Annotated in this window: 32 protein-coding genes (1 of these 32 running past the window's edge); 21 read left to right on the top strand and 11 right to left on the bottom strand. The window is 56.4% G+C overall.

Features of this window, described 5'->3' with window-relative positions; genetic code table 11:
* The 4 genes from H9I52_RS22050 to H9I52_RS22065 all read right to left on the bottom strand — a co-directional run.
* The coding region (locus H9I52_RS22050; RefSeq protein WP_316248070.1) for a two-component regulator propeller domain-containing protein at positions 1 to 2,077 on the bottom strand (2,077 nt) is incomplete at its 3' end.
* Between the two features lie 158 nt (positions 2,078 to 2,235).
* Entirely contained in the window at positions 2,236 to 2,808 is a 573-nt protein-coding gene (locus H9I52_RS22055) for a hypothetical protein (RefSeq protein ID WP_187455673.1), read from the bottom strand.
* A 128-nt stretch (positions 2,809 to 2,936) separates the two neighbouring features.
* Complete coding sequence (locus tag H9I52_RS22060; RefSeq protein WP_187455674.1) at positions 2,937 to 3,599, bottom strand: metallophosphoesterase; 663 nt, start codon at positions 3,597 to 3,599, stop codon at positions 2,937 to 2,939.
* A 77-nt stretch (positions 3,600 to 3,676) separates the two neighbouring features.
* On the bottom strand, positions 3,677 to 4,855 hold the full coding sequence (locus tag H9I52_RS22065; RefSeq protein WP_139515451.1) for a LacI family DNA-binding transcriptional regulator: 1,179 nt from the start codon (positions 4,853 to 4,855) through the stop codon (positions 3,677 to 3,679).
* A gap of 338 nt (positions 4,856 to 5,193) precedes the next feature.
* Between H9I52_RS22065 and uxuA the strand changes: the two genes are divergently transcribed.
* The 17 genes from uxuA to H9I52_RS22150 all read left to right on the top strand — a co-directional run bounded on the left by uxuA (position 5,194) and on the right by H9I52_RS22150 (position 35,379).
* Entirely contained in the window at positions 5,194 to 6,435 is a 1,242-nt protein-coding gene (uxuA, locus tag H9I52_RS22070; protein WP_187455701.1) for a mannonate dehydratase, read from the top strand.
* Between the two features lie 41 nt (positions 6,436 to 6,476).
* Positions 6,477 to 8,573, top strand: coding sequence for an alpha-glucuronidase family glycosyl hydrolase (locus tag H9I52_RS22075; RefSeq protein ID WP_187455702.1), 2,097 nt, complete (start codon positions 6,477 to 6,479; stop codon positions 8,571 to 8,573).
* A gap of 36 nt (positions 8,574 to 8,609) precedes the next feature.
* A complete protein-coding gene (locus tag H9I52_RS22080; protein WP_187455675.1) occupies positions 8,610 to 9,410 on the top strand; it encodes an SDR family NAD(P)-dependent oxidoreductase in 801 nt (266 codons plus the stop codon).
* Positions 9,411 to 9,443: 33 nt separating this feature from the next.
* Positions 9,444 to 12,599 (top strand): SusC/RagA family TonB-linked outer membrane protein, encoded by a 3,156-nt coding sequence (locus tag H9I52_RS22085; RefSeq protein WP_187455676.1) that lies wholly within the window; start codon positions 9,444 to 9,446, stop codon positions 12,597 to 12,599.
* 131 nt (positions 12,600 to 12,730) lie between these two features.
* Positions 12,731 to 14,470: a RagB/SusD family nutrient uptake outer membrane protein gene (locus H9I52_RS22090; protein ID WP_187455677.1), complete on the top strand. Its 1,740-nt coding sequence runs from the start codon at positions 12,731 to 12,733 to the stop codon at positions 14,468 to 14,470.
* Between the two features lie 206 nt (positions 14,471 to 14,676).
* A complete protein-coding gene (locus H9I52_RS22095) occupies positions 14,677 to 16,224 on the top strand; it encodes a DUF5597 domain-containing protein (protein ID WP_222940609.1) in 1,548 nt (515 codons plus the stop codon).
* Between the two features lie 28 nt (positions 16,225 to 16,252).
* The gene (locus H9I52_RS22100) at positions 16,253 to 18,220 is read left to right on the top strand and encodes a sialate O-acetylesterase (RefSeq protein WP_187455678.1); all 1,968 of its coding nucleotides are present in this window, start codon (positions 16,253 to 16,255) and stop codon (positions 18,218 to 18,220) included.
* Between the two features lie 30 nt (positions 18,221 to 18,250).
* Positions 18,251 to 20,455, top strand: a complete 2,205-nt coding sequence (locus tag H9I52_RS22105) for a glycoside hydrolase family 3 N-terminal domain-containing protein (protein ID WP_187455679.1) — start codon at positions 18,251 to 18,253, stop codon at positions 20,453 to 20,455.
* A 455-nt stretch (positions 20,456 to 20,910) separates the two neighbouring features.
* Entirely contained in the window at positions 20,911 to 22,425 is a 1,515-nt protein-coding gene (locus H9I52_RS22110) for a xylulokinase (protein WP_187455680.1), read from the top strand.
* Between the two features lie 60 nt (positions 22,426 to 22,485).
* On the top strand, positions 22,486 to 23,817 hold the full coding sequence (gene xylA, locus H9I52_RS22115) for a xylose isomerase (RefSeq protein WP_187455681.1): 1,332 nt from the start codon (positions 22,486 to 22,488) through the stop codon (positions 23,815 to 23,817).
* A 165-nt stretch (positions 23,818 to 23,982) separates the two neighbouring features.
* The gene (gene tkt, locus H9I52_RS22120; protein WP_187455682.1) at positions 23,983 to 26,031 is read left to right on the top strand and encodes a transketolase; all 2,049 of its coding nucleotides are present in this window, start codon (positions 23,983 to 23,985) and stop codon (positions 26,029 to 26,031) included.
* 29 nt (positions 26,032 to 26,060) lie between these two features.
* On the top strand, positions 26,061 to 28,889 hold the full coding sequence (locus tag H9I52_RS22125; protein ID WP_187455683.1) for a bifunctional transaldolase/phosoglucose isomerase: 2,829 nt from the start codon (positions 26,061 to 26,063) through the stop codon (positions 28,887 to 28,889).
* 326 nt (positions 28,890 to 29,215) lie between these two features.
* The gene (locus H9I52_RS22130) at positions 29,216 to 30,343 is read left to right on the top strand and encodes an endo-1,4-beta-xylanase (protein WP_187455684.1); all 1,128 of its coding nucleotides are present in this window, start codon (positions 29,216 to 29,218) and stop codon (positions 30,341 to 30,343) included.
* An 81-nt stretch (positions 30,344 to 30,424) separates the two neighbouring features.
* Entirely contained in the window at positions 30,425 to 33,001 is a 2,577-nt protein-coding gene (locus tag H9I52_RS22135) for a glycosyl hydrolase 115 family protein (RefSeq protein ID WP_262386190.1), read from the top strand.
* A 214-nt stretch (positions 33,002 to 33,215) separates the two neighbouring features.
* Positions 33,216 to 33,392 carry a hypothetical protein gene (locus H9I52_RS22140; RefSeq protein ID WP_187455686.1) on the top strand — a complete coding sequence of 59 codons (177 nt, stop codon included), beginning with the start codon at positions 33,216 to 33,218 and terminating at the stop codon, positions 33,390 to 33,392.
* Between the two features lie 62 nt (positions 33,393 to 33,454).
* Positions 33,455 to 34,495 carry a LacI family DNA-binding transcriptional regulator gene (locus tag H9I52_RS22145; RefSeq protein ID WP_187455687.1) on the top strand — a complete coding sequence of 347 codons (1,041 nt, stop codon included), beginning with the start codon at positions 33,455 to 33,457 and terminating at the stop codon, positions 34,493 to 34,495.
* Positions 34,496 to 34,875: 380 nt separating this feature from the next.
* Positions 34,876 to 35,379: a hypothetical protein gene (locus H9I52_RS22150; protein ID WP_222940610.1), complete on the top strand. Its 504-nt coding sequence runs from the start codon at positions 34,876 to 34,878 to the stop codon at positions 35,377 to 35,379.
* Between the two features lie 44 nt (positions 35,380 to 35,423).
* On the opposite strand, the gene H9I52_RS22155 is transcribed toward H9I52_RS22150, so the two are convergent.
* Complete coding sequence (locus tag H9I52_RS22155; protein ID WP_187455688.1) at positions 35,424 to 35,696, bottom strand: hypothetical protein; 273 nt, start codon at positions 35,694 to 35,696, stop codon at positions 35,424 to 35,426.
* Positions 35,697 to 36,405: 709 nt separating this feature from the next.
* Here H9I52_RS22155 and H9I52_RS22160 point away from each other — a divergent pair.
* Positions 36,406 to 36,744 carry a hypothetical protein gene (locus H9I52_RS22160; RefSeq protein WP_139515465.1) on the top strand — a complete coding sequence of 113 codons (339 nt, stop codon included), beginning with the start codon at positions 36,406 to 36,408 and terminating at the stop codon, positions 36,742 to 36,744.
* 64 nt (positions 36,745 to 36,808) lie between these two features.
* Here the strand turns inward: H9I52_RS22160 and H9I52_RS22165 are convergent, their stop codons facing one another.
* The 3 genes from H9I52_RS22165 to galK form a co-directional block, all read right to left on the bottom strand.
* Positions 36,809 to 37,165: a hypothetical protein gene (locus H9I52_RS22165; RefSeq protein WP_187455689.1), complete on the bottom strand. Its 357-nt coding sequence runs from the start codon at positions 37,163 to 37,165 to the stop codon at positions 36,809 to 36,811.
* Between the two features lie 234 nt (positions 37,166 to 37,399).
* Positions 37,400 to 37,942, bottom strand: a complete 543-nt coding sequence (locus tag H9I52_RS22170; protein ID WP_139515467.1) for a hypothetical protein — start codon at positions 37,940 to 37,942, stop codon at positions 37,400 to 37,402.
* A 165-nt stretch (positions 37,943 to 38,107) separates the two neighbouring features.
* Positions 38,108 to 39,274, bottom strand: coding sequence for a galactokinase (gene galK, locus H9I52_RS22175; protein ID WP_187455690.1), 1,167 nt, complete (start codon positions 39,272 to 39,274; stop codon positions 38,108 to 38,110).
* A 735-nt stretch (positions 39,275 to 40,009) separates the two neighbouring features.
* Between galK and H9I52_RS22180 the strand changes: the two genes are divergently transcribed.
* Positions 40,010 to 41,608: a family 43 glycosylhydrolase gene (locus tag H9I52_RS22180; protein WP_316248071.1), complete on the top strand. Its 1,599-nt coding sequence runs from the start codon at positions 40,010 to 40,012 to the stop codon at positions 41,606 to 41,608.
* Positions 41,609 to 41,753: 145 nt separating this feature from the next.
* On the top strand, positions 41,754 to 42,200 hold the full coding sequence (locus tag H9I52_RS22185; RefSeq protein ID WP_187455691.1) for a hypothetical protein: 447 nt from the start codon (positions 41,754 to 41,756) through the stop codon (positions 42,198 to 42,200).
* A gap of 119 nt (positions 42,201 to 42,319) precedes the next feature.
* Here H9I52_RS22185 and H9I52_RS22190 read toward each other — a convergent pair whose 3' ends face one another.
* From H9I52_RS22190 to H9I52_RS22200, 3 genes are all read right to left on the bottom strand, one after another.
* Positions 42,320 to 50,830 (bottom strand): MBG domain-containing protein, encoded by an 8,511-nt coding sequence (locus H9I52_RS22190; protein WP_187455692.1) that lies wholly within the window; start codon positions 50,828 to 50,830, stop codon positions 42,320 to 42,322.
* A gap of 1,729 nt (positions 50,831 to 52,559) precedes the next feature.
* Positions 52,560 to 55,073, bottom strand: coding sequence for a DUF5686 and carboxypeptidase-like regulatory domain-containing protein (locus tag H9I52_RS22195; protein WP_187455693.1), 2,514 nt, complete (start codon positions 55,071 to 55,073; stop codon positions 52,560 to 52,562).
* A 152-nt stretch (positions 55,074 to 55,225) separates the two neighbouring features.
* A complete protein-coding gene (locus H9I52_RS22200; protein ID WP_187455694.1) occupies positions 55,226 to 56,428 on the bottom strand; it encodes a homogentisate 1,2-dioxygenase in 1,203 nt (400 codons plus the stop codon).
* Positions 56,429 to 56,791: 363 nt separating this feature from the next.
* Here H9I52_RS22200 and H9I52_RS22205 point away from each other — a divergent pair, with 363 nt between their 5' ends.
* On the top strand, positions 56,792 to 57,671 hold the 5' portion of the coding sequence (locus H9I52_RS22205) for a transglutaminase domain-containing protein (RefSeq protein WP_316248072.1). Its footprint extends 179 nt past the window's final position; the window shows 880 of its 1,059 coding nt (coding positions 1–880); the start codon lies at positions 56,792 to 56,794; the stop codon falls past the right edge of the window.

The raw sequence follows: 57,671 nt of genomic DNA on the forward strand, positions 1-57,671 counted from the left end.
TGTCCAGCTCCACGGCTTGGTTGAACTTGCGCAAGTTCGTGAACACCACCGGCGGCGGGGTCGGGTTGGTGCGCACCGCCGCCGACCGAAACATTACCACGCCGTTGGCGCCGCCGAAGTACAGTTGCCCACTGCGCCCGTGGTGGTAAGCGCCCACGTTGAATTCGTTTTGCGGCAGCCCGTCGCGGCTGTCGAAGGTGTGCATTTCGCCGGTGGCCGGCGTAAAGCGCACCAGTCCTTTGTTAGAAGAAAGCCACAGTTGGTGCTGTTCGTCTTCCAGAATGCCAAAAACAACGTCTTCGGGCAGCCCCTGCGCCTCCCGATACACAGTAAACAGCCCGCGGGCCACATTGTCGAGCCGGCACAGGCCGCCGCCCTCCGTCCCGACCCACAACTGGCCGGCGTGGTCTTCCGCAATCGTGCGCACAAAGTCGGCGCTGATGGAGCGGGGCACCCGTTCGTTGGCCTGGTACGCCCGAAAGCGCTCCGTAACCGGGTCAAATAAGCACAGCCCGCCGCCGCCGGTGCCCAACCACATCCGGCCCAAGTGATCCTGGAAAATCTTGTGCACGAAGTTGTTGCTCAGGCTGGACGGATTGGCGGGATCGTGTTGGTAGGCGGTAAAGAGCCCCGTTTTGAAATCGTAGCGGTTGAGGCCGCCCTCGGTGCCGATCCACAAGCGCCCTTCCGTGTCTTCGCAGATGGAGCGTATCGCATTGTCGCTGATGGTGTTGCGCTTGGTAGGGTCGTGGCGATAGTGCACAAAGCGCGTAGCGCCCGGCAGCAAGCAGTCGAGCCCTTGGCTTTGCGTGCCCACCCAAATACGGTCCTTGCGATCGACGTACACCACCCGGACGTAATCGGCGCTGAGGCTGCCGGCGTCGTTGTCATCGTGGCGAAACTGGCGGCGCTGCCCGGTTTTGGGGTTGTAGCAGATCAGGCCTTCGTCGCCGGTGCCCACCCAGGCCCGCCCCGCCGCGTCTTCGCCCACGGCCCACACGGGGGTTGCGCCCTTGGTGCTCACAGGCAACGTGGTAAAGCTGCTGGGCTGCGCCTCGAAGCTGCTGACGCCGTTTTCGGTGCACACCCACATCAAGCCGGTGCGGTCTTGGCCCAGGGCGTGCACATTGTTGTTGGGCAAGCTATGCATCTGCCCCGGTTGGTGGCGGTAGCTGGTGAAAGTACCCGTGGCGCGCTCGTAATAGCCCAGGCCGTTGGTGGTACCCACCCACAGGTTTTGTTTCTGATCGAGGAGCAGCGCCCGCACTTTGTCGTCGGGCAGGCTGCCGGGGCGGTTGCTTGCGCGAAATACCCGCACCGACGCGGTCCCGGGGCCTAAGTAGCGCAGGCCATCGGCTTCGGTGCCCACCCAAAAGCCGCCTTGCCGGTCGGCGCACAGTGCCGTAATGGCACTGGTGGGTTGCCAGCGGGCTTCGGGCTCCAGCAGGCCTGCGTGCTCGTTGAGCCGGCACAGGCGCCCTTCGCCGGTACCCACCCAGAGGGCGCCGGCGGGCGTTTGGGCGATGGTGCGCACGGCGTTGCGGCGGGCGTTGGCGGGCAGGGCGGAAGCCTGTCGGAAGAGGCGAAACTGGTTGGTGGAAGGCTCGTACAGGCTCAGCCCTTCTTCCGTGCCCACCCAAATGCGGCCCGCACGGTCGCAGAAAACCACCTGAATGAAGTTGCTTACCAAGCTGCCCACCGTCGGGCCCGCCTGAAACCGCTGAAACTGATTCGTTAGGGGATTGTAGCGGCAGAGGCCCTTGCTGCCCGTGGCCACCCACAGCTGGCCCGAGTGGTCTTCGGCCAGCGAGATCACAAAGTTGCGGCTGAGCGAAGTCGGTCGTTTGGGGTCGTTGCGAAAGACCCACACATTGCTGCCATCGTAGCGGTTGAGCCCATCGCGCGAACCCAGCCACAGAAAGCCGCGGCGGTCCTGCAACACGGTATACACGCTGTTCTCGGCCAAGCCGTCGGTGGTGGTCAGCGTGCGGAAGGTCAGGGTCGGGGTAGGCTGCGCCAAGGCCGCCGGACTACTCCAGCCCGCCAGTAGTGTACCAAGCCACAACAGCCTGAGCAAGAGGGTAAACGAATGGTTAATAGCGTCAGAAATAAGGGTGGAAAGGTCGGGTCGGAGGGCGCAAAAACGGCAAAAAGCTAGGTTGCGGCAAGCAGCTTGGGGCCGTGGCTACTTCCCGCCGCCGGAGCACTGAAAGCGCTGCTTTGCTCGAAAGCAGATCAGTCCAGCCACTGCGTGATCATGGTTATAACACTTTGATTGTCAGCAGTTTGCATAGAGTGTGTTTTCCTCACGCGCAGCGAGCTGATTTCGTCGTTGTAGCCAACCCCAAACAGAGCCAGGTTGGCCACATCGTGACGCGACTGGTAGCTTGGGGCCGTGATTAGGGGCTTGCCCAAAAAGTTGCTGTCCCTGAAAAACTCAACCTGGTAGCCGTCTTTAATATGGAAGGAGCTGAGCTTGTCGTTGAAGTCTACGAAATTACCGTAGATGTCCTGCACGTGTTCCAGTTCGTTCAGGCCCCCGGCATCCCGAATGGCTACCACAATGCCAGTCGTATCGGCCGCGACGGGACCGTGGTTATAGCGCTCGTGCTCATACAGAACCACGGCATATTGATCCAGCGCAGCGGTCGTCGCGCCGAGCGCGGCGGCCGAGTTAGCCTTTTTGGGCTCGCCCGCCGGGGCCCGTGCCGCGCCGCCCGAGGCGGCTGCTTGCTCGCCCGAGTTGGCGACGCAAGCACTCACGCCGAAGCAAGCCACGGCATAAGTCAAAACTAAAAATGATCTCATAGCTGAAAGGCACAAGTACAATTGGGCATAATTCGACCAAAGTGAAATCAAATTGGTTTTATTATAAATACCCTGATAATCAGCTACATAATAGTTTTTTTCTCTCCCAAAAGCAAGCTGATCGCCAACTAGCGGCCGCGTTCGCTGTCGACGGCGTGGGTCGGGATCGAGAGGGTTTGAAGCAGTTCGCCCGTTGAGGAAATCCGGGCGCCCGTCAGGGTGCGGCCGTACACCGCGGCCGTATCAATATTGAGCGCATTGGACTCTGGATCGAAGAGGGGCTCACCGTCGAGGGTGGGCGTGTGGCCGATTACTTGCAGCTTGCCGACGTTGCGCAACGGGCCGCGCCGCCAGAGCACGCCGTCGGCATTGGCTTCGCTCAGGGGGTTGGGCGTGTCGGCAAAGCCCGCGTGGCTGACCACCACATGGTCGTTTTGCCAGACCAGCGGGCGCTCCTGGATCCAGGCCAGATGCGGACCGAGCAGCGCGGGCTGTTTTTCGTACTGCTGCACAGTCAGGTTGCCGCCCCAGTTGAGCCACGTCGTCGGCCCGCCGATTTTGGTGTAGTGGCGAAGCATGCCCAGCTCGTGGTTGCCCTTCAGAAACACCGCTTGCTCCGGATGGTCGGCCGCCAGTTGCATGGCCAGCGCCACCGTTTCGGGCGAAAAGTTGCCCCGATCCATCAGGTCGCCGAGCTGGATCAGGAGTTCTTGCTGCGGCTGCCAGTGCTGCAACAGTTCCTGAAACGTGTGGTAACAGCCGTGTACATCCCCGATTACAAACAGATTCATAGCAGCAAGTGAAGTCAGCTCAACTGAAAAGGAATAAATACAAGTAATTGATAATTAAATAGTTGTGATAATGCGCTTTAGATGGTCAGCGTAAACTGCGAGCCTTTGCCTTTCAACGAAGACTGCCGAATCACCAGATCGCCTGAGATTACGAACGTGCGCGGCTGGAAATCCTCCTTCATGCGCACCTGCTCCAGAAACAAGCGCGCGGCCTGCTGCCCGATGCGGTAGGGGTGGAGGTTGACGGTCGTAAGCCCCGGCTCGATCATGCCGGCCAGAAACTCATCGCCAAAACCCACCACCGCAATTTCGTCGGGGATGCGGATGTGGCGCTGCTTCAGGGCCTGAATCAGGTCGAAGGCATTGGTGTAGTTGATGGCGAAAATCGCGTCGGGCGGCTCGGGCAACGACAGCCACGTATCGAGCGCCGCCACCGCCGACTCGGTGCGGAAATTAATGTGGATGCGCCACTCGTCCCGAATCGGCAGGCCGTATTTCTGGAGGGCGCTGCGGTAGCCCGCAATGCGCTGACGGCTGATTAGCAGCGATTCAGGACCAGCCAGCACGGCAATGCGGCGGCAGCCTTCCTGAATCAGGTGCTCGGTCACGGCAAAGGCCCCGTCCCAGTCGTCGAGTATCACTTTGGCGCTGTTGAGCTCGTTGCAAACCCGGTCGAAGTGCACCACCGGAATGCCTCGGCACGCCTCGGGCCGCACGTGGTCGAAGTTTTCAGTTTCGCGCGAGTGGCAGATCAGCAGCCCATCGACGCGGCTGGCCACCAACGCCTGCACGTTGCTGACCTCCATCTGATACGATTCCTTTGACTGACAGATCATTACGCGGTAGCCCGATTCGGCGGCCACCTGCTGAATGCCGCTTACCGCAGTCGCGAAAAAAGGCCGCTCAATGTCGGGGATGAGTACACCAATGGTGTACGTTTCGCTGCTCTTAAGGCTCTGGGCCAACAAGTTAGGCTGATAATCAAGCTGCCGGGCCACGTCCAGAATAACCTGCCGCGTGTTGGGGCTGATGTCGGAGTGCCCGTTCAGCGCCCGCGACACCGTCGACGAGGCCACGCCCACGGCCTTGGCCACATCACCGATGGTGGTTTGGTGACGTTTGCGTTCAGTAGTACGCTCGGTTTTTTCTTCCGTGAAATGATAATCACAGGCTTTGCAGAAGAAGCGTTGCCGACCCCGAATGAAGCCCGCCCGCATCACATCATCGGCCAAGCCACACTTTACACACTTAATCATGATAAAATAGTATTTTTTGTCCAAAAAGCGTTTCCGACCTGCAAATGCCCCCTTTAGCTTCATTACATTATTCGAAGATAATGTACTAAAAATTTTTTATGGGCTACCAAAGCAAATTTACCTATCGGGAACGATTCCGGAAACGTTTCCGATCTTTTTGTTTCGAAAACAGCCTATTTACCCACTTTGCAAATAGTTTTTGATCGATTTAGTTGTTTTATATTCGAGAGTAAGTCAGCCGAACGCCGTGCTTTTTGATTTGGAGGCGCGTGAAGCACCCCACCCTCTTAGGCTTGCAAAAAATTGTACTTTTTCGTTGCGTAGATATGTTGTACACGATGCGCTGGTTCGGCCCCCACGACCCGGTTTCACTCTTCGACATTCGCCAAGCCGGCTGCTCCGGCGTTGTTACGGCCTTGCATCAGCTTCCGGTCGGGGCGGTGTGGTCGGTAGACGAGATTAAGACTCGCCAGCAACTCATCGAAGCCGACAACGAAAAGTACGCGCCTTTGCACTGGGCCGTGGTCGAGAGCCTGCCCGTGCACGAAGACATTAAGAAAGGCCTGCCCGCGCGCGCTACTTATATAGAGAACTACAAGCAGTCGCTGCGCAACCTGGCCGCCTGCGGCATCCAGACGGTGTGCTACAATTTCATGCCCGTGCTCGACTGGTCGCGTACTAACCTTAGCTACGAGATGCCCGACGGTTCGCGGGCGTTGCGGTTTGTGTGGCAGGACTTTGCGCTGTTTGACCTGTTCATTCTGAAGCGCCCCAATGCCGCTGCCGATTATGAGGCAGACGTGATTGAGGCCGCCCGGCAGCAGTTTGCCGCCATGACCGCCGAGCAAGTGGCCCAGCTTACCAACACCGTATTACTCGGCTTGCCGGGCTCGGAAGAGGCTTTCGAACTATCTGGCTTTCAAGGCCTTCTGGATCAGTATGCAGCCATCGACAGCCAAGAACTGCGGCAGAATCTGTATCACTTTATGCGGGAAGTAGGGCCGGTGGCTCAGGAAGTAGGCGTGAATCTGTGCATTCACCCCGACGATCCGCCCTATCCGCTGCTCGGGCTGCCCCGCGTGGTGAGCACCGAAGCCGACTTAGTAGAATTAATGGAGGCCTACGATGCGCCGGCCAACGGGATTACGTTTTGCACCGGATCGTTGGGGGTACGATCCGACAATGACTTGCCGGGCATGGTCCGGCGCCTGGGCCAGCGCATCCACTTCATCCACTTGCGGGCTACCAAGCGCGAAGCCAACCCCCGCAACTTCCACGAAGCCGACCACCTCGCCGGCGACGTAGACATGTATGCCGTGGTGCGCGAAATCGTGCAGGAAGAGCAACGCCGAGCCCAAGCGGGCTCCGGCGTAAGCCAACTAACAATGCGGCCCGATCACGGCCACCAGATGCTCGACGACCTCCACAAGAAAACCTATCCGGGTTATTCGGCCATCGGCCGGTTGCGCGGCTTGGCCGAGTTGCGCGGGCTGGAATATGGCATCCGTGGTGCCTTAGCTGATATCAAGCAAGATGCTGCTAGTCAAGCGGTTGTAAATAAAGAATCATTGACCTCGTGAATTCAACTTTCCGCATAAAACCGCTTCGGTCTGTACTGGTGATGCTGCTTCTGCTGGTGGCGGCTCACGGCAGCATGGCCGACGACGGCTACCGGTTGTGGCTGAAGTACGACCTGATTCAGGACGCTGCTCAGCGCAAAGCCTACCTAAACGCCGCGAAATTCATCGCCGTGTCGAGCAATGGCCCCGTGCTGCAATCGGCGGCGCGCGAGTTGCAGCAGGGCCTCAAGGGGTTGCTGGGGCAAGCCGTACCGATGGCCAGCGCTCAGGGAAAAAGCGGCGGAATTATTCTAAGCGTTGAACCTACCGCAAACGATAGCGGTGGAGCTTTGGGTAAGGAAGGTTACCGGATCTCGACGGACAAGAACAACATCAAAATCACGGGCAAAACCGAGGCGGGTGTGTTGTATGGCGCGTTTGCTCTGCTGCGCCAGCTCCAGACTCGCCAGCCGCTCGAGAAGATTGCGCTGGCGAGCACGCCCAAGATTGAGTATCGCATGCTCAACCACTGGGACAATCCCGATGGCACCGTCGAAAGAGGGTATGCCGGTTCGTCGATCTGGAAGTGGTACGAGCTGCCCGAACGCGTTGATCCGCGCTACCGCGACTACGCCCGCGCCAACGCATCTATTGGCATTAACGGCGTGGTAATCAACAATGTAAACGCCAGCGCCCGCTACCTAACGGCCGAGTATTTGCAAAAAGTAGCTGCCGTCGCCAACGTCATGCGGCCTTATGGCATCCGGGTGTACATGTCGGTGCTGTGGGCGGCGCCCAAAACCATCGGCGGCCTGACCACTTCCGACCCGCTCGACCCCAAAGTGCGCCAGTGGTGGACCGACCGTACCAACGACATCTACAAAGCCATTCCGGATTTTGGCGGCTTCCTGGTGAAGGCCAACTCCGAAGGCGAACCCGGCCCACAAGATTACGGCCGCAACCACGCCGACGGCGCCAACATGCTGGCCGAAGCCCTCGGCTCGCACGACGGCATCGTAATGTGGCGCGCCTTCGTATACAAGGCCAATTCCAACGGCGACCGTTTCAAGGAAGCCTACGAAGAGTTCAAGCCACTGGACGGCAAGTTTGCCCCGAAGGTGCTGGTACAGGTCAAGAACGGCCCGATTGATTTTCAGTCGCGCGAGCCGTTTCACCCGCTGTTTGGGGCCATGCCCAAGACGCCGTTGGTGCTCGAAGTACAGATCACGCAGGAGTACTTGGGCTTTGCCACCCACCTCGTGTACGAAGCACCGCTTTTCAAAGAGTGCTTAGATTCAGATACTTACTCCAAGGGAAAAGGCTCAACTGTTGCCAAAGTTGTCGATGGTACCGTCGATCAGCACCGCATCAGCGGCATTGCGGGCGTGGCCAACATTGGCTCCGACCGCAACTGGACGGGCCACCCCATGGGCCAGGCCAACTGGTACGCCTTCGGGCGCCTGGCTTGGGATCACGAGCTGTCGTCGCAGGCCATCGCCGAGGAGTGGACCCGGATGACCATCACGACGGAGCCCAAATCGGTGCGCACCATCGCCGACCTGATGGTGAAGTCGCGCGACATTTATGTGCGCTACACTACGCCGCTGGGCTTGCACCACATCATGGGCGAAAGCGTGCATTACGGCCCGCAGCCGTGGCTGGCCAAAGCTGGTCGCCCCGACTGGACGGCCGTCTACTACCACAAAGCCGATGCGCAAGGCCTTGGCTTCGACCGAACCGCCACCGGCAGCAACGCCCTCAGCTTATACGCCCCGGAAGTGCAGAAGCAATGGGGCAATCCGCAAACGTGTGCACTTGACTACCTGCTCTGGTTTCATCACGTAGGCTGGAAACAGCCGCTGAGCACGGGCCGCACCCTCTGGGACGAGCTGTGCTACCGCTACTACACCGGCACCGACTCGGTGACGTGGATGCAAAAACAATGGGCGCAGGTGAAGCCCAACGTCGATCCGGAGCTCTTCGCCAACGTGGAGGGCCGCTTGCAAAAGCAATACAAAGAAGCCGTGTGGTGGCGCGATGCCTGCGTGCTGTACTTCCAGACGCTGGCCCAGCAGCCCATCCCCAAGCCTTTCAGCCCGCCCACGCGCTCGCTGGACGAGGTGAAAAGTTTGGTAGAAATCTATCAGTTGCGTAAGTAATTGATGGTCAATTATTTATATTAATAACAAGAAGTCATGAAGCACTTGCATACCCTCAAGAGCCATACCGATACTCTGGCCCAGAACGTGTTTTCGCTGGAAGGTCGGTTGGCGCTGATTACCGGCGGCGGGAGCGGCATTGGGCTGGAAATTGCCCGCTGCATGGCGCAGGCCGGCGCCCGCGTCATCATCACGGGCCGCCGCGAAGCCGTGCTGCAGGAAGCCGTAGCCGGGCTGGGCGAGTCGGTCGATTACGTGGTGAACGACATCACCGACCTGGCCTCCACCGACGACTTGGTGGAGCAAATCGAGCTGGCTCACGGCCCGCTGGACATCGTGGTGAACAACGCCGGCATCAACATGAAGAAGCCCGCCTTGGAGGTCACCGACGAAGAGTTTAACCGCATCATTCACACCAACCTCAACTCGGTGTTTTCACTGACACGGGCCTGCGCCAAGCGCATGGTCAAGCGCCAGCACGGCGTGATCTTGATGATCTCGTCGATGGCGGCCTACTACGGCATCGACCGAGTGGTGGCCTACGCCGCCTCGAAGTCGGCGGTGGAAGGCATGGTGAAGGTGCTGGCCTCGGAGTTTTCGGCCGACGGTGTGCGGGTGAATGCCATCGCCCCCGGCTTCATCGAAACTGAGATGAGCCGCACGGCCATGAACAACGACCCCGAACGCCGCGACCGGGCCATGCGCCGTACGCCCATGGGCAAGTTTGGTCAGCCCGAAGACATCGGCTACGCCGCCGTATTTCTTGCTTCCGACGCTGCCCGCTACATCACGGGCGCTTCGCTGCCGGTCGACGGCGGCAACTCAATTGGTTTTTAAGTATTAACACACCCAAATCCCCCACCAATTATCATGAAAATACCTTTATGTGCTGCCATGCTGCGCCTAGGGCGACCAATGGCTCAAGGCGCAGTCGTTCTCTCGCTGCTTGGCCTCACGCCAAGCATTGTGCTCGCCCAAACGGGGCACACCGTAACAGGCACCGTTACCTCCGATAATGGCGAAGGCCTGCCCGGCGTAACCGTAGTAATCAAAGGCACTACCGTTGGCACCGGCACCGACGCCAATGGTAAGTTCAGCCTGACCGTGCCCAACGACAATACCGTGCTGGTTGTCAGCTCGATTGGCTACGCGCGGCAGGAAGTGACCGTCGGCAACCGCGCGACGCTCAACGTGAAGCTGGCCACCGAAACCACCGCCCTCAACGAGGTGCAGGTCGTAGGTTACGGTGTCCAGAAGAAAAGCCAGGTAACGGGCGCTATTTCGTCCGTAACGGAAGAGCAGCTGCGCGACGTGCCGGTGGCCAACGTAGGCCAGGCACTGCAAGGCCGTGCGCCGGGCGTTACCATCTCCAGCACCAGCACAACACCCGGTCAGAGCCCAGTTATCCGTATCCGGGGCAACCGCTCCATCTCGGGCAGCAACGATCCGTTGCTGGTCGTTGACGGCATCCCGTTCGACGGCAGCCTCAACGACCTGAATCCCGACGATATCACCTCGCTGGAAGTGCTGAAAGACGCTTCTTCGACGGCTATCTACGGTGCTCGGGGCGCCAACGGCGTTATCCTGATTACCACGCGCCGTGGTAAGTCGGGTGCTCCGCGTGCTACTTACAGCGGCTACTATGGCTCGAAAAACCCCTATGGGTACTACGACTTGCAGAACGGGCAGGAGTACTACAACTACCGCCTTGAAGCCTACCGTGCCCAGAACCCAAACTACGACCCAAACACGGCTAGCACGTTCCTGACGAACGACGAACGGGCCAACTACGCCGCTGGCAAAACGACCGACTACCAGAAGCTGCTGTTCCAGAACGGCCACATCCAAAACCACGTCTTGGGCGTGTCGGGTGGTACGGACCAAACGCAGTATTCTACTTCGCTGGGCTTCTACGATGAAACGGGTATTATCCCCGTGCAGCGTTTCCAGCGCTATTCGCTGCGGGGCACGCTCGATCAGCAAATTGGCAAACGGGTAAAAGTTGGGGTGAACACGTTGAACACGTACAACACCTCGAATGACCCGAACATCAACATCCTGAACCAGATTCTGACCACGAGCCCGCTCGCTTCGGCCTACGACCCCAACGGTCTGCCTGTGCTCTATCCGAACAACGACACTGCTGGTTCTAACCCGCTGACCTTGTACACGACCGATGCGCACAAAGACCAGAACCGCCGGGTACGCACTTTCAACAGCCTCTACGGGCAGGTAAACATCCTGAAAGGGCTGGATTATCGCTTGAACCTAGGCCTGGATGTACGCTCCGAGAACAACGGCACCTTCTTCGCTTCGATCACGCCCCAGAACGGCGGTGGCCAGAGCACGGCTTCGCGTTCGGCTAGCTTCGCGTTCAACCTGCTGACCGAAAACATCCTGACCTACAACCGGAGCTTCGGGAAGCACGATTTGAATTTCACAGGCTTATACAGCTGGCAGGGCTTCCGCTTCGACAACTCCAGCGTTGGCGCCCGTAATCTTTTGGCTAACTATCAGGGATTCAATAACTTAGGCGCTGGTACGCCTAGCTCGGCCAGCAGCAGTCAGCAGCGGTGGGACATTATTTCCTACATGGGCCGCGTTAACTACGCCTACGACAACCGCTATTCGGCTACCTTGACCATGCGGGTTGATGGCTCATCGCGCTTGGCTCCGGGCAACAAGTACAAAGCTTTCCCCTCAGCGGCCGTGGCGTGGAACATCGCCAACGAGTCGTTCCTGCAAGATCAGACGTGGGTTAGCAACCTGAAGCTCCGCGCCAGCCTGGGCCGCGTGGGTAGCACCGCCGTCAATCCTTACCAGACGCTGGGATCGCTGGGTTCCGGCATCGGCAACGGCTACTACAACTATGGTGCGACCGGGGCAGTAGGCGTGGTGCCCAACAGCATTCCGAACGCCAACCTGGGGTGGGAATATACCACGACCGCCAACTTCGGGGTGGATTACGGCTTCTTCAACAACCGTGTTACGGGTTCGGTAGAAGTGTATCAGCAGCGTACCAGCGACCTTTTGCTGCCCGACGCGCTACCCGCAGCTAGTGGGTATACTTCTTACGTTCGCAACGTGGGCCAGACCCAGAACCGCGGCGTCGAGGTAGCGCTCTCCACGGTAAACGTGCGCACGGGCGGTGGCTTTGAATGGTCAACCGACTGGAACTTCACCGTGAACCGGGAGAAGGTACTAGACCTAGGCTTGAGCGATGCTAACGGCAACAAGCTCAGCGACATCGGTAATCAGCGCTTCGTCAACCAGCCGTTGTATGTATTCTATGACTACAAGAACCTAGGCATCTGGCAGACATCGGAGGCGGACGCCGCCAAGAAATACAACTCGAAGCCTGGCCAGATCAAGGTGGCCGACGTGAACAACGACGGCGTGATCAACTCCAGCGACCGGGTGATTGTGGGAAGTCGCCAGCCGAAGTTTGAGGCCGGCCTGACCAACCGCTTCAAGTACAAAGGCTTTGACCTGACGCTCGTCGCGCTTACCCGCGTAGGTGCTACCGTGGTAGATCCAACGTTGTTCGGCCCAAACTACTTCACAACTAACACCGGTCGTCGCAACCAGGTCAACCTCGACTACTGGACGCCTACGAATCCGTCGAACAAGTACCCACAGCCGGACCAGTCCTCGCGTTCAACGGAGTGGCCGACCTACGGGCAGACGCTTGCTTACCTGAATGGCACCTTCATCAAAGTGCGCAGCATTGATTTAGGCTATGCTCTCCCCACTGCTTGGGCGACGAAGGCAAAAATGAGCACAGCGCGCATTTATGTACAAGTGCAAAACCCGCTTATCTGGGCGAAGGAGCAATACTTCCGCGACAACAAAGCCATCGACCCAGATGCCCTATCTTATTCAACCCGCCTCGACGCAAGTCAGCCCGGCGGCATCGCATTTACGGGCGGTAACCCCAACAACACGAGCGGTGGCACGTCCGGTGGTAACGGGGTAAACTACCCTGTTACGCGCGCCTTCATTGTAGGCGTCAACCTGGGCTTCTAAAAGTGACGAAGTGGCTGAGTAGCCACATAGTACAATTTGTACATTCGGTATTTGGCTACTCAGCCGCTTTAGACATCCCTCACTTAGTCAACGATTTAACCTTGCTTTTCAGCGCGCCGCGCTACTTGTATATGAAAAAGATAGTATTAGCTGCGTTAGGAACCTCCTTTCTCTTCGCTACCGCGGGTTGCAAAAAGGATATCCTGGACGAAAACCCACAATCAGTAACAACCCCCGACTTTTTGGGGACGCCGCAGGGGATTGAAGCCGGCGTAACGGGCGTGTACTCGGGCCTGCGCCTGCTCCACGGCAACGATGCGGCCTTCTTCTCCACGGAAGCCGGAACGGACCTTTGGACAAACGGCATTTCGTCGAGTAGCGGCCTGAACGACTACAACCTGAATGACCTGACCCCAGCCAACGCAAGTTCGACGTCCTTCATCTGGAGCGCATCCTACCAGATGATCAACGACGCCAACGGCGTATTGAAGTACTCGGCTACGGTGCAGGGCATGGACCCGGCCCGCCTGAAGCAACTAATAGCAGAAACGAAGCTGCTGCGGGCGCACTACTACTTCGTGCTGGTGCGCCACTTCGGCGACGTACCGCTGATGCAGACCTTCATCGACGCGCCCACCAAGGACATCAGCCGTGTGCCTCAGGCCCAGGTGTACAATGCCATCATTGCGGACCTGACGGACGCCATGAATAACATCGCCGACAAGCCTGCCCAGCCGGGCCGCGCAACGCGCGCCACGGCCCTGCACATGCTGGCGAAGGTATACCTAGAGCGGGCTACCTCGACGGCCAAGCAAAGCGACGACTATGCTAACGCCGCCAAGTACGCCAAGGAACTCATCGACAACCAAAGCCGCTACGGCTTGGGCCTGGAAGCCGACCCAGCTACCGTGTTTGCGGAAGGCAACGAAAACGGAAAGGAAGTACTCTTCAATGCGCAGTTCAACGGCGACGCTAGCTTCTCCCGCATCGACGGCTTCACCTTTGGTGGGGAAAACGTAGCGGGCTTCAACTTCCGCAGCCGCTACGACCTGATTCCTAACATGACCCGCGACACGAACTATGGCCGTCCTTTTGCGCGCCATAGCACGACCCACTTCTTGGAGGATTCTTACATCCTGCGCGATGCCAGTGGCAATGCCCTGGAAACAGGCGCCCAGTTGCGTTCGACGGACTCTCGCTACAGCAAATGGTTCACTACGGTTTATCGGGTCAATTCGCCCGGCTCCAATGGTGGCAGCGCCAGTGCTGTAGTCGGTGACACGTCGCTTTGGTATCCGGGTCGTGAGTTACCGGCTGCCGTACTAGCGCGCATCGCGGCCCGCAAGCCGGTTGCTTACCGGGTTATTCAGCCCAGCCAGTATACCACGGAGTACTTCCCGACCCTCAACAAGTTTGACTCCCGGAACCGCACGTCGTTCCAGGGTTTCTCGACTCGGCCGAACATCATCTACCGCTTGGCCGAAACGTATCTGATTGCGGCCGAAGCCAATTTTTACCTGGGCAACACGTCGCAGGCGCGTGACTACATCAACGTAGTACGTCGGCGGGCAGCCGCAACGGGCAAGACTACCCAAATGGAAATTGCTGCCAGCCAGGTGAATATCGACTTCATCCTCGATGAGCGGGCCCGCGAGCTTTGCGGCGAGATGCTGCGTTGGTACGACCTGAAGCGCACCGGCAAGCTGCTGGAGCGGGTGAAGCTGTACAACCCACCCATCACGCGCCTCGCGACGGGTATTTACGGATCTAACGCCGCCCTCAACATCAAGGATTACCATGTGTTGCGGCCTATTCCGCAGACCGAAATCGATCGTACCGGTGGTAAGATCACCCAGAACCCTGGGTACTAAGTCAAGCATATTTCTTAAGGAACGGCCAGTTATGCTGGCCGTTCCGCTTTTGCTACTCTACGGCTGTAGCGCACTCGTTCTTCCAAAGCTTGCCGTAATTTATTTTCATAAATCATTGTATATCAATGAAATATAAATATATGTTGGTGTGGTTGTTTTGTGTGAGCCTAGTTACGGCGAAAGCACAATCGAATGCCACAAGCGGCATGCCCCGCCTTGTCAAAACTGGGCAAAGCACCCAACTGCTGGTCGACAACAAGCCTTTCTTTGTGTTGGGTGGGGAGCTTGGCAACTCCACGGCTTCCAACACGGCTTACATGCAGCCCTTCTGGCCCAAGCTGAAGGCCATGAACCTGAACACGGTCATTGCGCCGGTGTACTGGGAGTTGATGGAGCCCACGGAAGGCAAGTTTGACTTTACGCTGGTGGACGACCTGCTGCGCGACGCCCGTAAAAACCAGATGAAGCTGGTGCTGCTCTGGTTCGGGGCCTGGAAAAACAGCATGTCGTGCTACGCCCCGGCCTGGGTGAAAACCGACCTGAAGCGCTTTCCGCGGGTAGAAGACGACAAAGGCGTGCCCCAGGAAATCATGACGCCCTTCGAGCCGCGCAACCTCGAAGCCGACCGCAAGGCTTTCGTGCAGCTTATGCAGCATTTGAAAGTGGCTGATGGTCAGCAACATACCGTCGTGACGGTGCAGGTGGAAAACGAGATTGGCATGTTGCCCACGGCCCGCAGCTACGATGCCCGCGCCAACGCGGCTTTCAAGCAGCCGGTACCCGCTCAATTGCTCACGTATTTGCAGCGCGAACGCAAGAACCTGAAGCCGGAATTTGCGGCTATCTGGCAGCGCCAGGGCGCCAAAACCAAAGGCACCTGGGAAGAAGTATTCGGCAAAAGCCTGGCGACCGACGAGATGTTCATGGCCTGGTACTTCGCCACCTATACCAACGCCGTAACTGCCGCCGGCAAAGCCGCTTACCCGTTGCCGATGTACGTGAACGCCGCCCTGAACCGACCGGGCGTAGCGCCGGGCAAATATCCCAGCGCCGGTCCGCTGCCGCACCTAATGGACATCTGGCTGGCCGGCGCCCCCGATATCGACATCCTGGCCCCCGACTTCTACAACCCCAACTTCGAGCACTGGTGCGACCTGTACACGCGCGGCGGCAACCCGCTGTTCATCCCCGAGCATCGCTTCGAGGAGGGCGTGGCGGCCAAAGCTTTCTTCGCCTTCGGCAACTACAACTGCCTTTCGTTTTCGCCTTTCGCCATTGAAGGCAGCGACACGCTGAAAGGCGCACCCATCAGCAAAGCATACGAGCTGTTGCAGCAAGTGAGCTTTCTGCTGGGCAAGCACCAGCCCCAAAACCAGGTACGCGGCTTTCTGGTGGAAAAAGACTCCGCCGCCCGCACCACTACGCTCGGCGACTACCGCTTCACGGCCAAGCACGAGTACACGCTGGGCTGGTCGTTGGGCGCGAAAAAGGCCGAGTGGACGCCGGGTGGCGGCCTGATCATCGCCGTAGCACCCGACGAATTTTACGTGGTCGGGACGGGCATCGTCCTTACCTGCGAGCCAACGGCCAAAGGCAAGCGCGCGGGCTATGTCAGCGTCGATGAAGGCCACTTTGAAGGAGAAAAATGGATAGCCGGCCGCCGCATGAACGGCGACCAGGATCACCAGGGTCGTCATGTGCGGGTGTCGGGCGAAGATTATAGCATTCAGCGAGTTAAGCTCTATACCTACTAACGCGCGGCTTCTTATGAACAACAAAAGCATGAAAAATCCGACCTCGTTCGGCAACCGCTTACGCTGCGCAGGCTCGCTGTTAGTGGCCTGTGGCCTGCTCTTGCCGCCGCGGCCGGTGGCGGCGCAAATTCGCTTACCCAGGCTGATCAGCGACGGCATGATTTTGCAGCGCGATGCCAAGGTGAGCATCTGGGGTTGGGCGGCGGCCGGCGAGGCCGTTACCGTGAAGTTCAGTGGCCAAACCTACCGCGCCACTACCGGCCCGGACGGCAAATGGACCATTGCCCTGCCCGCCCTGAAAGCTGGTGGCCCCTACGAGATGAATCTCGATGCTAGTAACCATTTGACTGTCAAGGATATACTAGTAGGGGATGTGTGGGTGTGCTCGGGCCAATCGAACATGGAAACGCCCATGTCACGGGTGCGCGACCGGTACCCCGATGCCGTTGCCCAGGCGAATAACCCGATGATCCGGCAGTTCAATGTGGATCTGCGCTATGCCTTCAACGGCCCGAAAGCCGACCTAGCCGGCGGCCGGTGGGTAACCACCACGCCCCAGAATGTGCTGGCCTTCAGCGCCGTGGGCTATTTCTTCGCCAAGACGCTGTTCGAGAAATACCACGTTCCCGTTGGCATCATCAAATCGGCGGTGGGTGGCTCACCCGCCGAAGCCTGGTTGAGCGCCGATGCCCTGAAGGCGTTCCCCGCTTACCAGCAGGCCGCCGAAAAAGTAAAAGACAGCACCTACGTAGCCCGCACGATTGCGCAGGATCAGGCCGCTTCCCGCATGTGGTACACCAACTTGCGGCAACAGGATCAAGGTGAGGCGAAGGGCACAACGCCTTGGTACGCAACCACCTACAACGCCGCAGACTGGAAAACGATGAAGATTCCCGGTTACTGGGCCGACCAGGGCTTAGGGCCGGTAAATGGCGTGGTGTGGTTGCGCAAGGAAGTAGAGGTGCCGGCCAGCATGGTGGGCAAGCCCGCCCGCCTGGAGCTGGGCACCATCGTGGACAGCGATTCGGTGTACATCAACGGGCAGTTTGCCGGCACCACCGGCTACCAGTACCCGCCGCGCAAGTACGACCTGCCGGCCACCTTGCTCAAGCCCGGCCGCAACCTGATTGTGGTGCGCGTCATCAACAACTCGGGCAAGGGTGGCTTTACGCTCGACAAACAATACCGGCTCACGGCCGGCGGCCAGACCCTGGATCTGCGCGGCGACTGGCAGTATAAACTAGGGGCCGCGTCGCAGCCCGCCCCGGGCTCCACCACTTTCCAGTACCAGCCCGGCGGCTTATTTAACGGCATGATTGCGCCGTTGCTGCCGTACTCGATCAAAGGCGTGCTGTGGTACCAGGGCGAATCCAATACCAGCAAGCCCGAAGAATACCAGCAGCTGCTCACGGCTCTTATTGCCGACTGGCGCACGCACTGGAAGCAACCCAAACTGCCGTTTATCTACGCGCAGCTCCCCAATTTCATGGCCGTCAAAGAGCAGCCCAGCGAAAGCGAATGGGCCCGACTGCGCGAGTCGCAGCGCCGCACGTTGGCCGTGCCGAACACCGCTATGTCTGTCAACATCGACCTGGGCGAATGGAATGATATTCACCCACTTGCCAAAGAAGATGTAGCCAAGCGGCTGGCTTTGGCCGCCGAGAAAGTAGCCTACGGCGAGAGCAAAATTGTGTCTTCGGGTCCGTTGTACCAGGGCATGCAGGTGGCCGGCAATAAGGCTACGCTCACGTTCACGAACACCGGCAGCGGGCTGGTGGCCAAAGGCGGCGGACCGCTAAAGCGATTTGCCGTAGCCGGCGCTGACAACAAATTTGTGTGGGCCAACGCCCGCATCGAAGGCAACAAAGTGATCGTCTGGAGCGAGCAAGTTGCTACGCCGGTGACCGTGCGCTACGCCTGGGCCGACAACCCGGAAGGAGCCAACCTTTACAACAAAGAAGGTCTGCCGGCTTCTCCGTTCACCACGGCAAAGTAGGTTTCATAACTATTTGTAAATCTGACGATTATGCAAGGAGGAAGGAAAATCAAGAGCAGTCTGCTTCTCTCAGTGGCGGTAGCAGCGCTGGGCTTGCAGCAGCTACAGGCCCAACAGAAAGCAGTATATCTCGATCCGGCGCAGCCGCTGAATGCCCGCGTCAACGACCTGATTTCCAAGCTCACGCTGGAGGAGAAAGTGGCCCAAATGCTGGACCAGAGCGCGCCCGTGCAACGGCTGAATATCCCCGCCTACAGCTGGTGGAACGAGGCGCTACACGGCGTCGGCCGTTCTGGGCCGGCCACGGTGTTTCCGCAAGCTATTGGCCTGGCCGCCACCTTCGACGACGACTTGGCGCAGCGCGAGGCCACCGCAATTTCCGACGAAGCCCGCGCCATGTACAACGCGGCCATCGCCCAAAATCACTACGTCAAGTACGGAGGTCTCACGTTCTGGACGCCCAACATCAACATCTTCCGCGACCCGCGCTGGGGCCGCGGCCAGGAAACCTACGGCGAAGATCCCTACCTGACTTCGCGCATGGGCGTGGCCTTCGTGAAAGGCTTGCAGGGTAACGACCCCAAGTATCTGAAAGTGGCCGCCTGCGCCAAGCACTACGCCGTGCACAGCGGCCCCGAGAAGCTGCGCCACGAGTTCAACGCCGAAGCTAGCCCCCAGGACCTGCGCGAAACCTATCTGCCCGCTTTCCACGCGCTGGTCAATGCGAAAGTGGAGGCCGTGATGTGCGCCTACAACAGCACCAACGGCGAGCCCTGCTGCGGCAATACCTTCTTGCTCAACGATGTGCTGCGCAAAGAGTGGGGCTTCCGCGGCCACGTCGTCTCAGATTGCGGCGCGCTGGATGATCTGTACCAGGGCCACAAAGTGGTGAAAACCAAGACCGAAGCCGCGGTGCTGGCCTTGCAGCGGGGCGTCAACCTTAACTGCGGCGACACCTACAGCGAGTTGACGGGGGCCGTGAAGCAAGGCATGTTGAAGGAGGCGCAGCTCGACAGCTCGCTGGCCGTGCTGCTGCGCACCCGCTTCAAGCTGGGGCTGTTTGACCCCAAAGGCATGACGCCTTACGACCAGATTCCGACGTCCGTTATCAACAGCGCCGAACACCGGCAACTAGCTAAGGAAGTGGCACTTAAGTCGGTGGTGTTGCTCAAAAACAACGGCGTGCTGCCGCTACGCAATGATTTAGGTAAGTACTTCGTGACCGGCCCCAACGCCACCAGCGTTGATGCCTTGTTGGGTAATTATTACGGCGTCAATGGCCAGATGACCACGATTCTGGAAGGCTTGGTGGCCGGCGTGCGACCGGGCAGCCAAATCGAATACAAGCAAGGTATGCTGCTGGACCGGCCCAACGTAAATCCCATCGACTGGACCACCGGCGAAGCCAAGCTCACCGACGCTACCATCGTGGTGATGGGCATCACGGGCTTGCTGGAAGGCGAGGAAGGAGAGTCAATTGCTTCGTCGCATGCCGGCGACCGCCTCGACTACAACCTGCCCCAAAACCAAATCGACTTTCTGAAAAAGCTGCGCAAAGACAACAAGCACCCCCTCATCGCCGTCGTGACGGGGGGCAGCCCCATGAACCTGGCCGAAGTACACGAACTCTGCGACGCGGTGCTGCTGACGTGGTACCCCGGTGAAGAAGGGGGCAGTGCCGTTGCAGATATCATCTTCGGGAAAGCCTCGCCTTCGGGCAAACTACCCGTGACCTTCCCGAAATCCCTGGATCAGTTGCCGGCCTACGAAAGCTACGGCATGAAAGGCCGCACCTACCGCTACATGGACGCCGAGCCGCTCTACCCGTTTGGCTACGGGCTGAGCTACGCCAAATTTGAATACGCAAGCCTAAAGCTGTCCAGCAAGAAACTCGCTAAGGGTAAGCCAGTTGAGGTAGAGGCCACTGTAAAAAACACCGGCACGATGGCGGGTGAAGAAGTGGTGCAGCTCTACCTAACCCATACGGCCCGCAAAGGCAGTCAGACGCCCTTGTACTCGTTGAAAAGCTTCAAGCGGGTGAGTCTCCAGCCTGGCGCCAGCACTACCGTCCGGTTTACGCTCACTCCCGATATGCTGGCTCTGATCAATGAGAAAGGCTTGGCGGTGGCACCTACTGGCCTGGTAAAAGTCTGGGTAGCAGGCTCCTTGCCCTCACAGCGCAGTCAGGAGCTTGGCGCTGCCAAAGCCGCTATGGCCACCTTGGCGGCCAAATAAGATCTTCCCAGAATGTATAAGGCTTGACCAACCACAGTAGAAGGAAATGGAGCCCATTAGCTGTCCTTTTCTGCGAATTGAATTATTCGCGGGGATACTTAGCTGAACCGTTAGCTTTCCCGAAGCCCGCCATTTGATTATTTGAAGATATTCTGGGAAAATATTTTCATTCCTGATCCTGTAAAAACTACCTATCGAAACCGATTCCGGAAACGGTTTCGATCTTTTTGTTTGCAAATTAGCCTTTTAGAGGCCCTTTGGTGTTGACGCCGATCGTTTTTGTTGTAGTATATTCGATGGTGAGTCGGTCGTAAATCTCGGCTATTGCTTTGTCAACTCATAAGGCAAACGGGCGGCACCAAAGAACATAAAATTGTACTTTCCCGTTTTAGAAACGATTGCGGGATTTCGTTATTCATCCGTTTTTGTCAGCGCTTTTCTGAAGCAGTAACAGCATGAAATACCTCTTAGGGTACGACATTGGGAGTTCATCGGTAAAAGCTTCCTTGCTCCGCATCGACACGGGCAGGTGCGTAGCCGCGGCTACCTCGCCCAAGCAAGAAATGGAGATTACCGCCGTCACTGCCGGCTGGGCCGAACAGCGCCCCGAGCGGTGGTGGCAGGAAATCATCAACGCGACGCACAAGCTCAAGGAAGCGTACGGCTTTGATGCTTCGCTGGTGGCTGGCATCGGTATCACTTACCAAATGCACGGCCTCGTGCTCATCGACCGCGAGGGGAAGGTATTGCGCGACGCCATCATCTGGTGCGACAGCCGCGCCGTGGACATTGGCAATCAGGCTTTTGCAGATTTGGGCGAAGGGTTTTGTCTGAGCAATTTTCTCAACTCACCCGGCAACTTCACGGCTTCCAAATTGAAGTGGGTGAAGGACAACGAGCCCGAAATCTTCGAGCAGATTCACAAAATCCAGCTTCCCGGCGACTACATCGCTTTTCAGCTGACCGGCAACCTCCAAACCACGGTTTCGGGCTTGTCGGAAGGTGTGTTCTGGAATTTCAAGGAGCAGCGCATCGCTGAGGAACTGCTTGACTACTACGGTATTAGCCAAGATTTGCTACCGGAAATAGTCGATACGTTCTCGGTGCAGGGCCAGCTTACGCAGGCCGCGGCCACGGAGTTGGGGCTGCACGCGGGCACGCCCATCAGCTACCGCGCCGGCGATCAGCCCAATAACGCCTTCTCACTCAATGTGTTACAAGCCGGCGAGATTGCTGCCACGGCGGGCACGTCGGGTGTGGTCTACGGCATCAACGAAACGATGACCGCCGATTCTAAGTCGCGGGTTAACACGTTTGTGCACGTCAACAACACCGCCACTAAGCCTAAAAATGGGGTTTTGCTGTGCGTCAACGGTACGGGCATCCTGAACAGTTGGCTGCGCAAGCTGGTAGGCGAAATGCCTTACGACCAAATGAATCAGCTGGCCGCGCAAGCCTCGATTGGCTCCGAAGGCTTGGTGTTTCTGCCGTTTGGCAACGGCGCCGAGCGCATCCTCGAAAACCGCCCCACCGACGCTCAGCTTTCGGGCTTGAGCTTTAATATTCATGCACAGTCCCATGTGTTGCGGGCGGCGCAGGAAGGAATCGTGTTTGCCCTCAACTATGGCATGGACATCATGCGCGAGTCGGGGGTGCAGGTGCGCAAAGTGCGGGCCGGCAACGCCAATATGTTTCTGAGTCCGGTGTTTCGGGATGCCTTTGTTAACAGCGGCAACGTAGAACTAGAACTCTACAACACCGACGCCTCGCAGGGCGCGGCGCGCGGGGCTGGCGTGGGCGTGGGCATCTACCATTCCCCCGACGAAGCCTTCGTTGGACTGGAAAAGATACTAACCGTGGAGCCCACTGCTGCGGCGCAACAGCAGTACCAAGCAGCCTACGCCCGCTGGCTGAACACGCTGCACCAAAAGCTGGAGCTGGAAGAGCGCAAAACGCCCCTTTTCAACTAAAGCAGACGTGTTTTTGCAAGTAATTGATTGTCAAAGATTTACATATTAACCCACAACCGTATGTCAACCCTCACCCTAAGCAGAACGGAGTTTTTTAAAGGCATCGACAAAGTCCGGTTTGAAGGCCGCGAGTCGGATAACCCGCTGGCGTTCAAATGGTACGACGAAAACAAACTGATCGCCGGCAAAACGATGAAGGAGCACCTGCGCTTCGCCATCTCGTACTGGCACACCTTCACCGGCACCGGCGGCGACCCCTTCGGCCCCGGCACCAAGCACTTTCCGTGGGATGCTCAGGGCGAAATCATTGGCCGCGCTAAAGACAAAATGGACGCCGCCTTTGAGTTTTTCACCAAGATCGGGGCGCCGTATTACTGCTTCCACGACATCGACTTGGTCGACGAAGGCGCGTCGCTGCAAGAGTACGAGCGCAACCTAGCCACCATCATCGATTACGCCAAGGAGCACCAAGCCGAAAGCGGCATCAAGCTGCTGTGGGGCACGGCCAACGTGTTTTCGAACCCGCGCTACATGAACGGCGCCAGCACCAACCCCGAGTTTGCGGCCCTGGCCTTTGCCGGCACGCAGGTTAAAAATGCGCTGGACGCGACCATTGCTCTGAACGGCGAAAACTACGTGTTCTGGGGCGGCCGCGAAGGCTACATGACGCTGCTCAACACCAACATGAAGCGCGAGCAGGAGCACATGGGCCGCTTCCTGACCATGGCCCGCGACTACGCCCGCAAGCAAGGGTTCACCGGCAAATTCTTCATCGAGCCCAAGCCAGCCGAGCCGACCAAGCACCAGTACGACTTCGACGCGGCGACTGTGATCGGCTTCCTGAAAGAGCACGGCTTGGAAAACGACTTCATGCTGAACCTGGAAGTAAACCACGCCACGTTGGCCGGCCATACCTTCCAGCACGAGCTGCAAGTAGCAGCCGACGCCAACATGCTCGGCTCGATGGACGCCAACCGCGGCGACTACCAGAACGGCTGGGACACCGACCAGTTCCCCAACAACATCAACGAGCTGACCGAGTCGATGCTCATCATCCTGGAGCACGGCGGCATCTCGCCCGGCGGCATCAACTTCGACGCCAAAACGCGCCGCAACTCGACGGATTTGGAGGACATTTTCATCGCCCACATCGCGGGCATGGACACGTTTGCCCGCGCTTTGGTGGTAGCCGACAACATTCTGCAAAAATCACCTTACAAGAAGTTCCGCCAAGAGCGCTACGCTTCGTTTGACTCCGGCCAGGGCGCGGCTTTCGAGAAGGGCCAGCTCACGCTGGAAGACTTGCGCACGTTCGCACTCGGCCACGGCGAGCCCGAGCAAAAGAGTGGAAAACAGGAGTGGCTGGAAAGCATTATCAACCAGTACATCTAAGCTCCGTACTTGTGGGTTGGTACCCGCGCGACTGCAAATCTGAAGCAATTACATATCTTATTGGCTATCAAATAGATAGAAAATAAGCATTTGACTGCCTTCTAATAATTGCCGCGCGTGGGTGCCGCCCACCATGTATTTTTTCACCCCTTCTGTTTCTGAGCTATGACTGACAAGCAAGTGTCTTTGGACGAACTAAGCGTAAACACGATCCGGCTGCTGTCGGTGGACATGGTGCAGGCTGCCAACTCCGGCCATCCTGGCTTGCCGCTGGGGGCTGCCCCCATGGCCTATGTGTTGTGGTCGCGCATTCTGCGCTTCAACCCGCAAGACCCCAAGTGGCCCAACCGCGACCGCTTTGTGCTTTCGGCCGGACACGGCTCGGCGCTGCTCTACAGCTTGTTGCACCTCTACGGCTACGACCTGTCGCTCGACGACGTGAAAGCATTTCGGCAGCTCCACTCCAAAACGCCCGGCCACCCGGAGTCGAACCTGACGCCGGGCATTGAGGTAACTACTGGTCCGCTGGGACAAGGCTTCGCCAACGGCGTGGGCATGGCCATGGCCGAAGCCCACTTGGCGGCGGTGTATAACAAACCCGGCCACGACGTTGTCGACCACTACACCTACGCCATCGTCAGCGACGGCGACCTGATGGAAGGCATCGCGTCGGAGGCCGCCTCGCTGGCCGGTCACTTGCGTCTGGGCAAGCTCATCTATCTCTACGACGACAACGACATCTCGCTCGACGGGCCCACCCGGTTGGCCTATACCGAAGATGCTTTGGCCCGCTTCGAAGCCTACGGCTGGCACACCCAGCGCGTGCAGGACGGCAACGACCTCGACGGCATCGAGCAGGCCATCAAAGCAGCGCAGGCCGAAACCGGCCGTCCTTCTATTATTTCCGTCAAAACCATCATCGGCTACGGCAGCCCGGGCGAGGGCACAAGCAAAGTGCACGGCTCGCCGCTGGGCGTAGAAAATCTGAAAAGAGCCAAAGCCTTCTTCGGATTCGATCCCGAGCAAAGCTTTGTAGTGCCCGACGAAGTGCGCACGCACCTAGCCGAAGCTGGCCAGCAGGGTGCCCGTCTTCAGAATGAATGGAACCAGAAATTTGAAGCCTACAGCCAGGAGTTCGCGGCCGAAGGCGAACTGTTTCGCGTTTCCTTCGCTGGCGATCTGCCCAACAACTGGGACGCCGACTTGCCCGTGTTTACGCCCGCCGACGGCGATATGGCTACCCGCCAAGCCTCGGGGAAAGCGCTGACTGCTTTGAAGAAAAGCGTACCGTTTCTGTTCGGCGGCTCGGCCGACTTGGCCAGCTCCAACGAAATGCCCACCAGCGGCGACATCAGCTTCCAGCCGGGGCACTATGACAACCCCAACATCTGGTTTGGCGTCCGTGAGCACGCCATGGGCGGCGCCATGAACGGGATGGCCCACCACGGCGGCGTGCGCCCCTACGGCGGCACGTTCCTTACCTTCTCCGACTACATGCGCGGCGCCATCCGCCTGACGGCGCTGGCCGAATCGTCGGCGACGTTCGTGTTTACCCACGACAGCATTGGCTTGGGCGAAGACGGCCCGACTCACCAACCTGTCGAGCAGGTAGTTGCGCTGCGTACCATCCCAAACATCATCGTGCTGCGCCCCGCCGACGCCAACGAAACCGTGGAGTCGTGGCGCCTCGCCCTAACTAAGCCCAAGTCGCCGGTTGTGCTGATTTTGTCGCGGCAAAAGCTCCCCACGCTCGACCAGTCGAAATACGGTTCGGCGCGCGAAGGCGTGGCCAAAGGCGCGTATATCCTGAGCGACTCGGCCGAAACCCCACAGCTGATTCTGATCGCGACGGGCTCAGAAGTTTCGCTGGCCATGAAAGCCCAAGCCGAACTGACGAAAGAAGGCACGCAGGTGCGCGTGGTAAGCATGCCGTCGTGGGAACTGTTTGAGCAGCAAGACGAAGCGTATCGCCACCAAGTGCTGCCGCCCTCGGTGCGCAAGCGCATTTCCATCGAGGCGGGCTCCCCGATCGGGTGGCACAAATACGTCACCGACGAAGGCACCGTGATTGGCATGAACAGCTTCGGCGCGTCGGGTCCGGGCGAGGAAGTAATGGAGTTTTTCGGCTTTACGGTCGAAAACGTGCTGCAAAAGGCCAAAGCTTTGTTGCAAGATAAAGCCGTGGGTATCGAGCCCAAAGAGGTACTTTCCTAACTTTCGGCTTCGACATCAACCGCACTCCTATGAACCCACTAGTTGAAATCCGCCAGTTCGACCAAAGCATTTGGCTGGACTTTATCCGTCGTAAAATCCTCATTAACGGCGAGTTACAGAAGCTTATCCGCGAAGACTCGTTGCGGGGGGTAACTTCTAACCCCGCCATTTTTGAGAAAGCCATTGGCGGTAGCGACGACTACGACGCTGCGATTCGCTCGCTGGCCTTGCAAAACAAGACGACCGAAGAGATTTACACCTCCTTGGCCATTGCCGACGTGCAGCAGGCCTGCGATCTGTTTCGCCCGCTTTACGACAGCGCCGACAACTCCGGCGACGGCTACGTGAGCCTCGAGGTAGGCCCCGGCCTGATCAACGACACGGAAGGCACCATCGAAGAAGGCATGCGCTTCTGGAAAGCCGTCGACCGTCCGAACGTGATGATTAAGGTGCCGGCAACGTTGGAAGGCCTGCCGGCCATCCGGCGCCTCATCTCGGAAGGCATCAACGTAAACGTAACGCTGATTTTTGGTCTGGAACGCTATAAGCTTGTCGCTGAGGCGTTTATCGCCGGCATGGAAGACCGCGTAAAGGCCGGCCAGCCGATCGACAAAATCGCTTCCGTCGCTAGCTTCTTCCTCAGCCGCATCGACGTGCTGATTGATCCGAAGATAGAAAAGATCATTGCCGAAGGCGGCGAGAAAGCCGAAACGGCCAAATCGGTGCTGGGCGAAGTGGCCATTGCCAGTGCCAAGAAAGCCTATCAGATTTACAAAGAGATCTTTACGGGTCCGCGTTGGGAAGCGCTGAAAGCCAAAGGCGCCAACACGCAGCGTTTGCTGTGGGCCAGCACGGGCAACAAAAACCCTAAGTACGACGACCTGAAATACGTGGAGTCGCTGATCGGGCCGCACACGGTAAACACGATTCCGGTGGAAACGCTGGATATTTTCCGGGCCAAAGGCAAGCCTGCCGTGCGCCTCGAAGACGACCTTGAAAAGTCGGAGGAAGTGCTGCGCCGCCTGCCCGAACTCGGCCTGGATCTGGAAGCCTTAACCAACCAGCTCGAACTGGAAGGGGCCCAGAAATTCTCGGAGCCTTTCGCCAAGCTGATGGACTCGCTGGAGAAAAAGCGCCAGATCGCGTTTGGCGAAACGGTGATTCCGGCAGCATTGCAACTGGTTCAATATCAGGAAGATATAGAAGCTAAGCTGCAAGAGCTGAACCACAAGAACTTCACCCAGGGCTTCTGGCAAAAAGACGCCCCGCTGTGGACGCAGGATGCCGAAGCGCAACAAAGCATTCGCAGCTTTATGGGCTGGCTGCGCGTGGCCGAAACCATGGTGGAAGCCGTGCCGGCACTCGAGCAATTTGCCAACGACATCAAGGCCGCCGGCTTTAAGCATGTGGTAGTGATGGGCATGGGCGGCAGTACCATGGCCCCGATCGTGTTTGACAAGTCGTTCCAGCAAGGCGAAAATGGTCTGCCCATGTCCATTCTGGACACGACCGACCCCGGTACCGTACGCCAGATCGAAGAGTCGGTGCCGCTGGCCGACACGCTGTTCATTGTGGCCAGCAAATCGGGCACGACGGCCGAGCCGCTGGCGTTCGGCGACTATTTCTACGCCAAACTCAAGGAGGTGAAAGGCGACAAAGCCGGCGAGAACTTCGTGGCCATCACCGATCCGGGCTCCAAATTCGTGACTTCGGCCACGGAGCAAGGTTACCGACACATTTTCTTCAACTTCCCCGAAGTGGGCGGCCGTTTCTCGGCCCTGACGTACTTCGGCCTTGTGCCGGCCGCCCTGCTGGGCATCAACGTAGGCGAACTCCTGGAGCGCGCCATCCGGATGATGCGCGCCTGCGGTGCGTACGGTCCCGTTGACCAAAACCCCGGCGTAGAGCTAGGCGTAGTGCTTGGCGTGTTGGCCACGAAGGGCCGCGATAAGCTGACCTTCGTGGTGCCGGATTCGCTGAAAGACCTAGGCCTCTGGATGGAGCAGCTTTTGGCCGAAAGCACAGGCAAAGAAGGCAAAGGCATTCTGCCCGTAGCCGGCGAGCCGCTGGCCGATCTGAGCCTGTACGGCGACGACCGCGTGTTTGCGTACATCGGATATAAGAACGAGCCCGATACGCCTAACCTGGAAAAGCTGAAGGTGTTGGCCGATGCTGGGCACCCAGTGATCACCATTTTGATGGACGAGCCGCTGGACTTAGGCGCCGAGTTTTTCCGTTGGGAAGTAGCTACGGCGGTGGTAGGCGCGGTGCTTGGCATCAATCCTTTCGACCAGCCTAACGTGCAAGCCGCCAAAACGGCGACTGACCGCCTGATGAAAACGGTGGAACAGGAAGGCAAGCTGCCCCAGCCGCAAGCGGCGCTTTCCGAAAACGGGGTTGATTTCTATACGACTTCCACCGGCGACACAGCCGCCGGCCTGCTCGACGCTTTCTTCGCCCAGGCCAAGCCCGGCGATTACGTGTCCATTCAGGCTTATCTGACGGAAACGCCGGAGCTCAACGAGGCCATCGATCAGCTGCGGGCGGTGCTGCAACGTCGTCTGCACGTGGCTACTACGTTTGGGTACGGCCCGCGCTTCCTGCACTCGACCGGCCAGTACCACAAAGGCGGCCCCAACACGGGCTTGTTCCTGCAATTCACCGACGATAACGTAACCGACCTGCCGCTGCCCGGCCGTTCCTACACCTTCGGAACTTTCCAAAATGCTCAGGCTCAAGGTGATTTGGAAGCGCTCCAGAGCAACGACCGCCGCACCTTGCACGTGCATCTGGGTCACGACGTCAAGAAGGGACTCAAAACGATCCTGTCAGCCTTGCAGGCGCCCCAGATGGCGTAGATTTTAAGCAGAAACTAGTGTTCTTCCGGCCCTTTGGGACGATGTTTTCCGAGGGCCGGAAGAACCTGTTTTCGCCGCGATAAGCGGTGGCAACTTGCCGTGTGAGCATAATCGAAAGCATACGAAGCCTCTTGGTATGTGCTCGATAGCTATATTTTATATAAAACATAAGTAATTGATAATCAGATATTTATGTTTTAGATGAGATGAAAACTTAAGGCTGCAATACCCCGAATACCGTTCTGAATTTGTCGAGTACAACACGATTTCACCCGCCCCTTTTTCTACAACCCAGCACCCCAATATCCCGACTAAACCTACCCAAAATGAATTCTAGGAAACCCTTGATCGGTGCCTGCATGGCCGCTTTGAGTCTGGGCTTTGTGCAGAAATCCGAGCCTGCCCTAAAGGACGCGTTTAAAGGCGATTTCTACGTGGGCGCGGCGCTGAACAACGCCCAGATCAGCGGCCGCGATCCGCAGGCTGCTGACCTGATTAAGAAGCAGTTTAATACCATTAGCCCCGAAAATCTGCTCAAGTGGGAGGCAGTGCACCCGGGCCCTACGACATACAACTTCAAGCCCGCCGACGATTACGTAGCGTTCGGTCAGCAGAACAAGATGTTCATCGTGGGCCACACGCTGATGTGGCACCAACAGACGCCCAAGTGGGTGTTTGAAGACGAAACCGGCAAGCCCGCCAGCCGCGAAGTGCTGCTCAAGCGCCTCGAAGAGCACATCAATACGGTTGTGGGCCGCTACAAAGGCAAAATCAACGGCTGGGATGTGGTAAACGAGGCCATCGACGACCAGCAGGGCGGCCTGCGCAAAACCAAATGGCTGGAGATTCTGGGCGAAGATTTCGCGGCCAAGGCCTTCGAGTTTGCCCACAAAGCTGACCCGAAAGCCGAACTCTATTACAACGACTACAGCCTCTATCGCCCCGAAAAGCGCGAAGGCGTAATCAAGCTGGTTAAAAGCTTGCAGGCTAAAGGCGTGAAAGTCACGGCTATCGGCATGCAGGGCCATTACGGTCTGACGCGCCCCACCATCGAGCAAGTGGAGGCCAGCATCGTGGCGTTTGCGAAGCTGGGCGTGCACGTAAACTTCACGGAGCTGGACATCGACGTGCTGCCCAACCCCAGCAAACGGCAGGGCGCCGATATCGCCGACACCTTCGCCGCCGACGAGAAATACAACGTCTATACTACCGGCCTGCCCGATTCGGTGCAGCAAAAGCTTACCCAGCGCTACGCCGACCTGTTTGCGCTGTTCCACAAGCACCGCGATGTCATCGACCGCATCACGCTTTGGGGCGTCACCGACGCCAACTCTTGGCTGAACGATTGGCCCATCAAAGGCCGGACGAGCTACCCGCTGCTCTTCGACCGCAGCTACCAGCCAAAGCCTGCTTTCGAGGCAGTGATTCGGGCTGCGAAAAAGGATAAAATCTAAAATCTGAACCCCACCCACATGGTTTTGCTACGCGTCCGCCGACTGTTGCACAGGTCATATCTTCTGTCTTTTATTTTTATTATGTGCTTGACTGTAAGCTCTTTGCAGTCGGCTTGGGCAGTTGATGGCACTTCATACGTCTCGACGAAGCAGCAGAAAGGCAGCTTTGCCTTGGCGGCTGCGGGCAAGGTGGCGCCGCTCTACGCCAGCGCCGCCGATTGGCCGGGCGTGCTGCGGGCCGCGAAGGATTTGCAAGCCGATGTAAATCGCGTAACCAAACTCACGCCCACCCTCTCGACCGACAAAGCACCGACGGGCAAGGAAGTGGTGCTGATCGGAACCATCGGCAAAAGCCCGCTGATTGACCAATTGATCCGGGCCAAAAAGCTCGACGTATCGGGTGTGACGGGGAAATGGGAAGTATTTGTAAATCAGGTAGTTGAAAAACCGCTGCCCGGTGTAGAGCGGGCGTTGGTAATTGCGGGTAGCGACAAGCGCGGCACCATCTATGGCATTTATGACCTATCGCAGCAGATGGGCGTTTCGCCGTGGTATTGGTGGGCCGATGTGCCGGTGCCGCCACAAAAGTCGCTGTATGTAGCGGCGGGGCGACACACGCAGGGCGAACCGGCGGTGAAGTACCGCGGCATCTTCATCAACGACGAAGCACCGGCGCTCTCGGGCTGGTCCAAAGAGAAATTCGGTGGCGTCAATTCGAAGATGTACGTGCACATGTTCGAGCTGATTTTGCGCCTCAAGGGCAATTACTTGTGGCCGGCCATGTGGGGCAACGCATTCAGCGACGACGACCCGCAAAACCCGGCGCTGGCCGACGAATACGGCATCGTGATGGGCACCTCGCACCACGAGCCACTCACGCGGGCCCACGACGAGTGGCGCCGCTACGGCAAAGGCGGCGCCTGGAACTACCAGACCAACGCCGCTGCCTTGCAGGAATTTTGGCGCGGGGGCATGCAGCGCATGGGCACCCGGGAGAACGTGGTGAGCATCGGCATGCGCGGCGACGGCGACGAGCCCATGAGCCAGGAAAGCAACATTGCGCTGCTGGAAAAAATCGTAGCCGATCAGCGCCAGATCATTGCCGAGACCACCGGCAAGCCCGCCGACCAAACGCCCCAAATGTGGGCGCTCTACAAAGAGGTGCAGGACTATTACGACAAGGGCATGCGCGTGCCCGACGACGTGACGCTGCTGCTCTGCGACGACAACTGGGGCAACATCCGCAAGCTGCCCAAGCTCGGCGACAAACCCCGGAGTGGCGGCTACGGCATTTATTACCACTTCGACTACGTGGGTGGGCCGCGTAACTATAAATGGCTCAATACCAATCCGTTGCCGCGCATCTGGGAGCAAATGCACTTGGCCTATGAATATGGCGTCAAGCAAATTTGGGTGGTGAACGTGGGCGACCTGAAACCCATGGAATTGCCGATCAGCTTCTTCCTTGACTACGCCTGGAATCCCAACAAAATCGGGGCGGATCAGGTGGCTGCCTACACCCGGCAATGGGCCGCCCAGCAGTTTGGCGAAAAGCACGCCGTCGCTATTGCCGATATTCTGGCCAAGTACGCCAAGTACAACGCCCGCCGCAAGCCCGAATTGCTCGACGCCGATACCTACAGCCTGGCTACCGGCGAGTGGGCCACCGTCGTGGGCGAGTACCAACAATTGCTCGCGCGCGCCGAAGCCATCAACCAGCAGCTACCCGCCGCCAGCCGGGATGCCTATTTTGAGTTGGTGCTGCACCCGGTGCGGGCTTATGCCAACCTGAACGAGTTGTACTACACCGTCGCCCGCAATCGCGAGGCCGCTAAAGCCGGATCTTCTACGGCCAATGGGTTTGCCGATAAAGCCAAGGCATTGTTTGAAAAGGACGCGGACATCTCGCGCCAATACAACACACTGCTTGGCGGCAAATGGAACCACATGATGGACCAGATGCACATCGGGTACACCACTTGGCACGACGAGCCCGCCAACAAAATGCCGGCCGTGGTGACCCTGTCACCAGACAAAATCACGGCCGCTAGGGAGCCCTCTACTTCGGCGCCAACCGCCAATAATCAGTTCGTTTCCATTGAGGCAGAGCACTATACCCAAGCGGTGAACACCAGTGCCATCACTTGGCAGCGCCTGCCCGACTTGGGCCGCACAGCGGGCGCCGTCACGACGTTCCCGGTCACGGCGGCCCCAACGGCGGCCCCAAGCGGCACGAGTCCGCACCTCGAATACCGTCTTAAGCTTGCACAAGCTGGGCCCGTAACCGTGCAGGCTTATCTGGCCCCGACGCTAAACTTCACCAACGGCCAAGGGTTGCGGTACGCCGTGTCGTTTGATGACGAAGCGCCGCAAATTATCAACCTGCATACCGGTATGGTAGCCGACAACGGCAACCGACCGTGGGAAAAGGCGGTCGCGGACAACATCATCCTGCGCACCTCGCAGCACACATTGGCCAAACCCGGCGAACACGTGCTGAAGTTCTGGCGCGTGGATGCCGGCGTGGTGCTGGAGAAACTTGTAGTCGACCAAGGTGGCGTGAAGCCAAGCTATCTAGGCCCGCCCGAAAACTTTCCCAAAGCGACCGGTACCAAGGCTTCCACAACCGAGCCGAAGGGCAGCGTTGGAAAACGGTAACTTGTAATAGATTGAATTACAATGTGATGTAAAGGCCGGGAAAAAGTAGAAAGCTGGTATTTCGAAGCGTGGAACGAGCCGAACTACCTGGCTTTTTTCTCTGGCACAACCGCAAGGTGCTGTCGCGGTAACGATAAAAGACGCTGCGAAGGGCAACTACCGCTGCGAGGTGTACCAAACAGGCTACGGCTCAAACAATGCCTATACGGCATATTTGCGCCTGCCCCGACCGGCTTATTTGTCGCCTAAGCAAGTGCCTGATTTAGAAATGCTTACCAAAGACAAGCCAGTCATTAGCAAAACGGTGACCATCGGTGCCGGCGGTTTTAGCGAAAAATTCAACGTTCGCGAGAACGATGTGTTTTTGGTAAAGCTCAAAAAGATAACTTGAGCACTTCAAACGTTTGCGCTGGCTCCCTGCCTTAGGCAGACGCCCGTAATTCGATTCTGAAAATGGCAAACCACCGCGCCTCCATCACTGACATTGCCAAGGTTCTGGGCCTTTCGGTTTCTACCATTTCGCGGGCCTTGGCCGATCACCGCGACGTCAGCGAGGATACGAAGGCGCGGGTGCGGCAGGTAGCTAAAGATCTGAATTACAGACCCAATCATTTGGCTGCCGCCTTGCGCAAAGGGCGCAGCAATACGCTGGGCGTGTTGGTACCCTACATCACCGGCAACTTTTTTTCGGTAGTCGTCAACGGCATCGAAACGGCCGCTACCAAGGCGGGCCTGAACGTGATGATCTGCCAGTCGAATGAGAACGTGCTGCACGAGAAGCGCAATCTTGAAACCTTGCTCAACGCGCAAGTTGATGGTTTTCTGGTGTCGCTGGCCCGGACTACGCACAACCTCGACCATTTTGCCGGCATTCAGGAGTTGAATATCCCGCTGGTGTTTTTCGACCGCATCCTGGAAGGTTCTGACGTGAGCGCCGTTGTAGTCGATGACCGCTTGGGGGCGTATCAGGTAGTCAGGCATTTGATTGAACAAGGAAGCCGCCGAATCGCGCATTTTGCTGGTCCACAGCATCTTAACGTCTGGAAAAATCGTTTTCAAGGTTACTTAGATGCCCTCCGGGATTTTGGTCTGCCCTTCGACGATAGTTTGGTTTACCATTGCGACATGACCGAGCAGTCGGGGGTAGCAGGCACAAGGAAGTTTTTGCAAATGAGTCCTTTACCCGATGCCATCTTCGCCGCCGTCGATATAGTAGCCGTCGAAGCGATGCAAGTGTTGAAAGAGCATCGTATTCGCATTCCGGAGGAGATTGCGTTGGCCGGCTTTAGTAACGAAGCGTTCACGATGTTTACCGAGCCCCGCCTGACTTCCGTCGATCAGTGCGGCGAGCAGATGGGCCAGCAGGCCGTACAGATGATGCAGGAGATGCTCGCTAGCCACAGTGGCCATTTCATACCGCGCCGGGTAGTGCTGAGTCCTAAGCTCAAAATCCGGGATTCTACCCTGCGGCACTCGTCGTTGTTAATTGATTGAGTGTACAAGAGTTAGCTTTACTAAGCGGCAAAGTTCAATCAGTGCTTGTTGCCTAGAGTTGAACCCGACGCAAGTGCTTACTGTTGTCAAGCACAACAATAGACAAAGGCGCTGCGTTGGCATTGTTCAATTTAGAACCTTGCCTAAATAGGGCAGAAGCGAGTATAAAATGCGTTTGGCTATTAATAATATTTTAATAAAATAACATAAAATAAGTATTTGATATATAGATAGTTATGCTTATTAGTAATGGTACTTTACTAGTATTGTCTTTTTGGTCAGGTTATTGATATTATGCCAAGAAATTACAATCATCTATATTAGCTGCGTTCTATTGCCCTGCCACCGTCCTATTGCCTCTGCTCTACATCTTTTCACCAATGCAACTGCATGCCCTTATTGAAACAAACGGGATTTCCATCGCATATGACCAAGTTAACGATTGGATATACGCCGACTGGAAGGGGGAACACGACCAAGAATCTTCGCAGATCGCCTGTGAGCTGATGCTGCAGTGCCTTCGCACGAAGCCTTGTTCGAAAATCCTCAACGATAATTCGAGCATCACTATTACGCACGCTCACACCACGCCTTGGGGGCCCGACTGGCTGGATGCCATGCTAAAGTCGGGCTTAGAGTTTCTGGCGTGGGTGTACCCGCTCGAATATGGTGCTCGTGAAGAAACGGAGCTAGCCCTGCGCTTTGTCACGCGTCCCACCATTGCCACATTCGATGACATTGCCTCAGCGTGCATCTGGCTGGAAAAACGCAAGCCATTTGTGCCGGAACAGCATTTCGTCGACCACGACTTTATGCCGCCCGTCGTCCGTAAAGGACCCGCTCTGCGAAATAAGTTTACGCATCGGGGTTCGGATCAGTCCTGATTACGCAGTTGCTTATTAATAGCTGATCGAAACGGGATTCTTAATTATTGTCTGGCAAATGCTTGGCCTACCCCGCCGTGTTGCGCAAAGAAATTGAGGACGTGTAGCTGCAACTGCTGAAAGTCGTTGGTAGCCAGTTCCACGACAATTTCTTCCTGAAAACGAATGTTTTGGGTTGTGGTCAGCATGTAGCCTGATTCTTCCAGCCAGGCATACACATACAAAGGCGTACCGTCGGCGGCGGTGCAGGAATGGCGGTAGCGCACATCTTCACTGGGTACATAAGCCCAGCGTTGTGGAAAAGTGAATGCGTCCAATGGTTTTGTGGGCTGCACAGGACTGAACCCCAAGGATTTGAGGTAACTGTCTTTTAAGGCCGGGAAAAGAGCATAAGCCCTTCTCGGCGCCGCAACGGGGGCTGACGGGGTGGCAACCATATAGGGGACTGTCAAGAGTGGACGGGGCCTTCCGCTTCTATTGCCCTGTCAGGTCATAGCGCGTTGGGTAAAGCAATACTATTCATTATCTAAGCTGCCAACAAGGTGTAAGTCTTTGATTGTGTGACTGCTTATCAATGGATTGGGTTTGCAGGAATATATTTATAAATAATTGATATACAGTAGTTTATGAATATAAACTTAATTCTGGGCAATGTGTTTCTGTGACTTGTTGTGCCTTCTGTTTTTAGCACTGTAAAGGCGAAAAATTATAATAATCCCGGCCTCAAACGTGATGAGTTTTTCTTTCGACCTTTGGTGGCCTGCCCCTAGCCAAGAACTACCTAGACAGAAGTATCTCAAGCGAGAAAGGAGAATGCATTAAGGGCATAAAAGGCCACTTTTATGCCCTTAACACCACTTTTTATGTAATGTATTTGCTTGTAGCTGTGTTGTAGCTTAACCAACATGGAAGCCCGAATCACTAGACGGATTCCTTTTGCTTGGCCGCCGTACGGGCAGGATATTCTGCGCAGATACGCACCCTTTTTATTTCGATTTCCCTTTACTTTTTAACTCTTCTCCCGCCATGTTAGAAATGATGGTGACCAAGAAAATTGGTCGTAAAAGTTATCACATCAATGCCACCGGTACGGACTTGCATGAACTCCTGACGGAACACGAAAAACTGAGCTTTCAGGACGTGCTGGCCTGTGGCCTATGTGGTTCCGACAACCTCACGCTGACCAGTCGCACGGCGCAGAACAAGTTTAAATACTGCGACGTGAAGTGCCTCGATTGCCGGGGCTCGGTTACGTTCGGCAAGCGCCAAGACGATGACAAAACCTACTTCCTGCGCAAAAAGGAAGGCGGCAAACCCGGTGAATTGGATTGGCAAGCCTTCAATCCTAACGCGACCCAAGAATAGATTACCGTCATTTAACGTACCGCCCGGCTTTTAGTCGGGCGGTTTTCGTTAGCGGTTTCGCTGCTTAAAAAGTTGCCGCAGATTCGGGGCAATAAAGGGCAGCGTCCAGCAAGGAGGGCACTATGGGCGGGCTGAATCCCGAGCCGTTTTCCTGCATATATTGGCGCACTGCTTCGTTGGCATGGCACAGCACCATCGTAATGTTCAGCTCCTGAAACGTATCGAAGTACGTCAGCAGCACTTCGCAGACCTCGTCGGGCAGCATCTCAACTAGGCTACAATCCACCCAAACGCACTTCTTCCCGCTCAGGCTGGCGCCATGCAGAGCGCGCCTTATTTCTTCAGCGTGGTTGGCTCGCTTGTCGGGTACGAGCACCAACAAATAGCTGTCGGGAAGAACGTCGTGGCAGACGGAAAACATGAAGTTGCAACAGATGATAGAGAGGTCGGGGCAAAATCAATTGCTTGATTTTAGCTAGGAGCGTTTCATAACGCTGGAAAGCAAAATGTACGAGGCCGCAGCTAGCCCCTCATCTACGTAGTAGGGAGCAAAGCGGACTTCCGGTTTTGCTTTTTATTGAAAAAACCATAAGGCCTTGTAAATTAGCAATTTACAAGGCCTTATGGTTTTGGGAATCTGTAAAACTCCGGAGAGCTAGGCCAAACGGAAGGTCGTGACTTTCTGCTGGGCCATGCGTTGGTCAATCAAGTCGTTGCTGGCCAAGTAGATTGTGGCGTATCCTTGGGGTACTTCGGCGTAGCGCATGGTTACCTGCTTGCCGTGCCACCATTCATTTTTGGTTTGCTTGGGCTGTTTGCCAGGGCCGTATTGGCTGGTAAGCAAATCATGGATGGCTTTGCAGTTTTCGTCGCCCATCGCCCGTAACTGAATGTAGCACAGCTTGTTCTTGTAGAAACCGTAGCTGATCCCTGTGAGTTTGAGGTTGCCGATGCGCAGGTTATCGGTAGTGCGGCTGTAATACTGCGTTTCGCTTTCGGCATCGGCACTTTCGGGCCGCAGGTTGCGAAACGTGCTGATGTCGGCGCCAAAAGTTGCATCTCCGAAGCCGTTTTTGCGGTCGAGGGCCTGCACCGAAGCCGTAGCGCCTTGCGCGGGATGGGGGCCACTTCCTATTTTCGCTTGGCTCGCCTGCATCGACAAAGCAAGCAGTGCAAGAAGTGCAACTAGATTTTTCATCGGAATAGAATAGTGTGGAAAACTACTCATAGTTGCTGAAAAAACCTGATGTAAAGTCGGTTTTGTTCACAGCAGGATCGGCATTATGTAAACGCTAAAAGATTGGTTTAGTATGTAGTTAGCGCTTTTTAATGTGGCCGCTGCTTATCGGATGTTTTTCCTGTGCTATTTACTGGCAACGGCCTCCATCGTCCCAACGCCATCGACGATGGTTGTTTGGTACGTTTCGAGCTTTAGGCCAAGCTGCTCCTGATAAGCAGCGGTCATCTGTTGCACAAACTGATCCACCTGATCCACGGCGACCAAATTGATGGTGCAGCCGCCAAAACCGCCGCCCATCATGCGTGCTCCGTACACGCCGGGCAAGCTGTGGGCAGCTTCTACCAATATGTCCAACTCGCGACAGCTAACTTGGTACTGATCGCGCAAGCCGGCATGGGAGGCGTACATCTGCTGGCCAAAGTCAGCCAAATCACCAGCAAGCAGAGCCCGACAGGCAACGTCTACGCGCTCGTTTTCCTGTACCACGTACAAGCAGCGCTGGTACACGACATCACCCATTTCAGCTTGGTGGGCCTGTAGCAGTGCGGCCGTGGCATCGCGTAGGCTTTGCACCTGCGGATAATGCTTTTGAAGCACCGCCACGCCGTGTTCGCACTCTTGGCGGCGCGTGTTGTATTCGGAGCTGGCCAGCGAGTGCTTTACGCCAGAGTTGCACAACACAATGCGCGTGGTGGAAGTGTCGAAAGGGAAATACTCGTACTCCAAGGAGCGGCAGTCGAGGCGCACAACTTGCCCGGCGCGGCCAAACAAACTAGCGAACTGGTCCATTAGGCCCGACTTTACGCCCGCGTATTCGTGTTCGGCCTTTTGCCCCATGTGGGCCAGTGTCATGCGATCCAAGTTGGTGTGCATCAGCTGGTTCAGTGCGAAAGCCAAGCCGCATTCTACCGCTGCCGACGATGACATGCCTGCCCCAATGGGTACCGTGCCGCCAAACACACAGTCGAAACCCGGTACTGTAAGGCCGCGCTGCTGAAACTGCGCCACGACCCCCAGCAAGTAATTGGCCCACTGCGTATCCGTGCGGTGCACATCCGCAACGGGCAACGACAGGGCCTCCTGTAAATCGCTGGAATACAAATTGATATCGGTGGTGTTGTTGAGGGCCACCGCAAAATAGATCTCTTTATCGACCGCCGCTGGCAGCACAAAACCTTGATTATAGTCGGTGTGCTCGCCGATTAAGTTAACCCGGCCGGGTGCGCGCACCACCAGAGGAGTTGAGCCAAAGTGTTGGCGGAAAGTTGCAGCAACGGCTTGGGATAACATGCTGGTTATGTGATATTTATGAAAAATGCAAGAAAGCCAATAGTAAATCGCCGCAATCAGCGGCCGACAAATATGGCTTTTTACTCATCGGTTTCTAGCGTTTCGCCCGCATTTTCACCTGCCAATCCTGCACAGTTGAGCTACCGCCTAAGGCCTATAACAAAGCACAATACAGAAAATCTAAAGAATGCAATGCTCCCTCTTTTATAAAATTTATAAGAGAAGTACTACAAAGTGTGATGACAGATTTCTCACAGGTCTGGCATGATCTTGGCGCAAAACTACATGCGAGAAAAGAAGTATCTGTACGCATAAAGTTCGCATAACCTGTGGGTTAGCAAAGGTTTGGTACTTTGTGAGTATATATTCTTACTTTTCTTAGGATCGATTGCAAGCGCTTGTAAACGTGATTTGCAAGCGTTTACCTTTGTAAAAAAGTTATACTTCGCAACGGATCATTTGTGCGGCGAAGTAGTAGATCTAAACAATAAGAATAGGAAGCCTACCCGCCCCGCCTCTGTTTCGCCTTTTGTTTTTCACTCTACCTTAAGTCAGGGATTCTGCTTCTCACTTAAGTTGATTGCTTCCATTACGTTATCGGTTTGCCAAGCTGCCCTTACGGCTTAGGCTGGCTGGTTTGAGGGAATGAAGCTGGCCAGTTCGGCCGCTTACTCGCTCGGCTCGTTTCGGAATTCCCTCCTCGCATTCGCCCATTCCCACCCGTATTTAACTGCTGTGTCCTTCGACTTAGAACCCGGAGCCTTTTCGGCTTTCAGCACGGATTTACTGGCTGATTGCCAAGGCCAAACACCCAGCGATACCGCTGCGGTTGCCAACATCGCCCCGCCTGTGTCGGCGCAACCGGTCACGACGTATGCTAACATTGTGCTGCCCGGCGACTTTCCTGACCCGACCGTTACCAAAATCGGGGATACGTATTGGGCCAGCGCCACCTCGGCGGAGTGGGGCTCGATTTTCCCTCTGTTCAAATCAACTAACCTCGTTACTTGGGAGTTAGTAAGCCACGTTTTCCCGGATAGCATGCCGGAGTGGGCCGAAGCCAGCTTCTGGGCTCCCGAAATCAGCTACGAAAACGGCAAAACTTATATCTGCTACACGGCCCGCCAAAAAAATGGTCCGCTGTGCGTAGCTATCGCCAGCGCCGACGATCCGGCTGGGCCTTACACCGACCACGGCCCCCTGATTGGCCAATGCAACGGCTCCATCGACGGGTTTCCGGTGCGCGACGAACACGGCGAGTTGTACATGGTCTGGAAGGAAGATGGTAACGCCTACGGCGAGCCTACACCCATCTGGGCCCAGCGCCTGAACGAAGAGCGTACGGCTTTGCTGGGTGAGCAAGTCGAGCTTTTCCGCAACGATGCCAAGTGGGAAGGGAACTTGGTAGAGGGATCGGCCATTGTGCGCCACGAGGGCTATTTCTACATGTTCTACGCGGGCAATGGCTGTTGCGGCAGCGGCTGCACATATGCTACTGGCGTGGCCCGCTCGCGTAGCTTGCTCGGCCCGTGGGAGAAAAACGAGCAGAACCCGATCCTGACCAAAAACAAAACCTGGAACTGTCCTGGTCACGGCACCGTAGCCGAATACAACGGCCGGTGGTTTTTGCTGCACCACGCGTATCATGCTAGCAGTCATGAGTTTGTGGGGCGGCAAGGTATTTTGAGTGAGTTTATTTGGAATGAGCAGGGCTGGCCCGAATTTGAAGGGAACAGCCCGCAGGCCGCGCCGCTGCAAAACGTGGGCGTGTTGAATGTAACCGACAACTTCACCGGCAACAAACTGGCTGGTACGTGGCAATGGCCCATCTGCAAGCAGCCGGTAGCCAGCGTAAGCGACGGGCAACTACTGCTGAATGCTTGCCCCGAAAACTTGGGCGCCATGGTAGCGCAGCGGACGTATGCTGCAACGTACAAAACCACGGCTACCCTCGATTTTGGCGCCTTGCCGGCTCATACCTTTGCCGGTCTCGCCGCCGTCGGTGATCCTCAAAATGCCTTGGCCCTGATGGCTGGCGACGGCATGTTGCAGCTGTGGTCGGTAAAAGCAGGCCAAACCCAATGCTTAATCAAGGTGTCGGTAGAAGAGTGCAAAAGCCTGGGTTTGCGGTTTGAGGCCTGGGGCGGACAGCGCTACCGGTTTTCGTACTGCACCAACGGTGTTACGTGGCAAGCCATGCCCATGAACAGCTTCGCCCTCAACGGCACTTACCTGCCGCCCTGGGATCGGGGCATTCGGGTCGGGTTGCTGGCCCAAGGACCAGAAACGGCTACGGTCGCCTTCAATGATTTTACGATTCGCAACCAACGCTAGCTTAGTTTAACGCCTTCAGCCACAAGCCCCCGGCAACTTCCTGTTTGCCGGGGGCTTGTGGTTTTTGCTTTGGGCTGCCTTGTCCATCGAGAGGGCACAGCCGAGTTTGGGCCAGCAACGTATGAGGAGTTTCCCGCCGCTGCCCATGAAGACCCTATCCACCCTCGTATTTTCTCTCGGGCTGTTTCTGCAACAGCCAAGTTCTCTGTCCGCTGCACCTGCTCGTACTACGTTTGCCTGGCAAACCAGCGCCGCCGAAACAGCTTACAACCAACTCGGCGATGACGCGGCCGCGGTGGTGCAACGCGCTTTGGGCCAGACCAACGACGCCGCCGCCATAGCCATACTGATAGGCGAGGGCGCCAAGCTACAGCAACGCGCCCAGCAATTGAAGCCCTCATACACTCAGTGGATTAGTACCCTCAAACCCGCTCAAGCCGAAGGCGTACGGCGACGGGTGCTGAGTGCTGGTTTCACTCGGTATTTTGGAACGCTGGACACGGACCCGCAGCTCAACAACCGCATCAAACAAAACCCCGACCTGAACAAGGCCATTCAGAACGTGATGAATACCCTGGGTATGGCGATGTAGTTATTATAAATATTTGATAATCAAATATTTATGAAAGCGTAATGGTTTTGCATTGCGCCAAAAAAGAAGGGGTTGAGCTAAGCTCAACCCCTTCTTGCAATTACAAGGCTCTGAGACGGTTAGCGCTCGATGGTGATGCGCTTGTTTTCGACTTTGCCATTGGTGATCAGGCGGCAGAAGTACACGCCGTTGGGCAGATCCTCACGGGTCAGTTGGAGGGTGTATTCGCGGCCGCTTTCCACTTCGGCATTGTAGAGCGTCGTCACCAGGCTGCCCACGCTATTGTAGAGGTACACCTGAGCCTTACCGCCCACTGCCGTATGGAAGTGAATAGTAGCCTGATTAGCCATCGGGTTCGGGTAGATTTCGAGCAGGTTGCTGGCTGCTTCCGGCTTGGCAGTGCCGCTCACCGACACCGATTGGCTGGTGCTGGCTGCTGTTAGCGTAGTAGCATTTATTACTTGTGCTACTGCCGCTGAGATGCTGCTGCCGAAGTTGCTGTCGCCGCCGTACTCTGCTGTAATCGTGTGCGTACCAATTGCTAGAGTAGTTGTAGTAAATACGGCTACGCCAGTGCTGGAGAGCGCGGGAGTCGCCAGGATGGTTGTGCCGTCCTTGAACGTAACCTTGCCAGTCGGAATAGTCTTACTAGAGTTGGCCACGGTGGCGGTGAAGGTTACCGACTTACCATAAGCAGCTGGGTTCAGCGACGAGGTTAAGGCAGTAGTGGTGGGAGTCAAGGTTGTTCCCGCGATGTAGGAAGCGCCATGTACTACCAAGTTACCACCGGCCAAAGTCTTTTCGACCGTCTTCGCGCCGTTCCATTCGCTGGCAAACCACATGCCGCCTCCGTTGGCCCAAACGGTTATCCCAACCAAGTCTGTGCTGCCCGGCTCGCCGTTGTCAGTCATCGTAACCTGCAACGTGTAGTTGCCACCGACGGGGGTAGGAGCTAACGGGTTGGTGATATCTTGGACGTTGGCTTTGCCATTGAATGTCGCCATGGACGGAGCCGTGGCCGTAGCCCCTGCCTGCACCGACAAGGACGTCATGGCATTGCCTTTGACCTGATACACGTGCTGAATGCCATCGGATTCGGTGCGCCGGAAAATCGTGTTGATGTTCCCTTGCAGGTTCGTGCCCGACTTGTTGTACTTAATGTTGTAGCCAAAGTGATTCTTGGTGCCAACATCACCGGCTTTCTCCCCACCCGATTTGGCCAGCGTAATGTAGCCGCCACCGGTTACGAAGTTGTCCAACGGCTTTGATACCGTGATGACCGCATCATCGCTTGCCGAGTTGCGCAGATAGTTGCCACCCACGATGAGCTGAACCGTGTACTGCTTAGAGTCCGCCGAACCCAAATCTGCCGTCCAGCTAGCTGTGGCCGTAGCCGTTTTGGTATCCCCCGAGGTGAGGTAAGCCAAAGTAGCCGGAATGGTTTTGTTGTCTTCTACGATGTAGAAGCTCAGGTTCGCCGTTTTGATATCGCCGGGGTTGGCATCATACGCCTTGTCGCCGAGAACTGCGGTAATATCCTGAACCGTGGCACGAAGCGTGAGCGCCGCTGTACTGGCACTCGTGGTAGCGGTAGAGCTATACATCGCCCCAGTGTAGGTCACGCGAGCGTCTTCCTGCTTCACAGTAAGGACACCTGGGAGGTATTTGAAGCTGTAATTGAACGACGTTAGCCCGCTGGGTACGATGCTGTAAGTACCCGGCGCAGCACTGCTGTTGATAGGCGTGTTCGTGCCGGTAGCAACAGTAGCAAACGTGAGCTTGCCACCCAAAGCAGTAGCTGCTTCATTGGGAGCAAATCCAGTGTATACGACCGCGAACTCGGGGTCAAGGTCGCTGTACTGGCGCTCTGCTGGATTGGCGGTAACCGTCAGTAATGCTTTGTCGATGGTCAGAGTAGCGGGTTTGCTGGTGCCTCCAACGTAATTGTCGTTGCCAAGGAACGTGGCGGTAACTGTGTAGCTGCCGGCTTTGGAAGGCGCGTCAGCTGTAGGGCCGTAGATAGTGCCGTCGTTAGCAGTGCCGGCATAACTCAGCGTTACGGCTGGAGTAAGCAGGTTGCCAGCGCCGCCCACCCCGCTGGCCGAGCCGCTACCGGTGCGCGCCGAACCGTTGTAGGTAAACGTGCCGCCCGTGGCCGTAACCGTAGGCGTTGCCTTGCCCACAGTCAGGGTACCGTTGACGTAACCAAGGTTGTAATTAGACAGCCCGCTACCTACAGCAGCACTAGGAACAATGGCGTAATCGGGACCTGGCGAAGCAACCGTGGCAGAAGCCATGGCCCCATCGCTGGTTAGGGTTGCGCTAGTTACCTTGTCTGAATTAGCTAAACTGCTGGTTGTGAACTCATTGCCGGTGAAGCTAAAGGTCTGACCGTAGGTTTTAACCTGATTCTTAGCCGTAATAGTCAGGTCTTTCTTCCCTACTGTCAGCGTGCCGTTGGCGTAGCTGATCGAGTAGTTGTCGAGACCGGTGCCGACTGCTGCACTGGGCACAATTGCGTAAGTGGGCCCTGGAGTGGCTGCGGTAGCAGTTGCCGCCGCACCGGTGCTGGTCAGCGTGACGCCTGTCACCGTGTTCTCTTTAACTAACCCTTTGGTTGAGAACTCCGTCGTGCCCAAGGCCAATACATCGCCGTACGTTTTGGTGCGATCGTTGGCCGTGATGGTCAACCCTTTAGGCGTGATGGTAAACGCCGCCGTATTGTACGTAATGGTGTAGTTGTTCAGGGCTGGCACCGCGTTCAGGGTAGCGGAGATGGTATAAGGCCCGCCTTTTACCGTTTCGCCTTGCACGCGGCTGTACGTAGCCGTAATGTGGTCAGCTGGCAGGAAGTCGGTGAGGACACCCGTTAGAATGGGGTCATCATCACCGTAGATTTTGCTTGCCACGGCTGGGCTTACGGAAGCTGTTTTCTTGCTAATGGTGAAGTCCGCGCCGTTGTAGTGCAAGTCGTAGTTCGGCCCGGCCGATACCGCATTCTGGTTAATCGCGTACAGACCCACATTCTCGCCACCAACGCGGTTTAGGCGGCCACTAAAGGCATCGGTGCCAAACAAGTTGCCACTGGTTACCTTGTAAGTAAACGTCTCGGGGTCACTGTCGCCGTAGATTTTGCTCTTGGCATCAGCCGTGATGGTGATAGGCCGCGCCGTGATGGTCAGGACGCCTTCGTGAGGTACTACCGTATAGTTGCCCAACGTAGATCCGGTCACCGAAGGCGCAATGGCGTAGCTTACTGTGGCGCTGGAAACTGGGCTGCTCTGGAGAGCGGTTGTGGTAGCAGCAAACACGAAGCTTTCGTTGTTTTTCTGGCCCGTAACGGTGCCTGTAAAGGTTGGGTTAGGTTCGCCATACACTCGGCTGGTGTTGGCAGCGGTTACTTCCAGCTGAGCCTTTGTAACTGTCAGTTTACCAGCAAGATATGTAATGTCGTAGTTGCTGGCTTTGAAACCGCCAGCGTTGGCAACGCTCGAAGGTGTGATCTCATATGTCGCTACGGCAGCCGTGGCGGCGGCTCCAGGGCTAACTAAGTTTACACTGCTGGGTACTTCGTTGTTTACCAGCCCTTTGGTTGAGAACTCCGTCGTGCCCAAGGCCAATACATCGCCGTACGTTTTGGTGCGGTCGTTGGCCGTGATAGTCAGCGGCGTTTGCTCAATGGTCAGGGTGCCTTTAGCAAAGCTGATGCTGTAGTTGGTAGAAGTCAGACCGCTTGGCGTTACGTCGTAGCGGCCCACGGCGCTGGTCGTTATGGCCGTCGTGGTGAACGTAAGCGCACCACCTAGCACGTCGGCGCTTTCCCCGTTGACAAAGGCGTCATAACTCACGCTAAAATCGGGATTCACTTGGCCGTAGAGCTTCTTCGAAGCCACGGTCGTGATCGTCAGCGGAGCGGGTCTCACCGTCAGCGTAGCACTTTGCTTGGTGACAGTGTAGTTGTTGAGTTTGCCGCTTGGGTCGCTCAGGCTGGCAGTGATGTCGTACGTTCTGACGCCCTTTATGGCCGGAGCGCCTTCGCTGTCGAAGCTGGCCGTAATGTTGTCGCCATTTTTGACGCCCATTACGGTGCCGCTAAAATCAGCGGGTAGCAGGGCTACGCCGTACACCTTTTCACGCGCGTTAGCCGTAACGTTCAGCTGGGCCTTGGTTACCGTTAGCTTGCCGGGGTTGTAGGCGATGGTATAGTTGCCAAGCCCCGAACCTTGGGCCGTGCCGGCCGAGATCGGATACTCTGACCCTAAAGTAGTTACGGCTGCACCTGCCGCGGCGCCTTCACTGCTGAGTACTACGCTCGTGACGGCATCGCTGTTCACTAAGCCCTCGGAGGTGAACTCGCTAGTGCCCAAGTTGAGCAAGTTGCCGTAGGTTTTCATGCGGTCGTTGGCTTTGATAGCCAAAGCTTTCGGATTGACCGTAAGCTTACCTTCGGCATACGTAATAGTGTAGTTCGATAAGCCCGATCCTTGGGCTTGCGAAGCAATGATGCTGTACTCATGACCAACACTTGTAACGCCCGCCGTAGCCACCGCGCCTGTGCTGGTTAGCGCTACGCTGGTTACTTGGTCGCCGTTAACCAACGCTCCGGCTGCGGGGCTGAATTCCGTCCCGACAAACGTGAGCGTTTCGCCGTAGATCTTGGCATTGTTGCCGGCCGTGATCAGAAGGTTGCGCTTGCTAACCGCCAGCTTACCAGCGACATATTGGATGTCGTAGTTGCCAAGGCCAGCGCCTGCTGCGGCGCTTGGCGTGATGGTATAGTCAGGGCCTGGGGAAGTATAAGAAGCCGTTGCCACAGCTCCGGCACTAACTAGGTTTACGGCCGTAACTGTGTTACCATTCAGCAAGGGGCTGGTCGTGAACTCGGTATTACCTAAGGCTAGCGCATCTCCGTAAACCTTCGTGCGGTCGTTGGCCGTGATGGTCAGTAAGGCTTTGGTAACGGTGAGTGCCTGGGCGTTGGCCTCCTCCTGTGCAAAGGTATAGTTGCCAAATTTTGCCGTTAAACCCGAGCCATTGATGGGGTATTTGCCCACTTCGCTGGTCGCCGTAGCTGGCGAAGCAAATTGCAGCACACCCGTAGTAGCAGACGTTACATCCTCGCCTTCTGCAAAACCAGATACGCTGCCGCCAAGAGTTCCGTTGGAGGTGGCACCGTAGCTGCGGCTGGCGGGCGTGGCTACGTATTTCAACAAAGCAGGCGCAATGCTTGCCGTCAAGTTGGTGGGCTGCACAAGCGTATAGTTGTCAGCCGCACTACCGGCAAGAGTGAGGCCCGTAACCGTCACGGCCTTGTTCGTGCCTACGTTCGGATCGGCAAAGGTGCCGGTTGCTCCAGTGGTGGATAGCACCACATCTGAGCCCACGGTGTTGGACAAGGATGCGTTCGTTGTATTGAGCGGGGCCGCTTTCTTACCGTCATAGACTTTCCCGACGGCGGTTAGGCCTGTTACCTGTAGCGTTCGGGCCGTGATGGTGAGCACACCGTTTACGGGCACTACCGAGTAGTTGCTTAGCGTGGCCCCGGTTACCGAAGGCATGATAGCGTAGCTTACTGTAGTGCTGGAAATTGGGCTCGTTTCGGTAGCGGAAGTGCTACCACCAACCGTGAATGATTCGCCGTTTTTCTGCCCGCTAAACGAGCCGGTGAAGGCGGGGTTATGATCACCGTAAATGCGGGTTTCATTTCGAGCAGTTACCCTGAGTTCGGCGGCCGTAATGGTCAGCGTGCCGTTGGTTGGGGTAACGTTGTAATTGGCTAATTTACTGCCACTTATGGCAGGCGTAATTACGTACGTGTTGCCAACAGGCGACTGCTTGTCAGCTGTGCTACTAGCCGTAGCGGTAAACGTGTCGCCATTTTGGGCGCCGCTGTAGGTAGCCCCAAAGATGGGGTTGGCCTCGCCGTATTCGCGGCTGGTTGAAAAGGCTTCCAGTGCCAGCTCGGCCGGGTTAACGGTGAGTTGGTTGTAGTTGTTGGTTACGCTGTAGTTAAATAAGCGATTGTCTGGGTCGCTTAGCGTAGCCGAAATGGGGTAGGGTCCACCAGCCACGGTAGCAGTTGGGGCCGCTCCGGTGCTAGTATAGCTGGCAATGCCGAGGTGGTCGTCGGCGACGTTGCCACTGAGATTGCCACTGAAGCTGCTTGCGGCAAAGGTTTCGCCATACTTCTTGCTTTGCGGGTCGGTAGTTACCGTGAGCGGAGCCTGACGGATGGTTAAGGTGCCGCTAGCCGAACCTGAGAAGTTCGGGTTCTCCAGTGTGGCTACCACAGCGTATCCACCAGATTTGTAGTCGGTAGGCGCAGTCAGTGAATTATTGTAGGTATAGATGAAATGGCTATCGCCAGTTGCGCCGGTTACTTGGGCAGAAACCGACCGTGCGGTGCCGTTGTAAATCTGGCTTAGCGTAGCAGCGTTCAACGTCACATCAGCCGAAGCTTTCCCAATTTTCAGGGTGCCGTTGACGCTGCTAATGGCGTTGTTGCCAGAGTCTACCAACTTATAGTTGGCATTGGTTAACGTGGCCACAACATCGTAATTGCCTGCATTAGTAGGAGTTACGCTGGCGTTGTTCTGGCTGTAAGTAACCAGGGCACCGGCTGCCGCCGGGCTTACCGTAGTGCGAACAGCCTTAGGCGAGCCAGTGTAAGTTTGTGCTAGGTCATCACTGTTTAGAGCAATCGTGGCTGGGGCTTGATTAATGACCAGCGTCCGCGTCACACTTGCAATGGGGCTCTTGCTGGTGGCATCCACCAACGTATAGTTGGGGTTCGTTAGAGTAGCCACTACCGTGTAAGTCCCGGCATTGCTGGGGGCGCTTTGTGCGCCGTTGTACGTGATCGTCACGCCACTTAGCCCCTGAGGTGCGGTAGTAGCCGTGACAGACTTGGTCGCTCCATCAAAGAGTACGTCCAAGCCGGACAAATCAATAGTAGCTGGTGCTGGGCTGATCGTAATGACAACGCTGCCATTCTGGTTTTTATAGTTCTTGCCGCCCGTAAATACCCAGTCTGCCGTACCACCCGGAACGTTGACAAACGTAGCTCCTAAGTCCAGCGAACTGCTTAGATCGGTGTTGTTTATGCCCTTGGCAGTGCCAGTTGCGCCATGAGGAGCCCCATTGTAGGGACCGCTGTAGCCGGCAACATCAACTCTTGCATCTGCTTTAGAAACGTTGATTTTAACCTCCGTATCGGCTGGGGTATTGTAATTGGCTACATCCGTTGGTACAAACTTTACCGAAAGCACCTGATCGCTACCGGCCTCGAGCACAGCGCCGGCGGCCGGACTATAGGTAAACGTGCCATCTACTCCGTTTGCCGAAGCTTTCAACTGCGTGCTACTCAGCGCGGTGCCATACACAATGTCGTCAGGAGTGCTCCACGTGACGGTTGGAGTGGCTTTCGTAACCATGATGCCGACCGTCTTGGTGACGCTAGCATAGTTGGTTGCATCGTTCGGCGTGAATGTCACCGACAACGTCTGGGAGTTGGTATTGGCGTTGAGAACGGTGCCGGCAGCAGGCGTGTACTCGAAGCTTCCTGCCACGGCAGCCGTAGCATTTAGCTGCGAATTGCCGAGCGCCGTGCCGTAGACAATACTCGTCGGATTATTCCAGGTAATAGAAGGCTGTACTTGATTGACTCTTAGGCCAGTAGAAGCATCGCTAGCGGGGTTGAAGTTCGTGTCGCCGCTGTATGAATAGGTGATGGCATACGCCGTAGATCTGGCCGCAAGCGCCGCCGTGCTGTAGGTGATGCTGAACTTCCCATCCGAACCTATAGTAGTCGGGGCGGAAACCGTGCCGTTGATCGAGGCCGTTACGGTGCCCGTAGGAATAAGTGTGCCCTTGCTTACTTGGCCCGTCAAGGTTACCGAAGAAGTTCCGTAAGCAATGGTCTGAGCACCAATAAGATCTGAGAAAGTCGGAGTGGCTTGTTGAATAACCAGAGTACCTTGCTGACTGCCAAGTGCAAGACCATTGCCATCAACCAGCTTATAATTGGCATTGGTTAGAGTAGCCGTAACACCGTAGCTGCCTGCTGTTTTAGGAGCGGTGACCGTGCCTCCGTTTTGGCTGTAGACCACTTGCACGCCGGCTGCCGCTGGGCTTGCTAGGGCGCCGACTGTCTTAGCTGAGCCATCGTAAAGTTGGGTCAGATCTGCGCTAGTTAAGGCAATGGTAGCCGGTGCCTGGTTTACCGTCAGTGTACCTGGCGAGTAAGTAATGCTGTAGTTGCTGGCCTTAAAAGTGCCCGCATCCGTAACTGCCGACGGGGTGATGGGATAAGTTGTTACGGGAGCTCCCGCGGCGGCACCGTTGCTGGTGAGCGTCACAGCACCTGCGCTTTCGCCGTTTACCATGCCACTGGCCGTGAACTCGGTGCCCGCAAACGTGAAGGTCTGGCCATAAGTCTTCAACTGATTACTAGCCGTTATGGTTAGCGGTTTCTGGGCTACTGTAAAGCTTTGGCTCACGGGTGTGGCCGCCGCGTAGTTGGTGTTGCCAGCTTGCGAAGCCGTCACTTTCACCGTGCCCGCACCCGTGATCGTGAGCTTACCCGTCGTGCCGTCGTAAGTTGCCGGACCGCTGGTCACGGCGAAGGTCACGTTCCCGCCTGGGGCGGTGGCGCTCAGGGCAAATGGGGTATCCCCGTAGGTTTTGTTGGCCAGGGCCAGGAAGGTAATGGCGTTGTCGGCCGGGTTGACCGTAAGATTGCCAGTCCCAGTGCTGCCGGCATAATTTGTTTCGCCTACAAAGTTTGCTGTTATAACTCCAGTATAAGCTGTTGCCGAAGCATTGATACCTGCAATACTTATATTTTGAAGAGTAGCTTGACCAGTAGTAGCATCAGTTATAGCAGCGCCAACACTGTTGTTATTAAGCTTGAAAGAAATCGTCTTCCCGCCCACAGGGTTTCCCCCGGAGGTCAGAGTTGCAGATAATGTTGTCGTTCCTCCATATGTGCCCGAAGCAGCACCTACTGCAAGACTAGTTGCATTACTGGAAGAGGTAACCGTTAGAGTACCCGTTGCAGACTTATTATCTGTGGAAAGTCCAGTACCAGTATTCGTTCCTTTAACACTAAAGCTATAAGAATTTATAGGTGTACTCGCACTGGTAATTATTGTAAGAGTAGAAGTTGCCTCTGAGGGATTTGATGATGCAAGACTTAAGGTTGAGGGGCTGAATGAAGAATTGACTCCAGTAGGCAAGCCAGAAATGGTAAGATTATAGTTCTCAGCCCCCCCTCCCGTTTTGGTGAGCTTAACATCATACTTCAGTGTTGTGGAAGCACCAAAACTACCAGATGAAGGTGAGCCCGTTTGTAATTGCACGCTCACGGTACTCAAAAGTCCATCGGTAAACACAGTTGTAGCCTTGGCACCAGTTTGTTGCCCGACAGCAGTTACAGTAAACTTGACCCCCAAATGCCGCTGTTCAATGGCATAATCAATCTGCCAAGTGCCGTCAGCGTCCACAGCTACGTCATAGATGTGATAGTCGGGATAGTCGGGATCTTCTTTGAACTCGACGTGAACCATTTGGTCGCTTGTCCAGCCGGTGCCTGTGATGTGAGCAATTTCACCGGGCGCATAGTCATCCTTATCAGAAGTGACCGTTTGGGCCATAGCGCCTGCCGATGACAGCAGGAATAACAATAAGAACAGCAGGAACCCATAAGCTCCGAAGCGTATTCTAATTTTTTGAGTGGGTAGGTGTGTACTCATACAGTTGTTATGAGGGGTAAGATGGGTGCTAGTTAATATGGAATAAATACAAAAAAACAAAAGCTATTCTCTTGGCTAACGATAGCCATGAGTAATGAAGAAGCAAATGAGGAAAAGGAAAGCCTAGAGGCCAGTAATAGAGTAAATATCTAATAATAAATGTAACAGTTCTAATTATTATAGATTTATAACAACTTTTTTTATCACTTATCCGTACACGTGCGATTCTGCTCGTTCAACCTATATTTTGGGTCGACGAATTCGATACTCTTCTCAAGCGCCGACTGTGTAATTGCCGCAGGGATAGCTTATATGTTGAGCTTCACGATTCGCTAAACAGCTTAGCACTTGCTTTATTTATAAACATCTGATAATAAGGATGTTACAGTGTAAACAGGATTCTGTGTTGAATCAAGCTCAATCGAAAATAAATCTGAGGTAGCGCGGAATAGTTAAAATCCGATAAGAGGCGCTTAGCGCAGTGAATCTTATAGACTCACCAGGGCTCAAGTTCGTGTTGATACAGGCACAAACGGGCTAAGGGATAGCCAACAACTACCCAATAAGAGCTAGTAGCTGGGTTTTGAAGCTGTACCTTTCGAAGAACTTACAGTTTGAACTGCAAACTTAGCTTAACTCCAAAATTGCGGGCGCCAGGCACGTTGCGGTAAGTCAGCCGGTGCAGGAAGTCGATGCGCACCACCTTGAAAATGTTCTCAATACCGTACCCGGCTTCGGCATAGGGTGTGCGGCCCAATGACTGGAATGTCGGTAGCGGCGTGCCCGTGGCATCGAACGGTGGGTTGATGGCCCGATTGGCGTCGCTTACGCTGCCGTAGAGGACATTACCGCTGGCGATCAGGCGCCAGTTCAGCCGCTTGATTGCCGGCACACTGTTGAGCAGGAAGCCCTCGAAGTGATTTTCAAAACGGAAAGAAACGTAGCGGTCGCTGACGTATTCGAAGTAACGCATCAGGTTGAACGCGGCCCCGTTGTAAAACGGCGACTCATTGCCCAAGTGCGTCTTGAGTACCGGGTACGGGACGGTGCTCGGAATATAGCCGCCGTCGAGGACGTAGTCGGTGCGACCAAGCTGGCCGAGCTTCACGCTTTGTGTGACTAACAGATTGAATTTGTGATACTTAAAATCGCTGCCCAGCACGTTGTCAAAACCGGCGGTGTAGCGGAAGGTCAGCACCGGCCACTTCATCAGGCCGATGGCGTAGCGGCGGTTCTGGTTCTGGATCAGGACTTCGTCGCGGGCGTAGCGTGATTCCAGCACCAGTTCGGTGAGGGCATAATCGTCTTCAGTGGGCGCCCCGGGCTGGCGCACATCCGTATTGTAATAAGCAAAGTTGTAGAGTGGATTGAACCGCTGGTAGCGCAGGCTGACCTTCTGGGTAAAGCCCCGAAACAGATCGGTTTGGAGCGTTAGCGTATTGAGGTCGCGCATGAGCGGCCGGCCGTTGGAGATGTTGCCCATGCGCGCCGACATTTCATAAAGCGGGTTTTCAAGGGCGTAGTCGTTGTCGAGCAGTGCCACTTGGTCGATGTCGTGTCGGCGCTCCACGGTGGCCACCGTCCAGGTGCGGCGGTTGAGGATGCGGCTGACGCGTACGCCGTACTTGAAGCGGCCGTCGCGGGTACCATAAGCGAGGTAAGCCCGCGTCAGCCAGTCGGCGCTGATTTCCGGCGTAGTGCGGAAACCCACCCGAAAGCGGTTTCCCTCAATGCTGTTGAAGGAATACGTATTGATCACCGGACCTAAATCCCAGTTGCCCACGCGTTTGTAGCCATTCACGACGATGTCGGCCAGTTCCAGCGTCGAGTGCACGGAGGGGAGCTTCCGTACCGAGTCCAGCACCGCAAACGTGCGCTGCTCATCGAGCGACAGAGAGTCGGGCCGGTTTTTCTCCCAGTAGTCAGCCGTCAGCGGAGCGTACGCATCCGGCATGGTTTCTACGGGTAATGCATAGAAAACCAGAGGCTTAGGGTGATTGACGTCGAAATTGGAATTGATGGTGGTAAAATCAGCCAGAAAGCCTGTGCTGCCTTTGGTCGGCTTCAACCCGATCACGACATGGGTGCGTTTGGGCAGCCACTGACTGGCCGCCTCGGAAGGCACCAATTCCTGCTGCACTTTAACTTGGTCAACGAAGTTGAGATTGGCTTTGGGCGCTACCGTCAAATCGACGCGGCGCAGGGCGTAACTGTCGGCCGTGATCCAGATGGTGCCCGTGAAAGCCAAGTCACCGGCCCGCCGCGGCGCCACGCCCAATTGGTAGCACCAGTCCTTGCCCACGTACACCGAATCCTGCAGGTCGTATTCGTAGGTAAACTTCCAGCCGTCGGCAATGGGCGAGATAAAGTCCTTACCCAGAAGCTGTTGCCAATTGGGATAAAAATCCCAGTCCTGAAACGACGACCCCAGAATCTGCGAGAGCACCGAGCCGTCGCGCGGAGCTACCCCACGCATCTGGGTGCGTCGAATCTCCTCGCGCTTGCGCAACGGATCGTGGCGAACATACAGACGCGATAGTACTTCCGAAGCAAAAATGGGCAGCAGGGGCTTGCCGTCGGGACCAAGCGGCTGGCCTTTGCTATCGGCCACGGCCATCATGTCCTTGAAAACGCTGCGGTTGCTGATCTTGGCCGGCAGGTTGGAAATGGAAACGGCGACGCGGTTGTAGCTGTCGAATTCGAAGGCTTGCAGCTCGCGCTTGTTGTTTTGGGGCTTGTGGGCCTGCACCTGGCGCATAATTGCGTACGCCGGGTTTTCGTGGGGGCGCACGGTTACCTCGCCCAGCGTCACGGCGCCGCCCCGAAGGGTAAAGTTGACGGTCTGGGTAGCGTCGGTAGTAAGATGCTTTTTCTGGGGCGCAAAGCCCAGCGCCGAAGCGGCAATCGTATCAGCGGGTTGCGGAAGCGTGAGCTGGTAGCGGCCTTGCTCGTCGGCGGTAGTGCCGTTGCTGGTACCCGGTACAAATACCGAGGCAAACGGCACCGGATGTCCGTTGCCGGCCTCCGTAATTTGCCCCGAGCACAAAATGCGTTGCGCCGTCGCGGGCGCAACACCCGCCAGCAGCAATAGCCAAAATAGCAGCAGCGCAGCGTTCTTCATAGAGTATTTCGGGGCAAACTAGGCTTCCTTCTACTAAGGCCAACCCCGTCAAGTTACGCAAACGCACCAAGCAAAAGCAGGAAATTTAAAAGGCCACCTCAGAACGGGGTGGCCTTTTGAAAGATTCATTAAGTGGTTGTTACCCTGAAGCTTTAATCCATCATATCGGCCGAGCGGGGCGACTCGTGCACAAAATCAGGGTTCCAGCTCATGGGGTACTTCTCGTCGAGGTACTGCAACGCCACGTCGGTGAGGTAAAGCGGCCGGAACGTATCCACCATCACGGCCAGCTCGCGGGTTTCGGTTTTGCCGATGCTCGCTTCCACAGTGCCCGGGTGCGGCCCGTGCGGAATGCCGCTGGGATGCACCGTAAAGGAGGCCAGGTCAATGCCCTTGCGCGACATAAAATTGCCCGCCACATAATACAGCACCTCGTCGGAGTCGACGTTGGAGTGGTTGTAAGGTGCCGGAATGCTAAGGGGGTGATAATCAAAGAGTCGCGGCACAAACGAGCAGATCACGAAGTTGTGTGCCTCAAAAGTCTGGTGGACGGGCGGCGGCTGGTGAATGCGGCCCGTAATGGGCTCAAAGTCATGAATGCTAAAGGCATATGGGTAGAAATAGCCATCCCAACCCACCACGTCAAACGGCGAGTGCGCATAAGTAAGCTGATGCAGGAAGCCTTCCTTCTTGATCTGGACGAGGTACTCGCCGGGTTCCGTCTGAATGATGAGCTCGTGAGGCGGTCGCATGTCGCGCTCACAATAGGGCGCGTGTTCCAGCAGCTGCCCAAAATGGTTGCGGTAGCGCCGGCATGTTTCAATGGGGCTAAACGACTCGATGATAAACAGACGAACCGGACCTTCCTCGAAGTGGAGCTGATGAATGATGGTGCGCGGAACTACCACATAATCACCGGGTTCGAAAGCCACCTTGCCCAGTTGGCTCCACAATTCGCCGCGGCCTTCGTGCACGAAGATGACTTCGTCGGCCAGCGCGTTTTTGTAGTAGTACTGCATCCGGCGCTCAGTCGGATTGCAGATGCTGAGCGTCACGTCGGCGTTGCCAAGCAGCGTCTGACGCGCCTGCAAGTAGTCGCCGCCGGTAGTAGTCTGCGCTAGGGTGCGTAAGTGACTGGGCTGTAAGGGTCTTTCCTTTAGGTATTTAGCGCCGTAGGGTACAGGCGCACCTACTTCTTTGATTTGGGTGGGTGGATGAATGTGGTAGAGCAACGACGAAACACCATGAAACCCAAGCGTGCCTACCAACTGCTCGGAATAAAGCGAGCCATCGGGTTGTCGGAATTGGGTGTGGCGCTTGTGCGGAATCTGGCCAACGCGGTGATAATAAGCCATATGGGTGCGGGTGGAGGGTGAGCGGGAAAGCCTTCCTAAAGATACGCAGCCCAGGGCTTTCTGATGACGAAGGGCAGGCAGTGCCCACTACGCGCTGGCAGCGCTTTTAATAAATAACTTATTGTTAATCAAGACAATGTAGTGAGTCAAGTCTGAAGTCTTAAATGCTTTGTTGTTTTATAAAATGTTGATTATTAATGTGTTATGATAGAATTGGGTGCGCGGTAAAGAGTCTTATATAGGCGCTACCTTTGCTGTAATGTTATCGAAGCCAAAAAATACGGGGGTGTCCTCAACCCTGGCGCTTCAAATTGAGTTGTCAAGGTGCTGTTGGTTGCTTGTTCGCTACTCTAAGTTCTGCCTGTGAAAATCCTTTCTACCTCCCTACGCCGCGTACGCACGTGGGGCGTCGCGCTGCTGCTAACTACTTCCGGTGCGCTGGCGGTCACGGCTTACGCACCCAAAAGCACTTCGGCTACGGCGTTGCGGAGCCGCGCTTTCCGCTTTGAATACCAGGCTACGGTGCGCGATATCCCGGCGGGGGCCAAGCAAGTCGATCTGTGGCTGCCAGTTCCGCACTCCGATAAGTCACAGAATATCAATGATTTGCAAGTTGATTCGCCGTATCCTTACGAAGTGGTGACGTCGCAATACGGCAATCACATCCTGCATCTGAATCTGCTGAACCCGAAAGAAACTGCTTTCACGGTGACGATGCATTTTGACGCGCTGCGCCGCGAGCACATCAACCCAACTCTCGTGCCCACCGCCAGCCGCAAAGCCTCCACCGAGCCTGCCGACCCCGGCATGCAGCGTTGGCTTCAGCCCGATAAACTGGTGCCCCTCGACAACCAGATCAAAACCTGGGCTACGGAAGTCGTGGCGAAAGCCAACGCCAAAACGGATTTGGAAAAAGCCCGCGCTATTTACGAGCACGTCGTCTCGACAGTGAAGTACGACAAGTCGGGGCAGGGCTGGGGCCGCGGCGACATTTACTACGCCTGCGATGCCCGGCGCGGCAATTGCACCGACTTCCACGCAGTGTTTATTGGCTACTGCCGGGCCGTCGGCATTCCGGCGCGTTTCAGCATCGGCTTCCCGCTTCCTGCCGATCGTGGTGAAGGCCAAGTGCAAGGCTACCATTGCTGGGCCGAGTTCTACACCAAAGAAACAGGCTGGGTGCCCGTCGATGCCTCCGAAGCGGCCAAAGACCCGTCACGCCGCACGTATTTCTTCGGTGCCC

Origin of the sequence: Hymenobacter sp. BT491, assembly GCF_014349165.1 — a bacterium.
Classification (GTDB): Bacteria; Bacteroidota; Bacteroidia; order Cytophagales; family Hymenobacteraceae; genus Hymenobacter; species Hymenobacter jejuensis.

Bases quoted from the DNA above. Each gene is read 5' to 3' on its own strand.
- H9I52_RS22055 (WP_187455673.1), bottom strand. From the start codon at position 2,808: ATGAGATCATTTTTAGTTTTGACTTATGCCGTGGCTTGCTTCGGCGTG.
- H9I52_RS22060 (WP_187455674.1), bottom strand. From the start codon at position 3,599: ATGAATCTGTTTGTAATCGGGGATGTACACGGCTGTTACCACACGTTT.
- H9I52_RS22065 (WP_139515451.1), bottom strand. From the start codon at position 4,855: ATGATTAAGTGTGTAAAGTGTGGCTTGGCCGATGATGTGATGCGGGCG.
- uxuA (WP_187455701.1), top strand. From the start codon at position 5,194: ATGCGCTGGTTCGGCCCCCACGACCCGGTTTCACTCTTCGACATTCGC.
- H9I52_RS22075 (WP_187455702.1), top strand. From the start codon at position 6,477: ATGCTGCTTCTGCTGGTGGCGGCTCACGGCAGCATGGCCGACGACGGC.
- H9I52_RS22080 (WP_187455675.1), top strand. From the start codon at position 8,610: ATGAAGCACTTGCATACCCTCAAGAGCCATACCGATACTCTGGCCCAG.
- H9I52_RS22085 (WP_187455676.1), top strand. From the start codon at position 9,444: ATGAAAATACCTTTATGTGCTGCCATGCTGCGCCTAGGGCGACCAATG.
- H9I52_RS22090 (WP_187455677.1), top strand. From the start codon at position 12,731: ATGAAAAAGATAGTATTAGCTGCGTTAGGAACCTCCTTTCTCTTCGCT.
- H9I52_RS22095 (WP_222940609.1), top strand. From the start codon at position 14,677: ATGCCCCGCCTTGTCAAAACTGGGCAAAGCACCCAACTGCTGGTCGAC.
- H9I52_RS22100 (WP_187455678.1), top strand. From the start codon at position 16,253: ATGAAAAATCCGACCTCGTTCGGCAACCGCTTACGCTGCGCAGGCTCG.
- H9I52_RS22105 (WP_187455679.1), top strand. From the start codon at position 18,251: ATGCAAGGAGGAAGGAAAATCAAGAGCAGTCTGCTTCTCTCAGTGGCG.
- H9I52_RS22110 (WP_187455680.1), top strand. From the start codon at position 20,911: ATGAAATACCTCTTAGGGTACGACATTGGGAGTTCATCGGTAAAAGCT.
- xylA (WP_187455681.1), top strand. From the start codon at position 22,486: ATGTCAACCCTCACCCTAAGCAGAACGGAGTTTTTTAAAGGCATCGAC.
- tkt (WP_187455682.1), top strand. From the start codon at position 23,983: ATGACTGACAAGCAAGTGTCTTTGGACGAACTAAGCGTAAACACGATC.
- H9I52_RS22125 (WP_187455683.1), top strand. From the start codon at position 26,061: ATGAACCCACTAGTTGAAATCCGCCAGTTCGACCAAAGCATTTGGCTG.
- H9I52_RS22130 (WP_187455684.1), top strand. From the start codon at position 29,216: ATGAATTCTAGGAAACCCTTGATCGGTGCCTGCATGGCCGCTTTGAGT.
- H9I52_RS22135 (WP_262386190.1), top strand. From the start codon at position 30,425: ATGTGCTTGACTGTAAGCTCTTTGCAGTCGGCTTGGGCAGTTGATGGC.
- H9I52_RS22145 (WP_187455687.1), top strand. From the start codon at position 33,455: ATGGCAAACCACCGCGCCTCCATCACTGACATTGCCAAGGTTCTGGGC.
- H9I52_RS22150 (WP_222940610.1), top strand. From the start codon at position 34,876: ATGCAACTGCATGCCCTTATTGAAACAAACGGGATTTCCATCGCATAT.
- H9I52_RS22160 (WP_139515465.1), top strand. From the start codon at position 36,406: ATGTTAGAAATGATGGTGACCAAGAAAATTGGTCGTAAAAGTTATCAC.
- H9I52_RS22165 (WP_187455689.1), bottom strand. From the start codon at position 37,165: ATGTTTTCCGTCTGCCACGACGTTCTTCCCGACAGCTATTTGTTGGTG.
- H9I52_RS22170 (WP_139515467.1), bottom strand. From the start codon at position 37,942: ATGAAAAATCTAGTTGCACTTCTTGCACTGCTTGCTTTGTCGATGCAG.
- galK (WP_187455690.1), bottom strand. From the start codon at position 39,274: ATGTTATCCCAAGCCGTTGCTGCAACTTTCCGCCAACACTTTGGCTCA.
- H9I52_RS22185 (WP_187455691.1), top strand. From the start codon at position 41,754: ATGAAGACCCTATCCACCCTCGTATTTTCTCTCGGGCTGTTTCTGCAA.
- H9I52_RS22195 (WP_187455693.1), bottom strand. From the start codon at position 55,073: ATGAAGAACGCTGCGCTGCTGCTATTTTGGCTATTGCTGCTGGCGGGT.
- H9I52_RS22200 (WP_187455694.1), bottom strand. From the start codon at position 56,428: ATGGCTTATTATCACCGCGTTGGCCAGATTCCGCACAAGCGCCACACC.